Origin of the sequence: Pseudomonas sp. PS01270 (assembly GCF_029959775.1) — a bacterium.
Lineage (GTDB): Bacteria > Pseudomonadota > Gammaproteobacteria > Pseudomonadales > Pseudomonadaceae > Aquipseudomonas > Aquipseudomonas atacamensis.
Genome location: NZ_JASCPT010000022.1, coordinates 1 through 54355, shown reverse-complemented (window position 1 = coordinate 54355; position 54355 = coordinate 1). Strand labels below are relative to the sequence as shown.

Here is a 54355-nt window from a genome sequence, read left to right as displayed (position 1 = left end):
ATCGCGGGCAAGCCCGCTCCCCCAGTTATCGAGGTGAACACATCAACAGTGCTCGACCACGAAAACCTGTGGGAGCGGGCTTGCCCGCGATTCGATTTCAGCTTCAGCGCAAGACTAACGTCAAACGCGGAAGTGGCTGACCATCTGCTGCAACTGACCACCCAACCGCGCCAGTTCAACACTCGACGCTGCCGTCTCATCACTCGCCGCTGCGGTCTGTTCGGACACGTCGCGGACGTTGATGATGCTGCGGCTGATCTCTTCGGCCACGGCGCTTTGCTGTTCGGCAGCGGCGGCGATCTGCTGGTTCATCGACTGGATGTTCGACACTGTACGGGTGATGTTTTCCAGCGAGGCGCCGGCCTTGCGCGTCAGGGCGACGCTGCTGTCGGTCAGCGCGCGGCTGTTGTTCATCACTGCCGAAACCTGCTGGGTGCCGTTCTGCAGACCGGCGACCAGACCTTCGATTTCCTCGGTGGATTTCTGCGTGCGTTGAGCCAAGCCACGCACCTCATCGGCCACCACGGCAAAACCACGCCCGGCTTCACCGGCACGTGCCGCCTCGATCGCGGCGTTGAGCGCGAGCAGGTTGGTCTGTTCGGCGACCGCCTTGATCACGTCCATGACGCTGCCGATCTTGTCGCTTTCCTGTTGCAGCACGCTCATCGCTTCGGTCGAACGCACCACTTCGCTGGCCAGACGCTCGATCTGTGCGATGGCCTCATTCACCACCTTGTCGCCTTCACGGGCCTCGCCGTCCGCAGCAGCGGCAGCTTGCGACGCTTCCTCAGCATTGCGCGCAACTTCCTGCACCGTGGCAGTCATTTCGTGCATGGCAGTGGCGACCTGATCGGTCTCGACTTTCTGGCTGTTCACACCGGCGCTGGTCTGCTCGGTTACAGCCGACAACTCTTCGGCGGCGCTGGCAATCTGCGTGACGCCGTCGCGGATGCCACTGATCAAATCACGCAGGGTCACGCCCATGCGCGCGATGCCTTGCTGCAACACGCCGAGTTCGTCGCGACGGGTGACGGTGACGTTCTGAGTCAGGTCGCCGCTGGCGATGCGCTCGACCACGGCCAGGGTTTCCTGCAACGGCCGGGTGATCTGACGGGTGATGATCACCGCAGCAATCACGCCAACCAGCAGCGCCAGCAACGTACTGATCAACTGGAAGGTGCGCGCCTGAGCGCTTTCAGCATCACGGCGATCAAGCTGGATCTGGTACAGCTGCTCGCTCAGGGCGACGATGGTGGTGCCCTGATCGGTCATTTCCTTACGCGCCTGCACGGCTTCGGTGTTGGCGTTCTTGTACGCCATCAACGCGCCGCGATAGCTGGTCAGCGCGGTTTCCAATTGGCGCAAGGCATCCTGCTGAGTCGCGGCAAATTGCGCATTCAGTGGCTTGAGGCTGGCGATGGCCGCGTCGATCTGGCCGACGGCTTTCTGCTCGGTCTCGGCATTGCTGGTCGCGGTGTAACCACGCACTTCATAGCGCGCGAGGATGAACGCTTCCTTGGCCGCAGTAACCGCTTGGAACGGCTCGAAACGCTGATCGCTCAACTCCAACTGCTGCACACGCTGGCTGATCGATTCGATCAGGTTGTAGGCGTTCTGGGCGTTGACGCTCATGGTGTCGCGCGCACTGTTGCCGGTGCGATAGGCGTTGCGCATTTTGTTCAGCGAGGTCTGGTATTCAGCGATGGTCGCGGCCTGCTGCTTGAGCAGTTTGACGTTCTCCGGACTCTTGAATTTGCTGATCAACGCCTGTTGCTGTGCGGCGAAGCTTTCCAGGGTGGTCTGCACATTCTGCGCGGCGGTTTCGTCGCCGTTGGTCAGCATGTATTGCAGGCGCACCACGCGCAGTTTGGTCAGGCCAGCGTTGAGCTGGGTGATGTCGCTCATCCAGTTGCTGCGGTCGATCAGGCCGCCGAGGCTGGTCCAGCCGGTCAGCGCCAGAACGCAGGTCAGGGCCAGCACCAGGCCGAAGCCCAGGCCGAGTTTCATGTTCACGCTGATGTTACCGAACCAGCTATTCATGCAAATCCTCCAGAAACGTTGGGTTTCTTGGTCGTCAGTTAAGCTGGAAGATTGTTGTTCTTTTGAGCCAGCAGGGGTGTTAGCAGGTCTGTATCGGCCGCAAACCCGAGAGCTGAAAGGATTTTTGTCGGACAGATTTCGCGCAACTCAACCCAGGCGCCGCGACCAGCGCTGATCCGGCGCCTCGAACCCCGGATTGACCAGCGCCGTCAGCACATGATCCTGCCAACGCCCGGCGATATTCAGATACGCCTTCGCATACCCCTCGCGCTCAAAACCCAAGCGCTCAAGCAAACGCGCACTGCGCTCATTGCCCGGAATGTAATTGGCCATGATCCGATGCAGATTCTGCACATCGAACATATAACCAATCCCCGCCTCCAGCCCCTCCTGCATCAAACCCTGACCCTGATGCGCCTCATCAATGTGATAACCCAGATAACACGCCTGAAACGCCCCACGAATAATCCCGCTGAAATTGCACGCACCGATCATCTGCTTACGATCCGGCGACAGCAGCGCGAAATGCATGGCCAGGCCTGCTTCGAAGGCACTGGCCTGGATCTCCAGACGACGGCGGATGTTGGCGGTGGAGAAATAGTCGGTGGTGCGGATGGGCGACCACGGCGCCAGGTGGCGGAGGTTGCGCTGGTAGAACGCGCTTTCGAGCTCGGCTTGATCGGGGGAGAGGATGGCAAGGGTCAGGCGCGGGCAGGGCAGGGATAACAGCGGCATCGAGCGCTCCTTGGCGAGGGATCTGCTGGCAGAGTCGCGCATATGGTGGGGAGCGGCAAGGTGTGCTGGATGGCAGACGAAAAAAAGCCCGCTAGGAGCGCGGGCGAACCGTAGTTTCTTGAATGAGCGAGTGAACTTTACAGACTGTCCCGGTTGGGCGCAGTGAAGAAAAATTCATGTCGCTTCTGCCAACCGGGTTGGTGTCCCGCCAGTCGATCTTCAGTGCACGATGAAATATCAGCGCCCATACAGCACCGTATTCATTAACGCATTGACCTGATTTGGCATGGTGTGGATGAACCAGTCGAAAGCAAGACCCGAGGTCAGCAGGTACGCGAGAACCAGCAGGATGGGCATGAAGATGATGTTTTTGCGCAGATTGGCGTACTTGCGGGTTTTTCTGGAAAGCCATGGTTCGTGAGTGCCGTTGTTATTGGCATGTGCGCCCGCAACGATGAAGTAGGTTGAAAACAGCATCATCCGCAGACTTGTGTAAATAAGCAGGATCACGCCCGACAGGTGCAGCAAAAACCAATGCATATCCAGCAAGACGAAATTTTCCTTTATCCCCGTCAGTCCCTGCTCATTGATGATTCGCTGGCCGTTCTGGAAATTTGGCGGCGCCTGTGTGGGCATAAAAGCTTCGTCGGTGACATACGTCGCGGCCACGCAAAATGCCAAGCAAAACAAAAGCGCAACGACCCACTTAATGCCCGCGAAGAAGCTCCGGTAAAGGCTATGCAGGGTTCCGCCAGCCCATAGGGAAATAGTGAACAGCGTGACCCAGGAAAGCAGGTTGAGTATTTCAACCCTGAAAAACAGATAAATGAGTCCGGCAACCAGCAGCAGCATGCAGATGAACGGAGTCATATCCTGGCTTGTGCTGGCCGCGTTTACGCCCGGCGGTGGATTGACCACCGTATTGAAGGTCAGGTTTACCGAATGGCCCGGCTGATTGGCGGATTGTGGAGAATCGCCTTTGAGTACCCGATCCAGAATGGCTCCCAGAATCAGGCCGAGGATGGTGAAGAACGCCGATATGTAGATATCGACTTCCTTGGATTGGATCGTTTCGATGAAGCTCATGGTTTATTGCCTTCCTTGTGCAGGTTGAGTTTCCACATGCGAACCGGTTTTCTCTGCGAGGCTTCCAGCCAGCCGCGGAATGGTAAGGGGATGGCTGTAGTTTTGCTATCACACAAGCGCACTCGTCTTACAGCCAAACTGGTTTCGTTTAATTGGAGAATGAGCCTAATTAGTGCCGCAGCCCCTAGCGTCCTTTTAGTAAGCGTCGAACATTCCCAGCCACCGGAAGGCCTGAGAATGGGAAGGAAATGGGCGGCCATTCGACTAACCCCAGATGCGACAAAGCCCGCACTAGGCGGGCTTTGTCGTTGAGAGTTGGTGGAGCCGGGGGGATTTGAACCCCCGTCCGCCAGTACTCCGCTGTCGGTACTACATGCGTAGCCGTGTCTATTAAGTTAACCCTCAGCGACCCGACGGGCAGGGTGCTTTGGGCGAGTTGTGTAAGTTTTAGCCGCTTCGTCCACAACGTACTGCACGGCGATTCTGTTCTATATGACAATCATTTCGGGTTTACAGACATCCCCTGATGATTGCTGGACCCGAAGGTACCAGGAGCATTGTCAGCTGCAATTAAGCAGCGAGAGCAACACCGTATTGGTCGTCATTGGCAACTATAAGTAGTTGCAACAGTGGATTTACGACTTCTGTTACCAAGTCGGCATGCACCTAGAGTTTCGCAACCGGCGTCGAATCCTAAACGGCCCCGAACTCATTGCCCGGTGAATCTGTTCGGGCAACAAGCGTGCACAGTGTACGTCAAAACGCTTGGCAGGCCAACCCGAAGGTTGGCCTGCGGTACATCAGTTACGCGTCGGGTTACGGATCTGCATCTTGCTGATGATGCCGTTGGTAACCTCGATGCATTCCTTATCGTTGCCGGACGCCTGGGCCGCAGTGGCTTTTTCCTGTGCTTCCTTGATGTTATTCATGGAGCTTTCAGGAAGGGACGGCTGGCTGGTGACGAAGTCTTTGATGCTTTGAAGATTCCCGGCACAAAGGTCTTTGTCCGCCGCGAACACCGGCGAGGCCAGAAGTGCACCAGTGATAAACAATCCAGCAATTGCAGAATGCTTCATGGGTATCTCCTTGAACGATGGGGGCTCGGTGCTGCCGGACGGTCTGGCCGCGATGCCGAGGTCAAGACAAGCGAGGTCAGTATAGGACCTGTCTGGTTGACCGCTTCGCTGCGCAGGAATTCGGTTTTATTTGCAACGAATGTCAAATGGCCAGATCGGTCGACCAGGGGTCGATGCAGCCGACCTGTAAGAGGTCGGCGCATGAATCATTTTTTGGTGTCACCGGTAGCGTTTTGAATGTCCAGCAGAGTTTGCTGGGTTTCAGCGAGGCAGTCGTCAATCTTGCCTTGTGCTTTCAGGGCGCGGGCTTTGCTGACACTGGCCGAGACGCGCGCATTCAGATCCGGTGACGTCTGGTATTGAGTCTTGGCGCTATCGATTCTCTGCAGATTGGCATCGCACAAATCGGCGGGTTTTTCAGCAGCGAACGAAGTGGACGCCATCATCGAGGCAGTGACAAACAGACCTAACATTACAGAGCGGTTCATGTGTATCTCCTTGAACTGAGGGTTCAGACTTCGCTGACCGTTGAACAGGCCCCGAATGGTCCGGGGCATGTGCAGTGGACTACCGCCTCGCTCAAGGGTTCTGATTTTTGTTCAGCAGACTTTGGCCTGTGTCACCCGATCCACCAGATAAACCAGCCCGTGGTAGTCGATGCCACCGTGCTGGGTCAGGCCGATTTCGCACGTGCGGCTGGTGGAAATGCCCTCGCTGCAGTGCTGCACGGCGTCCTTGAGCGTGCGCAGCGAATGGCTGTTCAGCTCCGGTGTGGTGAAGCCTTTGTCGCCGGCAAATCCGCAGCAATGTATGCCTTCGGGAATCACCACGGTGTTGCTGCATTTGCGCGCCAGATCGATCAGCGCCTGGCTTTCGCCCAAGTGTTGAGTGCTGCAGGTCACGTGCACGGCAATCGGCGCTTCCTGGGGTGTGAAGTCCAGACGATCCAGCAGATGCGTACGGATGAAGCGCACCGGATCGTACAGATCCAGTCGTGTTTCGCCGATGTCCTGAACCAGCCGTAACGTACACGGGCTGGTGTCGCAATAGATCGGGTCAAGGCCGCCGCGACTGGCGTGGAGCAGGGCGCTGATCAGCTCCTGACGTTTGTGCTCGGCCTGTTCGGCGTAGCCCTTGGAGGCGAACGGCTGACCGCAGCAGAGGTTGTCCTGGTTGTCGGGAAAGACTACCTGGTAACCGGCCTTTTCCAGCAGGCCACGGGTTTTGTCGTACAGCGACATCTGTTCTTTGTCACCCGCCGCCGGGCCCATGACCCGCGATACGCAAGCAGCCAGATAAACCACGCGCGGGCGCTGGTCGGAAACGCTCGGGCTGAAGCGAATGGCTTTTTCCGGTTGGGGCATGGCGTTGGTCCACAACGGCACCTGGCCTTTGGACAAGCGCGTCAGCGTCGCCGACAACTTCGCCAGACGCGGTGCGCCGAGCATCATTCGCGCGCCGTTGGCGACGTGCAGCGTGAAGCGTGCGCCTTGCAGGGTTTTGGCGAAATTTCCTTCGATCCAGTCAGCGGTTTTCTGATGCGTGGCGTGTCGGCCACGGAGCTTTTTCACCAGTTCGGCGGTGTTGATGCCTACAGGGCAGCGTTGCGCGCACAGACCGGTTGCGGCGCAGGTGTCGATGCCTTGATAGTCGTAGGCTTTTTCCAGTTCGGTGGTGTCGACGCCGGCGCGCTTTTTCGCCTGGATATCGCGCCAGATGACGATGCGCTGGCGCGGGCTCAAGGTCAGGCCTTTCGATGGGCAGACCGGTTCGCAAAAACCGCACTCGATGCACTTATCCACAATCTCGTCAGCGGCCGGCAGCGGTTTCAGGTGCTTGAGATGGATCTGCGGATCTTCGCTGAGCACCACGTCCGGATTGAGAATGCCGTTGGGGTCGAGCAGGCGTTTAAGCTGCCACATCAGTTGATAGGCGTCGCTGCCCCATTCCAGTTCCACGAACGGCGCCATGTTGCGGCCGGTGCCGTGTTCGGCCTTCAGCGAGCCGCCGAACTCCACGGCGACCAGTTGCGCGACATCGTCCATGAACGCTTGGTAGCGTGCGATTTCTGCCGGGCTGTTGAAGCCTTGGGTGAAGACGAAGTGCAGATTGCCTTCCAGTGCGTGTCCGAAAAGGATCGCTTCGTCGTAGGCATGTTTGTCGAACAGCTCGATCAGGCGATTGACGCCGATGGCCAGTTGTTCGACCGGGAAGGTCACGTCTTCGATGATCACTGTGGTGCCGGTTTTGCGCACGGCGCCGACGGCGGGGAAGGTGTCTTTGCGGATGGCCCAGAGGCGGGCGTTTTCCACCGGGTCTTCAGTGAAGTCGACCTGCTTCTCAACGGGGAAATCGCGCAGGGACGCCATGATTTGCGCCAGTTGTTCCTGCAGCAATGTCGATGACGCCGCGCGGGATTCGATGAGCAGCGCGCAGGCATTTTCCGACAGCAGCTGTACGAAAGCGGGCATGCCTTTTTTGTCCTGCACCGAGCGCAGACTGCGTCGGTCAAGCAACTCCACCGCTGACACCGGTTGGCTTTTCAGCACGGTGACCGCGTTGCAGCAGGTCTCGACATCGGGGAACACGATCAGCGCCGAGGCCTTGTTCGGGTGATCGATGACGGTGTCGTAAGTCACCGCGCTGATGAAGCCGAGCGTGCCTTCGGAGCCGACCAGCAGGTGGCTCAGGATATCCACAGGCTCGTCGAAATCCACCAGGGCGTTGAGCGACAGGCCGGTGGTATTTTTCAGACGGTATTTGTGGCGAATTCTCGCGGCCAGCTCGGCGTTGGCGCGGGTCTCGCGACCTAAAGTCGCCAAGCGTTCGAGCAGGTCGCCGTGGCTGGAGCGAAATGCCGCGACGCTGGCAGGGTCTTCGCTGTCGAGGCGCGTGCCGTCGGCCAGCACCAAGCGAATTCCGGCCAGGGTGTGATAGGTATTCTGCGCGGTGCCGCAGCACATGCCGCTGGCGTTGTTGGCGACGATGCCGCCGATCTTGCAGGCATTGATCGACGCCGGGTCCGGGCCGATCTTGCGTCCGAACGGCGCCAGCCAGGCGTTGGCCTGCGCGCCGATCACGCCCGGTTGCAGGCGGATCTGCGTGCCTTGGCCGCGAATCTCGCGGGCGTTCCAGTTATCCCCAAGCACGATCAGCACCGAGTCGCTGATCGCCTGCCCGGACAGGCTGGTGCCGGCGGCGCGGAAGGTCACCGGCACCTTGTCGCGCTGGGCCAGTTGCAGCAGCGCCACCACTTCGTCTTCAGACTCGACGCGGATCACCAGTTTCGGGATCAGTCGATAGAAACTGGCGTCGGTGCCGAAGGCCAGAGTCGACAGCGGGTCGTCGAAACGCCGGTCTGCTGGAATCAGTTGCTCGGCATCACGCAGGAAAGCGGCAGGAAGACTCATTTATCCTCCAGAATCAGCACGACCAGATCTTTCGGGCCATGCGCGCCATACGCCAGGACCTGTTCAATATCGGCAGTCTTCGACGGGCCGGAGACCAGCAGCGCGTTGGTCGGCATGCCTTGCGCCCATTCGAATTCCTGTTGCACCTGATAGAAGTTGTCGCGGATTTCGCTGGCCTTGAGCAGGGCGAAGTGCACCGGTGGCACCAGGCTCATCAAACGCGGTTCTTCACGGGTTGGCCAGAGAATCAGGCTGCCGGTCGCGGCGATGGCACCGAGGGTGCCGGTAAGGCTGGCCGGGGTGTCGTTGAACAGCTCGGCTTTCCACGCTTCCATTGGCCGGTTGTAGGATTTCAGTGCAGGCAGCTCGGGATTGTTCGCCCAGTGCTGTGCGATGCGTTGCCCGTGCGGTGTGGTCGGTGCGATCAGCAGGCTCGGCAACTGGCGGTCACGCAGCAGTTGCGCCAGTAATGCCGGCCACTCGGCGCCCGAGGTCAGGTGGATTTCGGTGTGCACCGCCTCCATCAGTTTGCGCAGTTGCGGGATGCGTTGCTCGGCGCTGTAGGTGTAGGGCTGGGTGACCAGATCGACATCGAAGTTGTCGGCAATTGGCGTGGTGCCGGTCAGACTTTTCCGCAGCTTGCCGAGGATATTTTGCTTGGCGCTCATCGACGCTCTCCCTGTTTGGCCAGATGCTCGCGGGCCATGTCATGCAACGAACGCGCGGCCGGTTTTGGCGCGCTGTGATTTTGCGTCCATGGGCCGACATTGCTCGGCGTAAGGGCGCGCAGGCGCGTGGCGAAAAAAGCGAACAAGCGGTACAGCGTCGGCGAGCTGTTGAGTCTGGCCCAGGCGTTCCAGATGAAGCGCTCCTTGCGCGAATATTTGCTGCCCTGGCCGCGCATCACCTGATTCGGTGCGTCCGGGGCTTTGACGTTTTCCTCGCGCAGACGGCGCAGGATCGCCGGGATCGGTATCTTCACCGGGCAGACTTCACCGCAGGCGCCGCACAGGGAGGACGCGCTCGGGTGGTCCGGAACCTTGGCCAGGCCGACCATATGCGGGGTGATGATCTTGCCGATCGGGCCTGGGTAGACCTCGCCATAGGTGTGGCCGCCCACTCGGGTGTATACCGGACAATGATTCATGCAGGCGCCGCAGCGGATGCAGTTCAGGGTCTGGCGCAATTCACTGTCGGCGAAGGCTTGGCTGCGACCGTTGTCGAGCAGCACCAGATGCACTTCCTGCGGGCCATCGAGTTCATGTTCCTTGCGCGGGCCGGAGATCATGTTGACGTAGGTGGTGATCGGAATGCCCAGCGCCGAGCGCGTCAGCAGTGACAGCAGCGGCACCACGTCGCGCAGGTTTTCCACGACTTTTTCGATGCCGGTGACGGCGATGTGCACCGGGGGAACGGTGGTGGTCATGCGCCCGTTGCCTTCGTTTTCCACCAGCAGCAGGGTGCCGGTTTCGGCCACGGCGAAGTTGACGCCGGAGACGCCGATGTCGGCTTCGAAGAATTTCTGCCGCAGGACCCTGCGACCGATCTGAATGAGTTGGTCAACGTCCTTGGTGTATTCCACGCCAAGTTTGTCGTGGAACAAGGACGCGACCTGACCGGCATTCTTGTGGATCGCCGGCATAATGATGTGTGAAGGCTTCTCGTGGTCGAGCTGGACGATGTACTCCCCCATGTCGGACTCCAGACATTCAATGTCCCGAGCCTCGAGGAAATGGTTCATCTCCATCTCTTCGCTGACCATCGATTTGCCCTTGATCACTTGCCGCGCCTCGTGAGCACGGATGATCGATAAGACGATGCCATTGGCTTCGTCCACCGTTTCCGCCCAGTGCACTGTCACACCGTTGCGGGTCAGGTTCTGTTCCAGTTGCTCGAGCAGGTCGGGCAACTTGGACAGCGCGCGGGCCTTGATCGAATTGCCCAGTGCGCGCAAGTGTTCTCTTTCGTGGGCATCGCTGAAAGCCGCTGCCCGCTTGGTCATCAGTGAATCCATGGCAGTGCGGAAGTTGTTCCGCAGCTGCTGATCACCCAAGGCATTGTGTGCCCGGGTGCGGAAATCTTCTTCTACGGCGACCGTAGGAATAATCGTGGAGGCGCTCATTGTGCACCTCCGGTTCGCTGCCAGAGGAAGCTCGCCAGATGTTGCCCGCGTAACGCTTCCTGCTGTTTCTCCAGCGCGCCGTTGATGTTCATCAAACAGCCGCAGTCGGCACTCAGTACCTTGTGGGCGCCGGACTCCTTCAGCGCGCGGGTCTTGTCAGCCACCATCGCGCCGGAAATGTCTGGCATACGGACGCTGAATGTCCCACCGAAGCCACAGCATTCGCTTTCGTGGTCGTGATTGACCCGCTCCACATTGCTCAACTGCGCCAACAACTCGCGGCCGTGCAGGTGGGTGTTCATTTCGCGGCGTGCCGAACACGAGGTGTGCAGCGCGACTTTCACCGGTTCGCCGCTGTCCTTGAGCTGCACCTTGCAGACGAACAGCAGAAACTCGGCCAGTTCATAAGTGCGCGCCGCAAGGGCCTGCACCTGTTTCAACGTTTCCGGCTCGTCCTTGAACAAGTCGGCGTAATGCTCGCGCAGCATGCCGGCGCAGGAACCCGACGGCACCACCACCGGATAATCGCCGGCAAACAACGCCAGTTGCGAGCGCGCTACCGTCCGCGCCTGCTCGGTGTAACCCGAGGTGTAGGCCGGTTGGCCGCAGCAGCTCTGCCCTTGCGGATACTCGACCCGGATCCCTTCGCGCTCCAGCAGATGGATCGCGTCCATCCCGGCTTCGGGGTAGAACAGGTCGACCACACACGTGCCGAAAAGGTAGACCCGCGACGGTTTCTCGCTGGGGTATTGCCGAGGTTCGGGCAGTGGCGGTGCCACGCGGGTCGCGTTCGGCACAGCGTTGTAAAAAAGCTCGCTCATCAGGCGTGTCTCCGGGTGGGCCCGGTTATCCGTCTGCTGCGGCTGCCGAATATAAAGCGCATTGCTTTCAGCAGCCTTACAGACCCGGTGGTGAATTGCTGACGCCGGATCACGGGCCGGCGTCGGTTATTTCCGTCTTTCTTGTAGGTTTAGTGCACCAGCATGCCGGTGAACCAGTAGGCCTGAGCCAGGGTGATCAAACCGACAATCGTTGCAAAGAATAGGCTGTGCTTGAGGGTGAAGCGGAACAGATCCGATTCCTTGCCGACCAGACCGGTCGCGGCGCAGGCCACGGCGATCGATTGCGGCGAGATCATCTTGCCGGTCACGCCGCCGCTGGTATTGGCCGCCACCAGCAAGGTGTCGTTGACGCCGATCTGGTGGGCGGTGGTCGCTTGCAACGAACTGAACAGCGCGTTCGACGAAGTATCCGAGCCGGTGAGGAACACGCCCAGCCAACCGAGGAACGGCGAGAAGAACGGGAACGCGGCGCCAGTACCCGCCAGCACCAGGGCCATGGTCGACGACATGCCGGAGTAGTTGGTGACGAAGGCGAACGCCAGCACCATGCCGATCGACAGGATTGGCCAGCGCAGTTCGTAGAAGGTCTCTTTCAAAATGGTCAGACCAGTTTTGAAGTTGATCTTCAGCACCAGCATCGAAATCAGCGCGGAGAAGAAAATCGCGGTTCCGGTGGCGGAAATCGGGTCGAGTTTGAACACCGCTGGAATCGCGGTCGGGTTGGTCACGATTGGCGCAGTCTTGATCACCAGTTGATCAAGGTGCGGAATCGCGAAGTTGAACACCCAGCTGTACATTGAGCCGCCGGCAGCGAACATCGCTTTGAAAGGCTTCAGCGTCCAGATCGTCACCAGCACAGTGAGGATCAGGAACGGCGACCACGCCTTGAAAATTTCCCCGAGGCTGTAGGGCGAAGCGACGGTGGTGCGCTTCTGGCCGAAACCTCCGACGCTGGCGCTGACCACCGAAGCGGATACGGCACCAACGATGTGCTGGCCGGCGGCGCGACGTGGTTGCCAGACCTTGAGGAACAGGGTCAGGGAAATCAGGCTGGCCAGCGCCGAAGTGATGTCCGGCAGTTCCGGACCGATGAAGTTGGAAGTGAAGTATTGGGTGATGGCGAAACTCAAGCCTGCCACCAGCGCGGCCGGCCAGGTTTCGCGCACGCCGCGCAGGCCGTCCATCATGAACACCAGCCAGAACGGCACGAACAGCGACAGCAGTGGCAGCTGGCGACCGGTCATGGCGCCGATCTTGAAGGCGTCGATGCCAGTGACCTGTCCCGCCACGATGATCGGAATCCCCAGCGCGCCGAACGCTACCGGCGCAGTGTTGGCAATCAGGCACAAGCCGGCGGCGTACAGCGGGTTGAAGCCCAGTCCTACAAGGAGTGCGGCAGTAATAGCTACCGGCGCGCCGAAACCGGCGGCACCTTCCAGAAAGGCGCCGAAGCAGAAACCGATCAGCAACACCTGCAAGCGCTGGTCATCGGTGATCGACAGGACCGAGCTGCGGATGACCTCGAACTGACCGCTTTTCACCGTCAGTTTGTAGAGGAACACCGCCGCGACAATGATCCAGGCAATCGGCCACAGGCCATAAGCGAAACCGTAACCAGCGGCGGCGAAGGCCATGTCCACTGGCATCTGGAAGGCGAAAATCGCCACGGCAATCGAAAGCGCGAGGGTGATGCTGCCGGCCACATGGCCTTTGAGGCGGAACACCGCCAGGGCGAGAAAGAAGAACACGATGGGAATGACGGCCGCGAGAGCGGAGACGCCAAGGCTGCCGAGCGGACTGTAGAGCTGTTGCCAGGTTTGCATGGTGGGGTGGCCCCTAATTGTTGTTGGTCAGGCACTGTGAGTAATCTTGGATAATTGGTAAGACCAATTTACAAGCACTGTCGGCTAGGGTAAAAGCCTTGGTGGCGGTGTGTCAATTTGCCGCTCTGAAACTTTCGTCGAAGATGCGGTGCAGAGGGCAACTGATCCGCTTTGGCGAAGTGGTGTCTGGCAGGTGTCGGCGGCGCGCGGATAGGCCAGAATAGACACCCCGGCGAGCGGTCGGGATCGTGGAGAAATGAGTTATGGGCTTTGATCAGATACGTCAGCGCCGTTTGTCTGACGATATTGTCGAGCGCCTTGAGGGGATGATCCTCGAGGGCACGCTGAAGTCGGGCGAGCGGCTGCCGGCCGAGCGCACGCTGGCCGAACAATTTGGCGTATCACGCCCGTCGTTGCGCGAGGCGATTCAGAAACTCGCGGCCAAAGGTTTGCTGGTCAGTCGCCAGGGCGGCGGCAATTATGTGGTGGAGGGGCTCGGATCGACGTTCAGCGATCCGCTGCTGCAATTGCTTGAAAGCAATCCCGAAGCGCAACGTGATTTGCTCGAATTCCGGCACACCCTGGAGGCATCGTGCGCCTACTACGCCGCATTGCGCGCTACCGATGTCGATCGCGAGCGCCTGACCGCTGCGTTCGAGGAGTTGCAGGATTGCTACTCGCGCCATGAAGAAGTCAGCCGGGCGGAAGAGGGCGCGGCGGATGCGAAGTTTCATCTGGCGATTGCCGAGGCCAGCCATAACGCGGTGTTGCTGCATACGATTCGCGGACTGTTCGATCTGCTCAAGCGCAACGTCGTGACCAACATTGGTGGTATGTACAAACAGCGCACGGAAACCCGCGACATGCTGATCTCGCAGCATCGGGAATTGTATCTGGCGATTATCGAAGGGCGTGCCGAGCAGGCGCGGGAAGTGTCCAGCCGACATATTTTGTATGTGCAGGAGGTGCTGGAAGAGGTGCGTCAGGAGGTGCAGCGCATGGCTCGGGCGGAGCGGCGCAAGGGGATGTAGTCAGTTAGTTCTGCAAACGATCGTTCCCACGCAGAGCGTGGGAACGATCAGGGTGGAAAACTAATCTTCCTTGCCCTTGTTGCGCACCGCACGCTGTAATTCACGCCCGGCATCGCGCTCGCGCTCGGTGTCGCGCTTGTCGTATTCCTTCTTGCCCTTGCCCAGAGCGATTTCGCACTTGACCATGTGCTTGCTCCAGTACCAGGACAGGCAGACGCAGGCGTAACCCTTTTGCTGCACGGCGGCGGCAAGCTTGTCCAGCTCGCGGCGGTTGAGCAGCAGTTTGCGAGTGCGCACCGGGTCGGCGATGACGTGAGTGCTTGCGGTCATCAACGGCGTGATGTGGCTGCCGAGCAACCATGCTTCGCCATCCTTGAGCAGCACATAGCTGTCGACCAGCTGCAACTTGCTCGCCCGCAGACTTTTTACTTCCCAGCCGGCCAGGACCAGACCAGCCTCGAACTTGTGCTCGATGAAGTAATCGTGTCGCGCCTTTTTGTTCTGCGCGATGGTCCCTGTTGGGTGTTTCTTCTGTTTAGCCATAGGGGCGGCATTATATGGAGTTGTTCGGCTGTCGGCTACGGTGTTGCTGCGTGCTTGAGCAGGTTGAGTGAATCCCGGACAATGCGGCCTCTTTTTCTAACGCTTGGGCGTGATAAACGATGTCGACAGACAAGGTTTCTGTCCACGGCAGTTGGGCTAGCCGCTGGGTATTCATACTCGCCGCGACCGGTTCGGCCGTGGGACTGGGTAGTATCTGGAAGTTCCCCTACATGGTCGGGGTCTACGGCGGCGGCGCCTTTGTGCTGATGTTCCTGGCGTGCATCGCGCTCATCGGTGTCCCGGTCATGCTCGCGGAAACCCTGATCGGCCGGCGCGCCCGGCAAAGTCCGGCGAACGCCTTGAAGGTGCTGGCGCTGGAGGCGGGGCACTCGGCCAAATGGTCGTGGGGCGCGTTTGCCGGGATGATCACGGCCCTGCTGATCCTGTCTTTCTACAGTGTGGTCGGCGGCTGGTCGCTGGACTACATCGTCGACATGGGTCGTGGCGATTTCCAGGGCGCGACGGCTGATCAGGTCGGCGCCTATTTCGGCAATGTCATCTCCAATCCATGGCGCCTGACACTTTGGCACACGATTTTCATGCTGCTGTCGGCCTTCGTGATCGCCAAAGGCGTGGTCGCCGGGCTTGAACGCAGCCTGCGGATCATGATGCCGCTGCTGTTCGTGATGATTCTGGTGCTGCTGGGCTACAGCATGACCACCGGGCATTTCATGGAAGGCGTGCATTTCATGTTCGACTTCCACCCGGAAAAAGTCCTCGACGGCCTGCTGCCGGCGATGGGGCACGCGTTCTTCTCGCTGAGCGTCGGCGTTGGTTCGATCATGATCTACGGCGCCTACATGCCGAAGAACACCTCGCTGTCGGGCACGGTGGTCGGCGTTGCGCTGCTGGATACCTTCGTGTCGCTGGTGGCTGGTCTGGCATTGTTTCCAATTGTATTTGCTGCTGGCTTGAACCCAAGCGAAGGCCCGGGGCTAATGTTCGTCAGCCTGCCGTTTGCTTTTGGTAACGTCTTTTTCGGCCAGTTGATGGGCGTGGTGTTCTTTGTGCTGGTCGCGGTGGCTGCCTGGAGTTCGGCTATTTCGCTACTCGAACCGATGGTGGCTTACCTGGTTGAACGCACTAAAATCAGCCGCATCTGGGTGACGTTCTGGCTTGCGTTCACCTGCTGGTTCGTTGGTCTGGGCACGGTGTTTTCTTTCAATATCTGGAAGGAAGCCAAGTTTTTCGTGAACGAAGGCGGGGCGTTCAGCCTCTATCAATGGGGTGCGCAGAGCGGTCTCGACTTCTTCGGCGTGATCGATTTCTTCACCTCGCGGATCATGTTGCCCCTTGGTGGCTTGTGTTTCGTGCTGTTCGCGGGATGGGTAATGGGGCGTGAAGCGGTGCGGGATGAATTGTCCATCCGTAACCCGGTTCTATTTGCCCTGTCCCTGTTCTTGATGCGCTACGTGGCGCCTATCGGCATTCTTGTAGTCTTTGCCGCTCAGCTCTGGAAGTAACGCTTACATGACGACACATATCCAACGATCCGCGCTCCTGCCGTACCCGGCGCAATTTCTCTACGACCTGGTCAACGATGTCGCGCGGTACCCGGAGTTTCTGCCGTGGTGTTCGGAGGCTGAAGTGCTGGAAAGCTCCCCGGAACACATGCGCGCCAGTGTCGGCGTAGCGAAGGGCGGCCTCAGTCAGCATTTCGTCACGCGCAATACGCTGGTGCCGGGGCAGTCGATCGAGATGAATCTCGAAGAAGGCCCGTTCACTCAGTTGCACGGCATCTGGGTATTCAAGGCGCTGAACGAAAAGGCCTGCAAGATCAGTCTGGATCTGTCGTTCGATTATGCCGGGCCGCTGGTACGCGCTACGTTGGGCCCGCTGTTCAATCAGGCGGCTAACCAGCTGGTGGATGCTTTCTGCCAGCGCGCCAAGCAGATGCATGGTTAAGCCGGTGATCGAGATAGAAGTCGTGTACGCAGCGGTTGATCGCCAGGTTCTGCGTGCGATCAGCGTGGCTGAAGGCGCTAGCGTTCGGGCGGCGGTGCACGCATCGGGCATCGCGGCAGAGTTTCCTGAGTTGAATCTGGCGGAGTGTCCGCTGGGGATTTTTGGCAAGGTCGTGGCTGACGCGGATTCTCGCCCTGTACAGGCGGGCGATCGCATTGAAATTTATCGACCGCTGCTGGCTGATCCCAAAGAAGTTCGACGTTTGCGCGCGGCCAAGGCTGCCCAGGCCAAAGCACGCAATTCTTGATCAGACCAAACGGCAGGCAATAAAAAACCCGGAATGTCCGGGTTTTTTATTGCCTCGCCTATTACTGCGGCGAGGTGTCCAGCGGCTCTGGTGTCGGAACCGGTACGGTTTCCACACCATCGACGTCCTTCTGGATTTGATCCAGCAAGGAGCCTGGTTTGGCTGGCTTCTCAGCTTCTGGCTTGTCGGCGTTTTCAGCCGGCGCGGTCACGGTAGTACCGCTGTCCTTGCCGAGAATGGCTTCGTCACGGCTCACGCCGGGCATGAAGTCACCGGACAGGCTGACAAGCTGGTCGTTGGAATTGAAGATAACGCTGATTCGTTCCTGCTGGCGTTCACCGCCACCCGGTTGCAGGCTGTACAGATAATCCCAGCGATCGGCATGGAACGTGTCGGCAAGCAGAGGGTTGCCCATGATAAACCGTACTTGCGGCCGGGTCATTCCCGGGCGTAACTGGTCTATCATGTCCTGCGTGACGACATTGCCCTGCTGGATGTCGATTTTGTAAACCCCGGGGAATGAACAACCGGCGAGTGCGAGCAGTCCCACAAAGGTGAAACTGGTTAGCAAGAGCTTGGTGTTTTGCATCGGTGGGCGACTTCCACTATCTTGGCTGGGACAACGTAAACGCCGATCATACCCGCATTAAGAGAAGCTGCGAAGCAGCATCGCGAGAAAGCTGACCATGGTTGAAAATAGCGAACTACGCAAAGCCGGCCTCAAAGTGACCCTGCCACGGGTCAAGATCCTGCAAATGCTCGACTCTACCGAGCAGCGTCACATGAGTGCCGAGGACGTCTACAAGGCGTTGATGGAAGCTGGTGAGGACGTCGGTCTGGCCACGGTTTACCGTGTACTGACCCAGTTCGAAGCGGCCGGCCTCGTGGTCCGCCACAACTTCGACGGCGGCCACGCGGTCTTCGAACTGGCTGACGGTGGCCACCACGACCATATGGTCAACGTGGAATCGGGTGAAGTGATCGAATTCTTCGACGAAGAAATCGAAAAGCTTCAGAAATCGATCGTCGAGAAGCATGGCTTCGAGATGGTTGATCACAACCTGGTGCTGTACGTACGCAAGAAAAAGTAAGCATGTCGCGCGAATTTCACATTCGCGAAACGAACGAAGGCGACCCAAGGGTCGCCTTCGTGCTTTCTGCTATTTGTTACGCCTTGGCGGTCACCACCATTTTTTTCGCATGAGCCAGGGATTCCTTGGTCAGATCGATGCCGCCGAGCATGCGCGCGACTTCTTCGATGCGCTCGTTCTTTGTCAGCTTCGCGACAGCGGTGTGAGTCGCCTTCTCGTCGCGAACCTTGTGCACGAACAGATGTTGATGCCCTTGCGCCGCCACTTGCGGCAAGTGCGTCACGGTCAGGACCTGGCCGCGATCACCGAGGCGGCGCAGTAACTGGCCGACAATCTCGGCAGTCGGGCCGCCAATACCTACGTCAACTTCGTCGAACACCAGGGTCGGCACGCGGGAGGTCTGGGCGGTAATGACCTGAATCGCCAGACTGATCCGCGACAGCTCACCACCGGAGGCGACTTTTGCCAGCGCCTTGAGCGGTTGGCCGGGGTTGGCACTGACCAGCAGTTCGACCTGTTCCAGCCCGTTCGGCAGCAACTCGTCGCTGCTGTTGGCTTTCAGTTCGATGGAAAAGCGGCCGCCGGGCATGCCCAGGCGCTGGATTTCCTGCTCCACCGCACTGGCGAGACTGCGGGCCGCCTGATGACGAAGGTCGCTCAGCTCGCGGGCTTTCTCTTGGTAGTGGCGGGCGTAGGACGCCAGTTCTTCACCCAGGCGCTCGACGGATTCATCATTGGCGTTGAGGGTTTCGATTTCATCCAGCAGCTTCTGCTGCATCTCGCCGACTTCGGTCGGCTGAATCCGGTGTTTGCGCGCCAGGGTGTAGATCGCGTCGAGACGTTCTTCCAGGTATTGCAGCCGAGCCGGGTCGGCATCGAAGTTATCGAGGAAACGGTTGAGTTCGCCGACTGCTTCTTCCACCTGAATCTGCGCGCTGGTCAGCAGACTGCTGGCTTCACCCAGCGCACCCACCGAACTGTTCACGCTGGACAGACGATTGAGGCTGGCGGTCAGCGCATTCAGCACATTGCCGGAGTCGCTTTCGCTGCATTGCTCGACCACTTGCCGGCAAATGCCCAGCAAGGTTTCGGCGTTGGTCAGGTTCTTGTGTTCCTGCTCCAGTTGCTCCAGTTCGTTTTCGCCGAGACCGAGGTTTTCCAGTTCTTCGAGCTGATAGCTGAGCAGTTGATGGCGTGCGCGTTGTTCGTCGCCAGAGTTGGAAAGGCGCTCCAGTTCCTGGCGAGTCTGGCGCCAGCGCTGTGCGGCCAGTTGCACCTGACGCGCCAGATCGGTCGCGCCGGCGTATTCGTCGAGCAGGCGGCGATGGGTGTCGGTCTTCAACAGCGACTGATGTTCGTGCTGGCTGTGGATATCGATCAGCAGCTCGCCGAGGGCTTTGAGGTCGCCAAGCGGGCAGGGCGTGCCGTTGATATAACCGCGCGAACGACCTTCCGAGGTGATGACCCGGCGCAGGATGCACGGCCCGTCGTTTTCCAGATCGCGCTCGGCCAGCCAGGCGCTGGCTTCGGGGATATCAGCAAGATCGAAGGTGGCAAGAATGTCGGCTTTGTCAGCGCCCGGGCGAACCACGCCGCTGTCGGCGCGATCACCCAGGGTGAGGCCCAGGGCGTCGAGCATGATCGACTTGCCGGCGCCGGTTTCCCCTGTGATCACGCTCATCCCGCGATCAAGTTCGAGATCGAGATGTTCAACGATGGCGTAGTTATGTACGGACAGGTGCACCAGCATAAAGGCAGCTCCCAGGCTTGAGGTCTGGTTATTTATACAGTGTTTTGTTCAGGCCTGACAATGCCCGCCCTTAGCTCGATTTGCTTGATCAGAGAGTTTTCTTAGCGCATTCAAGAATGAGTATTCAGCACTTTTTTGTAGGGACAATTGTTTTCAGCCCTTGAAGCCTGATTTTGCGGCCCCATATATCGGGGCAGAAGCGCGAGTCAGGCTCGCGGACGAAATTGAAAGGAGAATTCTATGGCTGACGAACAGACAGTAGATACGCAAAACCCAGATGCCAATCAGGCGCCCGAAGGTTCGGGTGACGACCTGGCGACCCGTGTGCAAGTGCTCGAAGAGCAATTGGCCGCCGCGCAGGATCAGTCTCTGCGTGTTGCTGCCGATCTGCAGAACGTTCGCCGCCGTGCCGAGCAGGACGTCGAGAAGGCGCACAAGTTTGCCCTGGAAAAATTCGCCAGCGACCTGCTGCCGATCGTCGACAGCCTGGAGCGCGGCCTTGAGCTGTCGAGCCCGGACGACGAAAGCATCCGCCCGATGCGCGAAGGTATCGAGCTGACCCTGAAAATGTTCCACGACACCCTCAAGCGCTACCAGCTTGAAGCGATCGATCCGCATGGCGAACCGTTCAACGCCGTTCACCATCAGGCGATGGCCATGCAGGAAAGTGCCGACGTCGAGCCGAACAGCGTGTTGAAGGTTTTCCAGAAGGGCTACCAGCTCAATGGTCGCCTGCTGCGCCCGGCGATGGTCGTGGTCAGCAAGGCGCCGGCACCGGTTTCGCCTTCGATTGACGAGCAGGCTTGAAATTAGCCGCAAGGCCCCCATTTAGAAGTCAAGCGTTTAAGTGCTACCGCAGTCAGCCACCACTGCTGCGGCAACAAAATCCAAAGTTTCGGGAGAGTGAACATGGGCAAAATTATCGGTATCGACCTGGGGACTACCAACTCCTGCGTCTCCGTGCTGGAAAACGGCAAAGCCAAAGTTATTGAAAACGCTGAAGGCGCGCGTACCACGCCGTCGATCATCGCTTACGCCAACGATGGCGAAATTCTGGTAGGTCAGTCGGCCAAGCGTCAGGCTGTAACCAACCCGCACAACACCCTGTACGCAGTAAAGCGTCTGATCGGTCGTCGTTTCGACGAAGAAGTTGTGCAGAAAGACATCCAGATGGTCCCTTACAAGATCGTCAAGGCTGACAACAACGACGCCTGGGTAGAAGTGAACGGCCAGAAAATGGCACCGCCACAGATCTCGGCTGAAATTCTGAAGAAGATGAAGAAGACCGCCGAAGACTACCTCGGCGAGGCAGTGACCGAAGCGGTGATCACCGTTCCGGCCTACTTCAACGACAGCCAGCGTCAGGCCACCAAAGACGCCGGCCGCATCGCTGGTCTGGACGTAAAACGTATCATCAACGAGCCAACCGCAGCTGCTCTGGCTTACGGTATGGACAAGGCCAAAGGCGATCACACCGTGATCGTTTATGACCTGGGTGGCGGCACCTTCGACGTATCCGTTATCGAAATCGCTGAAGTTGACGGCGAGCACCAGTTCGAAGTGTTGGCCACCAACGGTGACACCTTCCTCGGCGGTGAAGACTTCGACATTCGTCTGATCGACTACCTCGTTGACGAATTCAAGAAAGAAAGCGGCATGAACCTCAAAGGTGACCCGCTGGCGATGCAGCGCCTGAAAGAAGCCGCTGAGAAAGCCAAGATCGAGCTGTCGTCCGCTCAGTCGACCGACGTCAACCTGCCGTACATCACTGCAGACGCGACCGGTCCTAAGCACCTGAACGTGAAGATCTCGCGTGCCAAGCTCGAAGCACTGGTTGAAGACCTGGTTCAGCGCACCATCGAACCTTGCCGCATTGCCATGAAAGACGCCGGTATCGACGTCAGCGCGATCAACGACGTGATTCTGGTCGGTGGTCAGACTCGTATGCCGCTGGTACAGAAGCTGGTTACCGATTTCTTCGGTAAAGAAGCGCGTAAAGACGTCAACCCGGACGAAGCTGTTGCCATGGGTGCTGCGATTCAGGGCGCTGTTCTGGCCGGTGACGTGAAAGACGTCCTGCTGCTCGACGTCAGCCCGCTGACCCTGGGTATCGAAACCATGGGTGGCGTGATGACCGCGCTGATCGAGAAAAACACCACGATTCCTACCAAGAAATCGCAAGTGTTCTCGACTGCCGACGACAACCAGGGCGCTGTGACCATTCACGTTCTGCAAGGTGAGCGCAAGCAAGCCGCACAGAACAAATCGCTGGGCAAGTTCGACCTGGCCGACATTCCACCAGCTCCACGTGGCGTGCCGCAGATCGAAGTGACCTTCGACATCGACGCCAACGGCATCCTGCACGTCGGCGCGAAAGACAAGGCTACCGGCAAGACCCAGTCGATCGTGATCAAGGCCAACTCCGGTCTGTCCGACGAAGAAATCGAGCGCATGGTGCGTGACGCCGAGGCGAATGCCGAGGAAGACCGCAAGTTCGAAGAGCTGGCCGCTGCCCGTAACCAGGGTGACGCACTGGTGCACTCGACTCGCAAGATGATCGCTGACGCGGGCGACAAGGTCACCGCCGAAGAGAAGACTGCAATCGAAGCTGCTGTGGTTGCGCTGGAAGCCGCCGTCAAAGGCGACGACAAGGCTGCCATCGAAGCCAAGGTTGAAGAGCTGTCGAAAGTCTCCGCTCCGGTTGCTCAGAAGATGTACGCCGAACAGGCTCAGCCAGCTGATGGCGCGGCCCCGCAAGGCGAATCGGCTGAGAAGGCTGACGATGTTGTCGACGCCGAGTTCGAAGAAGTCAAAGACCACAAGTAAGTTGTTGGTCGCCCGGTTGACTGCCTTGCGGCGGTGACTGGTAGGATGTCGCCGCGCGGGAGCTTGCCTCCCGCGTTGGCGTATCTGGAATACGTGAATTTTTACAGCATGCGACACCGTTCGGATGCTGGCGGTATGGCCGGGAATGCTCCTGCTTTTCGCGCCGCAGATACCGCATCAATCAAGACCAGGATCGTTGAATTGACGTGAGTTGGGTCCGGGCCTTAATGGGGGCTCAACGAGTTTGGCGAGGCTCAGGAGGGGTTTGCCGAACGTCCTTAAGAGTGCAAAGAACTTATGGCAAAGCGTGACTATTACGAAGTATTGGGTGTCGAGCGGGGCACGAGCGAAGCGGACCTGAAGAAGGCCTATCGCCGTCTGGCCATGAAGCACCACCCCGACCGTAATCCCGGCGACAAAGCTTCGGAAGAAGCATTCAAAGAGGCCAACGAGGCCTATGAAGTGTTGTCCGACGCCAGCAAGCGCGCGGCATACGATCAGTACGGTCATGCCGGCGTCGATCCGAGCATGGGCGGCGGCGGTGCCGGTTTCGGTGGCCAGAACTTCTCGGACATCTTCGGCGATGTCTTCAGTGATTTCTTCGGTGGCGGTCGCGGCGGTGCCCGTGGCGGCGCCCAGCGTGGCAGCGATCTGCGCTACACCCTGGAATTGAATCTGGAAGAAGCGGTGCGCGGCACGTCGGTGAATATCCGCGTTCCGACACTGGTCAACTGCAAGCCGTGCGATGGTTCCGGCGCCAAGAAAGGCTCGTCGCCGACGACGTGCCCGACCTGCGGCGGCATCGGTCAGGTGCGCATGCAGCAGGGCTTCTTCTCGGTGCAGCAGACCTGCCCGCGCTGCCATGGCCAGGGCAAGATCATTTCCGATCCGTGCGACTCCTGCCACGGCGACGGTCGTGTCGAAGAGTACAAAACCCTGTCGGTCAAAGTGCCTGCCGGTGTTGATACTGGCGACCGCATTCGTCTGTCCGGCGAAGGCGAGGCGGGTACCCAGGGCGGGCCGACTGGCGACCTGTACGTTGTGATCAACGTGCGTGAACACGACATCTTCCAGCGTGACGGCAAGCATCTGTTCTGCGAAGTGCCGATCAGCTTCGTCGACGCTGCACTGGGCGGCGAGCTGGAAATTCCGACCCTCGACGGTCGCGTCAAACTGAAAATCCCCGAAGGCACGCAGACCGGCAAGCAGTTCCGCGTGCGCGGCAAAGGCGTTGCGCCAGTGCGTGGCGGCGGTGCCGGCGACCTGATGTGCCGTGTCGCTGTGGAAACGCCGGTCAACCTCAACCGTCGTCAGCGTGAACTGCTGGAAGAATTCCGCAGTTCCCTGGCCGACGACAACAGCCACTCGCCGAAAACCACCGGTTGGTTCGACGGTGTGAAGCGTTTCTTCGGCGATTTGTAAGGAGTCGGCATGCGACGTATTGCAGTGATGGGCGCCGCCGGGCGCATGGGCAAGACCCTGATTGAAGCGGTGCAGCAGACGCCGGGCGCCGGTCTGACGGCGGCGGTCGATCGTCCCGACAGCACGCTGGTTGGCGCGGATGCCGGTGAGCTGGCAGCGCTGGGCCGTATCGGCGTGCCGCTGTCCGGTGATCTGGATCGTGTGGTCGAAGAGTTCGATGTGCTGATCGACTTCACTCACCCGACCGTGACCCTGAAAAATCTCGCGTTCTGCCGCAAACACGGCAAAGCGATGATCATCGGCACCACCGGTTTCAGTGTTGAAGAGAAGCAATTGCTGGCCGAGGCGGGCAAGGACATTCCGATTGTCTTCGCCGCCAACTTCAGCGTCGGCGTCAACCTCTGCCTGAAGTTGCTCGACACCGCTGCGCGCGTGCTGGGCGACGATGTCGATATCGAGATCATGGAAGCCCATCACCGCCACAAGGTCGATGCTCCGTCAGGTACGGCTGTGCGCATGGGTGAAGTGATTGCCGATGCCCTGGGGCGTGATCTGAAGAAGGTCGCGGTCTACGGTCGTGAAGGCCAGACCGGTGCGCGGGAGCGTGAAACCATTGGTTTCGCCACCGTGCGTGCTGGCGACATCGTTGGTGATCACACCGTGCTGTTCGCTGCCGATGGCGAGCGCGTCGAGATCACCCACAAGGCATCGAGCCGCATGACCTTCGCCAAGGGCGCGGTGCGTGCGGCGCTGTGGCTGGACGGTCGCGAGCCGGGCCTGTACGACATGCAAGACGTGCTCGACCTGCGTTGAGTCGTTGCTGAACCCGGCGCAAACGTCCCGTTTTGCGCCGGTTTTTACCGCTTGGCGACGACCTGTCGCATTCTCCGGCCTTTAAGGCTCTTTAGCGGTGGACCAAAAACGCCCTTTTCTGTAAGCTACAGCTTTAGTGTGTCCACTAAAAGCGCGCAGAATAATTTCAGTGAAGAAGCGGGGTGACGTGTCCATACGTCACTCCGCTTTTTTACAACCTGCGATTGCCCTTTCATGCGTTATTTACGGGAGGTCTTCTTGACTAAGCCAGCCATACTCGCCCTTGCTGATGGCAGCATTTTTCGCGGCGAAGCCATTGGAGCCGACGGTCAGACCGTTGGTGAGGTGGTGTTCAACACCGCAATGACCGGCTATCAGGAAATCCTTACCGATCCTTCCTACGCCCAACAGATCGTTACCCTGACTTATCCGCACATCGGCAACACCGGCACCACGCCGGAAGATGCCGAGTCCGACCGCGTCTGGTCCGCTGGCCTGGTCATCCGTGACCTGCCGCTGGTAGCGAGCAACTGGCGTAACACGATGTCCCTGTCCGATTACCTGAAAGCCAACAACGTGGTGGCAATCGCCGGTATCGACACCCGTCGCCTGACCCGCATCCTGCGTGAAAAAGGCGCTCAGAACGGCTGCATCATGGCCGGCGACAACATCTCCGAAGAAGCGGCCATCGCCGCTGCGCAAGGCTTCCCGGGCCTGAAGGGCATGGATCTGGCGAAAGTCGTCAGCACCAAGACCCAATACGAATGGCGCTCGACTGTCTGGGATCTGAAAACCGACAGCCACGCGACCATCGAAGCTTCCGAGCTGCCATATCACGTGGTCGCCTACGACTACGGCGTCAAGGTCAACATCCTGCGCATGCTGGTAGAGCGCGGCTGCCGCGTCACCGTAGTGCCTGCGCAGACTCCAGCCGCCGATGTGCTGGCGCTGAAGCCGGACGGCGTGTTCCTGTCCAACGGCCCTGGTGATCCGGAGCCATGCGACTACGCGATCCAGGCGATCAAGGAAGTCCTGGAAACCGAGACGCCGGTATTCGGCATCTGCCTCGGCCACCAGTTGCTGGCTCTGGCCTCCGGCGCCAAGACCCTGAAAATGGGCCACGGCCACCACGGTGCCAACCACCCGGTGCAGGATCTGGACACAGGCGTGGTGATGATCACCAGCCAGAACCACGGTTTTGCGGTAGACGAAGCCACACTGCCAGCCAACGTGCGCGCGATCCACAAATCGCTGTTCGACGGCACCCTGCAAGGCATCGAGCGCACCGACAAGAGCGCGTTCAGCTTCCAGGGTCACCCTGAAGCGAGCCCGGGCCCGAACGATGTCGCGCCACTGTTCGACCGCTTCATCAACGAGATGGTCAAGCGACGCTAAGCGTTCGCCTTGAGACTGTAGAGAGAAGGCCTCGAGGGCGGCCCCGGTTCCGGCGGCCCCCTCGGGACTTCAGAAATCGATCAAGACGGCTTGCCGACTGACCTGCGGATTTGAGTGACAAACCATGCCAAAACGTACAGACATTAAAAGCATCCTGATTCTCGGCGCTGGCCCGATCGTGATCGGCCAGGCCTGCGAATTCGACTACTCCGGCGCCCAGGCCTGCAAAGCCCTGCGCGAAGAGGGTTACCGCGTCATCCTGGTGAACTCCAACCCGGCCACCATCATGACCGACCCGGACATGGCCGACGCCACCTATATCGAACCGATCAAATGGCAGACCGTGGCCAAGATCATCGAAAAAGAGCGTCCGGACGCCGTGCTGCCAACCATGGGTGGCCAGACCGCTCTGAACTGCGCTCTGGACCTGGAGCGCGAAGGCGTTCTCGAGAAGTTCGGCGTAGAGATGATCGGTGCCAACGCCGACACCATCGACAAGGCTGAAGACCGTTCGCGTTTCGACAAGGCAATGAAATCCATCGGTCTGGCGTGCCCGCGTTCCGGCATCGCCCACAGCATGGAAGAGGCCAACGCGGTTCTCGAAACCCTCGGTTTCCCGTGCATCATCCGTCCGTCCTTCACCATGGGCGGCACCGGTGGCGGTATCGCTTACAACCGTGAAGAGTTCGAAGAAATCTGCGCCCGTGGTCTGGACCTGTCGCCGACCAAAGAGTTGCTGATCGACGAATCGCTGATCGGCTGGAAAGAATATGAAATGGAAGTTGTCCGCGACAAAAAGGACAACTGCATCATCGTCTGCTCGATCGAAAACTTCGACCCGATGGGCGTGCACACCGGTGACTCGATCACCGTAGCTCCTGCGCAAACCCTGACCGACAAGGAATACCAGATCCTGCGTAACGCCTCGCTGGCGGTACTGCGCGAGATCGGCGTCGAGACCGGTGGTTCGAACGTGCAGTTCGGTATCTGCCCGAACACTGGCCGCATGGTCGTGATCGAAATGAACCCGCGTGTTTCGCGCTCCTCGGCACTGGCTTCGAAAGCCACCGGTTTCCCGATCGCCAAGGTCGCGGCCAAACTGGCTGTGGGTTACACCCTCGACGAGCTGTCGAACGACATCACCGGCGGCAAGACCCCGGCGTCCTTCGAACCGTCGATCGACTACGTCGTCACCAAGCTGCCACGCTTCGCCTTCGAGAAATTCGCCAAGGCTGACGCACGCCTGACCACGCAAATGAAGTCGGTCGGCGAAGTCATGGCCATCGGCCGGACCTTCCAGGAATCCCTGCAGAAAGCCCTGCGCGGTCTGGAAGTGGGCGTTTGCGGTCTGGACGAGAAGCTCGATCTGAGCAACCCGGACAGCATGAGCGTGCTCAAGCGCGAACTGACCGTGCCGGGCGCCGAGCGTATCTGGTACGTGGCGGACGCCTTCCGCGCCGGCCTGTCGGTCGAAGACATCTTCGGCATGAACATGATCGATCCGTGGTTCCTGGTGCAGATCGAAGACCTGATCAAGGACGAAGAGAAGGTCAAGACCCTCGGTCTGTCCTCGATCGACCGCGACCTGATGTTCAAGCTCAAGCGCAAAGGCTTCTCTGATCAGCGTCTGGCCAAGCTGCTGGGCGTCACCGAGAAAAACCTGCGTACGCACCGTCAGAAGCTGGAAGTGTTCCCGGTCTACAAGCGCGTTGACACCTGCGCCGCCGAATTCGCCACCGACACCGCTTACCTGTACTCGACCTACGAGGAAGAGTGCGAAGCAGCGCCGTCGGGTCGCGACAAGATCATGATCCTGGGTGGCGGTCCGAACCGTATCGGCCAGGGCATCGAGTTCGACTACTGCTGCGTTCACGCTGCGCTCGCCCTGCGCGAAGACGGCTACGAAACCATCATGGTCAACTGCAACCCGGAAACCGTTTCCACCGACTACGACACTTCCGACCGTCTGTACTTCGAGCCGGTAACCCTGGAAGACGTACTGGAAATCTGCCGCGTCGAGAAGCCGAAAGGCGTGATCGTCCAGTACGGCGGCCAGACTCCGCTTAAACTGGCTCGCGCGCTGGAAGCTGCTGGCGTGCCGATCATCGGCACCAGCCCTGACGCCATCGACCGCGCCGAAGACCGCGAGCGCTTCCAGCAAATGGTCGAGCGCCTGAACCTGCGTCAGCCGCCAAACGCCACCGTGCGCAGCGAAGACGAAGCCGTTCGTGCTGCGGCGAAGATCGGTTATCCGCTGGTGGTGCGCCCGTCCTACGTGCTGGGCGGCCGTGCGATGGAAATCGTTTACAAGGAAGACGAACTCAAGCGCTATCTGCGTGACGCGGTGCAAGTGTCCAACGACAGCCCGGTGCTGCTCGACCACTTCCTCAACTGCGCCATCGAAATGGACGTGGATGCGGTCTGCGACGGCAAAGATGTAGTGATCGGCGCGATCATGCAGCACATCGAACAGGCGGGCGTTCACTCCGGTGACTCCGCGTGCTCGCTGCCGCCGTACTCGCTGCCAGCGCACATCCAGGACGAGATGCGCGAACAGGTCAAGAAAATGGCCCTGGAACTCGGCGTTGTCGGCCTGATGAACGTGCAGCTGGCGTTGCAGGGTGAAGACATTTACGTCATCGAAGTCAACCCGCGCGCCTCGCGTACCGTGCCGTTCGTTTCCAAGTGCATCGGTGTTTCCCTGGCCATGATCGCTGCGCGCGTGATGGCCGGTAAGACCCTGAAGGAAATCGGCTTCACCAAAGAAATCATCCCGAACTTCTACAGCGTGAAAGAGGCGGTGTTCCCGTTCGCCAAGTTCCCTGGCGTTGACCCGATCCTCGGCCCAGAGATGAAGTCGACCGGTGAAGTGATGGGCGTCGGCGACACCTTCGGCGAAGCATTCGCCAAGGCGCAGATGGGCGCCAGCGAAGTGCTGCCGACCGGCGGTACTGCGTTCATCAGCGTGCGCGATGACGACAAGCCACTGGTTGCAGGCGTGGCCCGTGATCTGATCAACTTGGGCTTCGAAGTGGTCGCCACTGCCGGCACTGCCAAGCTGATCGAAGCCGCAGGCCTGAAAGTGCGCCGCGTGAACAAGGTGACCGAGGGTCGTCCACACGTGGTCGACATGATCAAGAATGACGAAGTCACGCTGATCATCAACACCACCGAAGGTCGTCAGTCGATCGCCGATTCGTACTCCATTCGTCGCAATGCCCTGCAGCACAAGATCTACTGCACCACCACTATTGCTGCGGGCGAAGCGATCTGCGAAGCGCTGAAGTTCGGTCCGGAAAAGACCGTGCGCCGCTTGCAGGATCTACACGCAGGATTGAAGGCATGAGCATAACCAAGTACCCAATGACTGTTCAGGGCGCTCGCGCCCTGGAAGAGGAGCATGCTCACCTGACCAAGGTCGTCCGTCCGAAGCTCAGCCAGGACATCGGTACGGCCCGCGAGTTGGGTGACTTGAAGGAAAACGCTGAATACCATGCTGCCCGCGAACAGCAAGGCATGGTCGAAGCGCGTATTCGTGATATCGAGGGCCGGATTCAGAATCAGGTCATCATCGATGTCACGACCATTCCTCACACCGGCAAAGTGATTTTCGGTACCACCGTCGAGATCGCCAACGTCGAGACTGATGAAAGCGTCACTTACCACATCGTGGGTGAGGATGAGGCTGACTTCAAACTCGGCAAGATCTCCGTCGGTTCGCCGCTGGCCCGCGCCTTGATTGGCAAGGAAGAGGGTGACGTCGTCGCCGTCAAAACGCCGAGCGGCGTGATCGAGTACGAGATTGTCGAAGTTCGTCACATCTGAAAGAAGGCGCCCGCTGCATGCGGGCGCCATGCTTTGGCAACTGACCCAGATGCTTTGGGTCGGTGGCCTATGGTTGATTCATATCGGTTTGCAGCCGGCGTTGGGTCAGATCGGCCTGGCGCCGCTGTTGATCGACGAAGTGGCCAGTGCATTCGAAGTGCTGGTGGTGGGGTTCGCCGCTCTGTGCGTGATCTTTCAGGCTTTGGTGCTGGTACAGGCCGAGGGCCTTGGCAGTCTATGGCGGGATTTTCGCGGGCAGGTGCTGTTGATGGCGTTGTACGCGTGCGCGATGTATGTCGCTGTGCGTGTCGGCTGGCCGGATGCGCAGCGCTGGCAGGTATTCAGTTATCTGGTACTGGGATTTTCCGGGTTGGTGCTGGTCATGCAGCCGGTGCCGGGATGGAGTGGCAGGGTGCGCGAAGCACACCCTTGACCCTGCGCATCACTTGAAGCGATGAACGTTCGACAGCTGCTTGTTGGCGCTGAAGTTCTTGCGGTAGACCAGAGCCATCTTGCCGATGACCTGAACTAGGTCCGCTTTGCCGACCTTGCACAGCTCGGCGATGTGCGCCAGGCGCGACTCGCGATCGAGGATATTGAGCTTGATCTTGATCAGCTCGTGATCGGCCAAGGCGCGTTCAAGTTCGGCTAGAACACCTTCAGTCAAACCGTTGTCCGCTACCGTCAACACTGGTTTGAGGTGGTGGCCGATGGATTTGTACTGTTTCTTCTGCTCTGGAGTGAGCGGCATAATCTGACCCTTTCGTCTGGATTCTGTAAAATGGCGGCCATTTTACCCGAGGGTTCGTGGATCCGCCCAACTAATCACGACCCTAATCATCGAGGTGCCCAATGGCGCGTTCCAAGACAAGCCTTGGTTGGCTGAAAAGACATGTCAACGATCCTTATGTGAAGCAGGCGCAGAAGGATGGCTACCGCTCGCGTGCAAGTTACAAGCTGCTGGAGATCCAGGAAAAATACAAACTCATCCGTCCGGGCATGAGCGTGGTCGACCTCGGCGCGGCGCCGGGTGGCTGGTCGCAGGTCACCAGTCGACTGATCGGTGGCCAGGGGCGTCTGATCGCTTCTGACATTCTTGAAATGGACGGCATTCCGGACGTGACCTTCATTCAAGGTGACTTCACTGAGGACTCGGTGCTGGCTCAAATCCTTGAGGCCGTGGGTAATTCGCAGGTGGACCTTGTGATTTCCGATATGGCCCCCAATATGAGTGGTACGCCCGAAGTGGATATGCCCAAGGCCATGTTCCTCTGTGAGCTGGCTCTGGACCTGGCGGAACGGATCCTCAAGCCGGGTGGCAATTTCGTCATCAAGATTTTTCAGGGCGAAGGGTTTGACGTTTATCTGAAGGACGCTCGGAAGAAATTCGACAAGATCCAGATGATCAAGCCAGACTCTTCCCGTGGCAGCTCCCGTGAGCAGTACATGCTGGCCTGGGGTTATCGCGGCGGTGATGCGTAAAACAAGGTTTTTCGGCGGGGCGATAGGTTTTTCATATTTCGCTCCGCAGGCATAAGCGAATATTGTGTAGAAAGTGTTTCACAAAGGGTTACAGACGGCGCCTGCCAGAGTTGTAGGTAATGTAGTAAGTTAGGCCGGTGAATATCATGCGAAGCGCGCGCCAGTAGCGGAGCTTGCTTCAGAGGGTAGTTAATTGAACGATATGGCAAAGAATCTGATCCTGTGGTTGATCATCGCGGCAGTCTTGGTGACGGTGATGAACAACTTCTCCAGCCCTAACGAGCCGCAGACCCTCAACTATTCCGACTTCATCCAGCAGGTCAAGGATGGCAAGGTCGAGCGCGTAGCCGTTGACGGCTATGTGATTACCGGCAAGCGCACCGATGGCGACAGCTTCAAGACCATTCGTCCGGCAATTCAGGACAATGGCCTGATCGGCGATCTGGTCGACAATCATGTTGTGGTTGAAGGCAAGCAGCCTGAACAGCAAAGCATCTGGACTCAGCTCCTGGTGGCCAGCTTCCCGATCCTGGTGATCATCGCGGTGTTCATGTTCTTCATGCGCCAGATGCAGGGCGGCGCCGGTGGCAAGGGCGGGCCGATGAGCTTCGGCAAGAGCAAGGCACGCCTGCTGTCCGAAGATCAGGTCAAAACCACTTTGGCTGACGTTGCCGGTTGCGACGAAGCCAAAGAAGAAGTCGGCGAGCTGGTCGAGTTCCTGCGTGATCCGGGCAAGTTCCAGCGTCTGGGCGGTCGTATCCCGCGCGGCGTACTGATGGTCGGCCCGCCGGGTACCGGTAAAACCTTGCTGGCCAAGGCGATTGCCGGCGAAGCGAAAGTGCCATTCTTCACCATCTCCGGTTCCGACTTTGTCGAAATGTTCGTCGGTGTCGGCGCCAGCCGCGTCCGCGACATGTTCGAGCAGGCCAAGAAGCACGCCCCTTGCATCATCTTCATCGACGAAATCGATGCCGTGGGTCGCCATCGTGGTGCCGGCATGGGTGGCGGTCACGACGAACGTGAGCAGACTCTCAACCAGTTGCTGGTAGAGATGGACGGCTTCGAAATGAATGACGGCATCATCGTGATTGCTGCGACCAACCGTCCGGACGTACTCGACCCTGCGCTGCTGCGTCCGGGCCGTTTCGACCGTCAGGTGGTGGTTGGCTTGCCGGATATTCGTGGTCGCGAGCAGATTCTGAAAGTGCACATGCGTAAAGTGCCAATGGGCGACGACGTTGCTCCGGCAGTGATCGCACGTGGTACTCCTGGCTTCTCCGGTGCTGACCTGGCCAACTTGGTCAACGAAGCGTCGTTGTTCGCTGCTCGTAGCGGCAAACGCATCGTCGAGATGAAAGAGTTCGAACTGGCGAAAGACAAGATCATGATGGGCGCCGAGCGCAAATCCATGGTCATGTCCGAGAAAGAAAAGCAGAACACTGCTTACCACGAAGCCGGCCACGCCATCGTTGGTCGCGTCGTGCCTGAGCATGATCCGGTCTACAAGGTGTCGATCATCCCGCGCGGTCGTGCGCTGGGTGTGACCATGTTCCTCCCGGAAGAAGATCGTTACAGCCTGTCCAAACGTGCGCTGGTCAGCCAGATCTGCTCGTTGTACGGTGGCCGTATCGCAGAAGAAATGACCCTGGGCTTTGACGGTGTAACCACCGGCGCGTCCAACGACATCATGCGTGCAAGTCAGATTGCCCGGAACATGGTGACGAAATGGGGCCTGTCGGAAAAACTCGGTCCGCTGATGTATGCCGAAGAAGAGGGCGAAGTGTTCCTCGGTCGCGGCGGTGGCGGCCAGGCTGCCAGCTTCTCCGGTGAGACCGCCAAGCTGATCGATTCCGAAGTGCGCAGCATCATTGATCAGTGCTACGGCACCGCCAAGCAGATCCTCACGGATAACCGTGACAAACTGGATGCCATGGCTGATGCGCTGATGAAGTACGAAACCATCGATGCCGAGCAGATCGACGACATCATGGCTGGCCGCACACCTCGCGAACCTCGCGACTGGTCGGGTGGCACCGGTACGCCTCCGCCGCCTGTCGTGCAGGACGAGCGTCCGGAAAAACCGATTGGCGGTCCGGCTGCTGACGTTTAAGGCTTGAAATGACTTCTGTACAGTCCCTGACCCGGTTGCCTTGCGGCAACCGGGTTCTTGATTTGGCCCAGACGCATGTCATGGGCATTCTCAATGTCACTCCTGATTCCTTTTCCGACGGCGGCCGCTACAGCCAGCTCGATGCGGCGCTGCGCCATGCCGAAGCCATGGTGCTGGCTGGCGCGACGCTGATTGATGTCGGCGGCGAATCGACCCGGCCAGGCGCGCGAGCGGTTTCTCCTCTGGAGGAGCTCGAGCGCGTCGCGCCGATTGTCGAGCTGATCAATCGCGAGCTGGATGTCATCATCTCGGTCGATACTTCCACCCCGGCAGTCATGCGCGAAACCGCACGGCTCGGTGCCGGCCTGATCAATGATGTGCGTTCGTTGCGTCGCGATGGCGCGCTGGATGCGGCGGCGGCGACAGGGTTGCCGGTCTGCCTCATGCACATGCTCGGCGAGCCGGGCGATATGCAGGATAATCCGCAGTATCAGGATGTCACCCGCGAGGTCGGCGAGTTTCTCGCCGAGCGCATGGAACAGTGCGCGCAGGCGGGTATTCCCGCCGAGCGGATCATTCTTGATCCCGGCTTCGGCTTCGCCAAGACCTTGCAGCACAATCTAAGCTTGTTCAAACACATGGAGGCCCTGCATGCGCTGGGGCGGCCATTGCTGGTAGGTGTTTCGCGCAAGAGTATGATTGGCCACGCTTTGAACCGTCCCGTGGGCGAGCGTCTGCACGGCGGCCTGGCGCTTGCTGCGCTGGCTTCGGTCAAGGGTGCGCGGATCTTGCGGGTTCACGATGTGGCGGAAACTGTCGATGTAGTGCGAATGATCGCGGCCGTAGAGTCAGCCAAATAAGAATGATGGAGCACTTATGAGCAAGAAATATTTTGGTACCGACGGCATTCGCGGTCGCGTAGGTGAATACCCGATCACGCCTGACTTCATGCTCAAGCTCGGTTGGGCGGCTGGCATGGCTTTCCGCAAGATGGGTGCCTGCAAGGTGCTGGTCGGTAAGGACACGCGGATCTCTGGCTATATGTTCGAATCGGCGCTCGAGGCCGGGCTGACCTCGGCGGGTGCCGATGTGATGCTGCTCGGTCCGATGCCGACACCTGCCATCGCCTATCTGTCGCGCACTTTCCAGGCAGAGGCCGGGATCGTGATCAGTGCTTCGCACAACCCGCATGATGACAACGGCATCAAGTTCTTCTCCGGCAAAGGCACCAAGCTGCCGGATGAATTGGAATTGATGATCGAAGAGTTGCTCGATACGCCGATGACCGTCGTCGAGTCGAGCAAGATCGGTAAAGTGTCGCGAATCAATGATGCATCGGGCCGCTACATCGAGTTCTGCAAGAGCAGCGTGCCTACCGGGACCAATTTCGCCGGCCTGAAGATCGTTATCGACTGCGCGCATGGTGCGACCTATAAGGTAGCGCCGAGCGTCTTCCGTGAATTGGGTGCCGAAGTCGTCGTGCTTTCCGCTCAGCCGAACGGGCTGAACATCAACGATAACTGCGGTTCTACGCATATGGGGCCGTTGCAGGCCGCCGTTCTGGCCGAGCATGCGGACCTGGGTATCGCCTTCGATGGTGATGGCGATCGGGTATTGATGGTCGATCATACCGGCGCCATTGTTGATGGTGACGACCTGCTGTTTATCATTGCCCGCGATCTGCATGAGCGTGGCAAGTTGCAGGGTGGCGTCGTCGGTACTTTGATGAGCAATCTTGGTCTCGAACTGGCCCTTGCGGATCTGTCGATCCCGTTCGTTCGCGCCAATGTCGGTGACCGCTACGTGATTGCCGAGCTGCAAGAGCGCAACTGGCTCGTAGGCGGGGAAAATTCCGGGCATGTGGTCTGCTTCAACCACACCACCACGGGCGACGCCATCATTGCGGCCTTGCAGGTGTTGATGGCTCTGAAATCCCGCAATGAAGGTCTGGCACAAACGCGCCAGGCGTTGCGCAAGTGCCCTCAGGTGCTGATCAACGTTCGCTTTGGCGGCGGTGAAAGCCCGCTGGAGCATCCTGCTGTCAAGGAAGCCAGTGCCCGTGTCACTCAGGCGATGGCGGGGCGCGGTCGCGTGCTTCTGCGCAAGTCCGGCACAGAGCCTCTGGTGCGCGTAATGGTCGAAGGCGAGGACGAAAACCAGGTTCGCGGCTATGCCGAAGAGCTGGCAAAACTGGTAACCGAAGTTTCTGCCTGATACGGCTTGCAAGCCATGATTGTGTTGGGTAACATCTGCGCCCACTTTGACCGACGAGGTACAGCATGCGTCGCCCTATGGTAGCTGGTAACTGGAAGATGCACGGTACCCGCGCCAGCGTCGCTGAGCTGATCAACGGCCTTCGTCATCTGGCCTTGCCAAGCGGTGTTGATGTCGCGGTGTTCCCGCCTTGCTTGTATATCAATCAAGTGATTGATGGCTTGAAAGGCAAGTCGATTTCGGTCGGCGCGCAGAATTCTGCGGTGGAAGCCATGCAAGGTGCGTTGACTGGTGAGATTGCTCCCAGCCAACTGGTGGATGCAGGTTGTTCCCTGGTGCTTGTCGGGCACTCCGAACGCCGCCAGATTATGGGCGAGCGAGACGGGATGCTGAATCGCAAGTTCGCAGCGGCACAGGCATGTGGCTTGATTCCGGTATTGTGTGTAGGGGAAACCCTCGAGCAGCGCGAAGCCGGAAAAACTCTTGAAGTTGTCGGGCGTCAGCTGGGCAGCATCATCGAGGAGCTGGGTGTAGGTGCCTTTGCCAAGGCAGTGATTGCATACGAGCCGGTCTGGGCCATTGGTACCGGGCTGACTGCAACGCCGCAACAGGCTCAGGATGTGCATAAAGCCATTCGCGAGCAGTTGGCGGCAGAGAATTCTGAAGTCGCACGAGGTGTGCGGCTTCTATACGGCGGCAGCGTGAAGGCGGCCAATGCGGTCGAACTGTTCGGCATGCCGGATATCGATGGGGGGCTCATTGGTGGAGCTTCCCTGAATGCAGATGAGTTCGGTGCGATCTGTCGCGCCGCGGGAAACTGAAAAAATGCTGGAAACAGTCGTAGTCGTTTTTCATCTGCTGGGTGCATTGGGCGTAGTTGCTCTGGTTTTGCTGCAGCAGGGTAAGGGTGCGGACGCTGGCGCGTCTTTCGGAGCAGGTGCTTCAAATACTGTGTTCGGAAGCCAAGGTTCCTCTACCTTTCTTAGTAAGTTTACTGCTATACTTGCCGCCGGTTTCTTCATAACCAGCTTGGGGTTAGGTTACTTTGCTAAAGAGAAAGCTCATCAGCTGACTCAAGCAGGTCTTCCAGATCCAGCAGTGTTGGAAGTACCTAAGCAACAACCGGCTTCTGATGATGTCCCGGTGCTTCAAGAGCAAAAGTCGGCTACTCCAGCGACTGACGTGCCTCCAGCTCAAGAGCAGAAGTAAGAAGAGTTTCAAACGTAGTATTGCCGAGGTGGTGGAATTGGTAGACACGCAACCTTGAGGTGGTTGTGCCCATAGGGTGTAGGGGTTCGAGTCCCCTTCTCGGTACCAATTAGTCAGGAGAGCCCGCTGTTGCGGGCTTTCTTGCAGGTGGAAGGTTACATTGACCCTAAAAGGGATCGGTCGTATACTTCCGCCCCAGCTTTGTCGCGGGGTGGAGCAGTCTGGTAGCTCGTCGGGCTCATAACCCGAAGGTCGTCGGTTCAAATCCGGCCCCCGCAACCAGTTTAAGGAGCCCCTTTTAAGGGGCTTTTTGTTAGCTGGATACTTTCAACGCCGCTGTTCGACGGCGTTTCAAGGATGGGCGTTATGCCCATTTTTTTATTTTGCAAAGCATGCACATATCATGCACTAGGGGGTTCAGGTGTCGAGCAAGCTAGAAGAGTTGCAGGCCTTGCTGGCCCCGGTGGTCGTGGCCCTGGGCTATGAATGCTGGGGTATCGAGTTTTCGGCTCAGGGTCGTCACTCGATGTTGCGCGTTTATATCAATAAAGAGGGTGGCGTGCTGGTGGACGATTGCGCCATTGTCAGCCGTCAGATCAGCGGTGTTCTGGATGTTGAAGATCCTATCTCCGTTGAATACACCCTTGAAGTTTCCTCGCCTGGCATGGAGCGCCCGCTGTTCACTCTTGAGCAGTTTGCCAAATTTGCCGGTGAACAAGTGAAGATCAAGCTGCGCTCGCCTTTCGAAGGTCGACGCAATTTTCAGGGCCTTCTGCGCGGTGTAGAAGAGCAGGACGTCGTGGTGCAGGTAGAAGACCACGAGTTCCTGTTGCCGATCGATATGATCGACAAGGCCAACATTATTCCCAGTTTTGACTGAGACGCGGATCCCGCGGATCCAATGGCTTGCGAAAGGCGAGGCGTACGATGAGCAAAGAAGTACTACTGGTTGTTGAGTCGGTATCCAATGAAAAGGGTGTACCGGCAAGCGTAATTTTTGAAGCGCTGGAGCTGGCTCTGGCCACTGCTACCAAAAAGCGTTTTGAAGACGAAGTGGACCTGCGTGTGGAAATCAACCGCCACACCGGTTCCTACGAAACCTTCCGTCGCTGGACGGTCGTCGAAGAGAATGATCTCGACGATCCGGCCATCGAGACCTGGCCAAGCAAGGTTGCCGAAACGCATCCTGGTGCCAAGGTCGGTGACGTCGTCGAAGAGAAAATCGAATCCATTGAATTCGGCCGCATCGCTGCACAGACTGCCAAGCAGGTCATCGTGCAGAAAGTTCGCGAAGCCGAGCGCGCTCAAGTGGTCGACGCCTATCGCGAGCGCCTGGGAGAAATCATCTCCGGCACCGTGAAAAAAGTTACCCGCGACAACGTGATCGTCGATCTGGGCAACAATGCTGAAGCGTTGCTGGCCCGTGAAGACATCATTTCTCGCGAAACCTTCCGTGTCGGCGTGCGTCTGCGTGCGCTGCTCAAGGAAATCCGCACCGAGAACCGCGGCCCGCAGCTGATCCTGTCGCGTACCGCGCCGGAAATGCTGATCGAGCTGTTCCGTATCGAAGTGCCGGAAATCGCCGAAGGCCTCATCGAGGTCATGGCCGCCTCCCGTGATCCGGGTTCGCGAGCCAAGATCGCCGTCCGTTCCAAGGACAAGCGCATCGACCCACAAGGTGCCTGCATCGGTATGCGCGGTTCGCGCGTCCAGGCGGTATCGGGTGAGTTGGGTGGTGAGCGTGTTGATATCGTGCTGTGGGACGACAACCCGGCCCAGTTCGTGATCAACGCCATGTCCCCGGCCGAGGTTGCGGCAATTATCGTTGACGAAGATGCCCATGCCATGGACATCGCCGTTGGCGCAGACAATCTGGCTCAGGCCATCGGTCGCGGTGGTCAGAACGTGCGTCTGGCGAGCCAGTTGACTGGCTGGACCCTGAACGTGATGACCGAATCGGACATCCAGGCTAAGCAGCAAGCAGAAACCGGCGACATCCTGCGCAACTTCATCGACGAGCTGGAAGTCGACGAAGAACTGGCTCAGGTGCTGGTAGATGAAGGCTTCACCAGCCTGGAAGAGATTGCCTACGTACCGGTGGAGGAAATGCTCAACATCGACGGCTTTGACGAGGACATCGTCAACGAGCTTCGTGCTCGCGCCAAGGATCGCTTGTTGACCAAAGCCATCGCTACTGAGGAAAAGCTGGCAGACGCCCATCCGGCCGAAGACCTGCTCTCGCTTGAGGGTATGGACAAGGATTTGGCGATGGAACTGGCGGTGCGCGGCGTAATTACCCGCGAAGACCTGGCCGAGCAGTCTATTGACGACCTGCTCGACATCGACGGCATTGACGATGATCGTGCCGGCAAGTTGATCATGGCCGCCCGAGCCCACTGGTTCGAGTAATTAGGCGCGGCCTGAGGAGAGAAGTGCATGACGCAAGTCACGGTGAAACAACTGGCCGATGAGGTCAAAACACCGGTAGAGCGCCTGTTGCAGCAGATGCGTGAGGCAGGTCTGCCGCACACCGCCGCCGACGAAAATGTGACTGACAGTGAGAAGCAATCCCTGCTGACTCACTTGAAGAGCAGTCACAAGGCGAAAGTGGAAGAACCACGCAAGATCACGCTGCAGCGTAAAACCACCAGCACCCTGCGTGTGGCTGGTAGCAAGAGCATCAGCGTTGAAGTTCGCAAGAAGAAAGTTTTCGTACAGCGCAGCCCGGAAGAAATCGAAGCCGAGCGCAAGCGTGAACTGGATGAGCGTCGCGCAGTAGAAAATGCTGCCCGTCAGAAGGCTGAAGAAGAAGCCAAGCAGCGCGCCGAAGAAGAAGCGCGTCGCCAGCCTGCTGCTGCGCAAACCGCTGCCAGCGACGCCGTTGCGGCGCCGGCTGCCGCTGCCGAACCTGTTCGCGAAAGCGCACCGGTGGCTGCTGCTCCTGCTCCATCGGCTGACGTTCGCAACAAGCAGAACGAACAGCGCCGTCCGGACAAGCCACGTGCCGACGACAACAATCGTCGCAGCGGTGGTGGTGATGGCGAGCGCAAAAACGCTCCGCATCGCGCATCGGTCAAAGAAAAAGCCCCGGCGCCACGTGTGGCGCCACGCACTACCGACGAAGAAAGCGATGGCTTCCGTCGTGGTGGTCGCGGCAAGGCCAAGCTGAAGAAGCGCAACGCCCACGGTTTCCAGAGCCCGACCGGCCCTGTCGTGCGTGATGTGCAGATCGGCGAGACCATCACGGTTGGCGATCTGGCCAATCAGATGTCGGTCAAAGCGGCTGAAATCATCAAGTTCATGTTCAAACTGGGTACCCCAGCGACCATCAACCAGGTGCTTGATCAGGAAACTGCTCAGCTGGTAGCCGAAGAACTGGGCCACAAAGTGACCCTGGTCAGCGACACCGCTCTGGAAGATTCCCTGGCCGAGTCCCTGAAGTTTGAAGGTGAGTCGTTCTCCCGTGCACCAGTCGTGACCGTAATGGGCCACGTTGACCACGGTAAGACTTCCCTGCTCGACTACATCCGTCGTGCCAAGGTAGCTGCTGGCGAAGCCGGCGGTATCACCCAGCACATCGGTGCATACCACGTTGAGACTGATCGCGGCATGGTCACTTTCCTCGACACCCCGGGTCACGCTGCGTTTACCGCAATGCGTGCCCGTGGTGCCAAGGCGACCGACATCGTGATCCTCGTGGTTGCAGCGGACGACGGCGTGATGCCGCAAACCATCGAAGCGGTTCAGCATGCTCAGGCAGCTGGCGTGCCGCTGGTGGTAGCAGTGAACAAGATCGACAAGCCGGGCGCCGATCTCGATCGCATCCGTAGCGAGCTGTCGGTTCACGGCGTGACTTCCGAAGACTGGGGTGGCGACACACCATTCGTTCCGGTTTCGGCGAAGATGGGTACTGGCGTGGACGAGCTGCTTGAAGCCGTTCTGCTGCAGGCCGAAGTTCTCGAGCTGAAAGCTACTCCATCGGCTCCTGGTCGTGGTGTGGTGGTTGAATCGCGTCTCGACAAGGGTCGTGGCCCGGTGGCAACCGTGCTGGTTCAGGACGGTACGCTGCGTCAAGGCGACATGGTCCTGGTCGGTTCGAACTACGGCCGTGTACGTGCCATGCTCGACGAGAACGGCAAGCCAATCAAGGAAGCCGGTCCATCCATCCCTGTCGAGATCCTCGGCCTGGACGGTACCCCGGACGCTGGCGACGAGATGAGCGTGGTTGCCGACGAGAAGAAAGCCCGTGAAGTGGCTCTGTTCCGTCAGGGCAAGTTCCGCGAAGTCAAACTGGCTCGCGCTCACGCCGGCAAGCTGGAAAACATCTTCGAAAACATGGGTCAGGCCGAGAAGAAGACGCTCAACATCGTCCTCAAATCCGACGTCCGTGGTTCGCTGGAAGCGTTGAACGGTGCCCTGAATGGCCTGGGCAACGACGAAGTACAAGTGCGCGTCGTGGGTGGCGGTGTCGGTGGTATCACCGAATCCGACGCCAACCTGGCACTGGCTTCCAACGCTGTACTGTTCGGCTTCAACGTGCGTGCCGATGCCGGCGCTCGCAAGATCGTCGAGCAGGAAGGTCTGGATATGCGTTACTACAACGTGATCTACGACATCATCGAAGACGTCAAGAAAGCCCTGACCGGCATGCTCGGCAGCGATGTTCGCGAGAACATCCTGGGTGTGGCCGAAGTGCGTGACGTGTTCCGTTCGCCGAAGTTTGGCGCGATCGCCGGTTGCATGGTGATCGAAGGTGTTGTGCACCGTAACCGTCCGATCCGTGTACTGCGTGAAGACATCGTTATCTTCGAAGGCGAGCTGGAATCCCTGCGCCGCTTCAAGGATGACGCTTCCGAAGTACGTGCCGGCATGGAATGCGGTATCGGCGTGAAGAGCTACAACGACGTCAAAGTCGGCGACAAGATCGAAGTCTTCGAGAAGGTTCAGGTTGCTCGCAGCCTCTGACTCGCGCACTTCAAGGGCCACGATGGGCCGTAGCATGCAAATGCACGGCACAGCGTCCGGACTCTAAACGCAACGCCCGGTCTGGCTTTTGTCAGGCCGGGCGTTTGCCGCTTTCAGACCTTGCGGGTTTCACCGCTGGGCAGTAACAGGTAACAAATCATGGCAAAAGAATACAGCCGTACCCAACGTATCGGCGATCAGATGCAGCGCGAGCTGGCGCAACTGATCCGTCGCGAAGTCAAAGACCCGCGCGTCGGCCTGGTCACCATTACCGCTGTGGAAGTGTCCCGTGACGTCGGTCACGCGAAGATTTTCATCACCGTGATGGGCCAGGACAACGCTGAAGACATCGCGCAAAGCATCAAGGTGCTCAACGCCGCCGCAGGCTTCCTGCGTATGCAATTGGCCCGCGAAATGAAGCTGCGCAGCGTGCCGCAATTGCACTTCCACTACGACGAATCTGTCGTGCGTGGCGCGCACTTGTCGGCATTGATCGAGCGCGCCGTGGCTGAAGACAATCAGCACGTTGCCGCTCCAGCACCTGAAGACACCAAGGAGTAATTCGGTGGCTCAGGTCAAACGTATCCGTCGTAACGTCAGCGGTATCATCCTGCTCGACAAGCCATTGGGGTTCACCTCCAACGCTGCATTGCAGAAGGTGCGCTGGCTGCTCAATGCCGAGAAGGCCGGGCACACCGGCAGCCTCGATCCGTTGGCCACCGGCGTGTTGCCGCTGTGCTTCGGCGAGGCGACCAAGTTCTCGCAATACCTGCTCGATTCCGACAAGGGCTACGAGACCCTGGCGCAACTGGGCAAGACCACCACTACGGCCGATGCCGAAGGTGAGGTTTTGCAGGAACGTCCGGTGACCGTTGGTCGCGCCGATGTCGAAGCGGTTCTGCCGAAATTTCGCGGGCAAATCAGTCAGATACCGCCGATGTACTCGGCACTCAAGCGTGATGGCCAGCCGCTGTACAAACTGGCACGTGCAGGCGAAGTAGTGGAGCGCGAACCGCGTTCTGTTACTATTGCGCGCTTGGAATTGCTGGCCTTCGAAGGCGATACTGCGCGGCTTGCGGTGGACTGCAGCAAGGGCACCTATATTCGTACCCTGGTGGAGGATATCGGTGAGCAACTCGGTTGTGGTGCGTACGTCGCAGAATTGCGTCGGACCCAGGCCGGGCCTTTCACCTTGGCGCAGACTGTTACCCTCGAAGAGCTGGAAGCGGTACATGCCGAAGGCGGCAATGAAGCGGTCGATCGCTTCCTGATGCCATCGGACAGCGGCCTGCAGGATTGGCCGTTGCTGCACTTTTCCGAAGCGAGCGCGTTCTACTGGCTCAACGGCCAGCCAGTACGTGCCCCGGATGCGCCGAAGTTCGGCATGGTGCGGGTACAGGATCACAATGGTCGCTTCATCGGTATCGGTGAAGTGAGCGAAGACGGGCGCATCGCGCCGCGTCGCTTGATTCGGTCAGAATGACCGGAACCGGTCTGCGTTAAGCGGGCCGGCGAGTGTGGCTGTTAACAGGCATGGTCACTACTCATTTATAGATACAGGGATTTGTCCCTGGCCTGTTGAAGCTGTTTCCCTGAAACAGTTTCCTGATAAGGAAGGATTGCCTCATGGCTCTCGACGTTCAAGAAAAAGCTCAAATCGTTGCTGACTACCAGCAAGCTGTTGGTGACACTGGTTCGCCAGAAGTGCAGGTTGCACTGCTGACCGCCAACATCAACAAACTGCAAGGTCACTTCAAGGCCAACGGTAAAGATCACCACTCCCGTCGTGGTCTGATCCGCATGGTTAACCAGCGTCGCAAGCTGCTGGACTACCTGAAAGGCAAGGACGTGAGCCGGTACGCCGCGCTGATCGCTCGCCTGGGTCTGCGTCGCTAATCAGCGATTGCGCTATGAGGTTGGTGGTCTGTCGGGCGTCAGCGGTTTTCCGCTGGCGCCTTGCAGGCTCCCAGCCTCAAGTTTTATCTGCAGCATGGCTTTACCTGTAGCACCCGGACAATTGCCATCGGGCCGATTCCCGAGATTGCCCAAGAATTCGCAAGAAACCGTTTCCCCCAAGAGCCACAAAGAAGGTAGGACACCGTGAACCCGGTAATCAAAAAATTCCAGTTCGGTCAATCGACCGTTACCCTCGAGACAGGCCGTATCGCCCGTCAGGCCTCCGGCGCAGTATTGGTCACCGTTGACGACGACGTCAGCGTGTTGGTGACTGTTGTCGGTGCAAAGCAAGCCGATCCGGGCAAGGGCTTCTTCCCTCTGTCCGTTCATTACCAGGAGAAGACTTACGCTGCCGGTAAGATCCCTGGCGGTTTCTTCAAGCGTGAAGGCCGTCCTTCCGAGAAAGAAACCCTGACTTCCCGACTGATCGACCGTCCGATCCGTCCGCTGTTCCCAGAAGGCTTCATGAACGAAGTGCAGGTTGTCTGCACCGTCGTTTCCACCAGCAAGAAGACCGATCCGGACATCGCTGCGATGATCGGTACCTCGGCAGCCCTGGCCATTTCCGGCATTCCGTTCGACGGCCCGATCGGCGCCGCTCGCGTGGCTTTCCACGAAAGCACCGGCTACCTGCTGAACCCGACTTACGAGCAGCAGGCCGCTTCGAGCCTGGACATGGTCGTTGCCGGTACTTCCGACGCCGTGCTGATGGTTGAATCGGAAGCCAAAGAGCTGACCGAAGACCAGATGCTGGGCGCGGTACTGTTCGCTCACGACGAATTCCAGGTTGTGATCAACGCTGTGAAAGAACTGGCTGCCGAAGCCGCCAAGCCAACCTGGAACTGGGCTCCTGCGCCAGAAGCCACCGAACTGCTGGGCGCTATCCGTGCCGAGTTCGGCGAAGCGATCTCCCAGGCTTACACCATCACCATCAAGGCCGACCGTTACGCTCGCCTGGGTGAGCTGAAGGACCAAGTGGTTGCCAAGCTGTCCGGTGAAGAAGGCCAGCCAAGCGCTGCTGAAGTCAAAGCAGCCTTCGGCGAAATCGAATACCGCACCGTTCGCGAAAACATCGTTAACGGCAAGCCACGTATCGACGGTCGCGACACCAAGACTGTACGTCCGCTGAACATCGAAGTCGGCGTGCTGCCAAAGACTCACGGTTCGGCACTTTTCACCCGTGGCGAAACCCAGGCGCTGGTTGTGGCAACACTGGGCACCGCCCGTGACGCGCAACTGCTGGACACCCTGGAAGGCGAAAAGAAAGACCCGTTCATGCTGCACTACAACTTCCCGCCGTTCTCGGTAGGCGAGTGTGGTCGCATGGGGGGCGCCGGTCGTCGCGAAATCGGTCACGGCCGTCTGGCCCGTCGTTCGGTTTCGGCCATGCTGCCAGCCGCTGACGTGTTCCCGTACACCATCCGCGTGGTATCGGAAATCACCGAATCCAACGGTTCGAGCTCGATGGCTTCCGTGTGCGGTGCTTCCCTGGCACTGATGGACGCTGGTGTACCGATGAAAGCACCGGTGGCCGGTATCGCTATGGGTCTGGTTAAAGAGGGCGAGAAGTTCGCCGTTCTGACCGACATCCTCGGCGACGAAGATCACCTGGGCGACATGGACTTCAAGGTAGCCGGTACCGCCAAAGGCGTGACTGCGCTGCAGATGGACATCAAGATCAAGGGCATCACCGAAGAGATCATGGAAATCGCTCTGGGCCAGGCCCTTGAAGCGCGCCTGAACATCCTCGGCCAGATGAACCAGATCATTGGCCAGTCGCGTACCGAACTGTCGGCCAACGCTCCGACCATGATCGCGATGAAGATCGACACCGACAAAATCCGTGACGTTATCGGTAAAGGTGGCGCGACCATCCGTGCGATCTGCGAAGAAACCAAGGCTTCGATCGACATCGAAGACGACGGCTCGATCAAGATCTTCGGCGAAACCAAGGATGCTGCAGAAGCTGCTCGTCAGCGCGTTCTGAGCATCACTGCAGAAGCCGAGATCGGCAAGATCTACGTCGGCAAGGTTGAGCGTATCGTCGACTTCGGCGCATTCGTGAACATCCTGCCGGGCAAGGACGGTCTGGTGCACATCTCGATGCTGAGCGACGCTCGCGTAGAGAAAGTCACCGACATTCTGAAAGAAGGTCAGGAAGTGGAAGTGCTGGTACTGGACGTGGACAACCGCGGCCGTATCAAGCTGTCCATCAAAGACGTGGCAGCTGCCAAGGCTTCGGGCGTTTAATCACCCCAACGCTTTAGCGCAATGAAGATGCCCCCGCCGTGCAAACGGCGGGGGCATTTTTTTATCTGAAATAAAGAAATTGTGGCGAGGGGATTTATCCCGTTCGGCTGCGAGGCAGTCGTAAAACCAGACACTGCGGACCGCCTGAAACACCGAGGTGCCAGATTCAGGGCCGCTTCGCAGCCCAACGGGGATAAATCCCCTCGCCACAAATGTGGTTCTCAAAAGAAAACCATCAGACAACCCACAAATTTGCCGCAGCTCGAGTCCGGTGCTAGGTTTAGCCCACCGCCCGTGTAGCTCAGCCGGTAGAGCAGCGCACTCGTAACGCGAAGGTCGCAGGTTCGATTCCTGTCTCGGGCACCAACTCCTCAGCGTGCCACGTCGATACATGTTCCGCAGGTCAGCTTTTTGTGCAAGAGATGTAAAGAGCCGTGTAATTCGTCATGCAAACGTCCTATATTCGGTGCCTGCATGAGCATCGCTTAGCAGTTTTCAGATGATCCCGAATGGTTCCGAAGGCCGGCCAGTCCGCGTCAGAGAGATCCTTGATGATCCAGATCCATCCTCCATTCCTAAGATCAGCGAGAACCCCATGACTGAATTGACCCAAGAGCAACGCCACGAACAAGCGCTGGAAAAATACCTTCTGGATGTGCCGGAACTGAAGGATGAGATCAAGGACCTGAGTTCCGATGATCAGAAAGACCAGATCCAGTGGTCCTTCGAAGACGAAGCCGAAGCGCAGGGCTTGCAGCCGTGGGAGCTGACCCTCAAGTACACGAGCACGCCGGAGGAGTTCGAGGCGCAGCGCCTCGTGCTGCACAAGGAAGCGGCGGAAGTATTGGGTGTCGAGTGGGAAGAGTACTGCGAGATGAACAATCTGGTGGTCTGAACAAAAACGCCAGCCTCAACAGGCTGGCGTTTTTTCTTGCGCGAATGCTCAGAGGCTCAGTCGCATCGACAGGTCCACCGCTTTGACATCCTTGGTCATCGCACCAATCGAAATGTAATCCACACCCGTTTCGGCGATCGGCAGCAGCGTGCTTTCGTTGATGCCGCCGCTGGCTTCCAGTTTCGCTTTGCCGGCGGTCAGGCGTACCGCTTCGCGCATGTCGTCCAGGCTCAGTTCGTCGAGCATGATGATGTCGGCGCCGGCTTCCAGCGCCTGCTTCAGCTCTTCAAGACTTTCCACCTCGATCTCAACCGGTTTGCCCGGGGCGATCTTGTGTGCGGCGGCCACGGCTTCGGCGATGCCACCGCTGGCGGCGATGTGGTTTTCCTTGATCAGGAAGGCGTCGTAGAGACCGATGCGATGGTTGTGGCAGCCGCCGCAGGTTACGGCGTATTTCTGTGCCAGACGCAGGCCGGGCAGGGTTTTGCGGGTGTCGAGCAACTTGACCTGAGTCTCGCCGACGAAGTCCGCCAGGTACTGCGCGCGCGTCGCCACGCCGGACAGCAACTGGAGGAAGTTCAATGCGCTGCGTTCACCGGTCAGCAGTGAGCGCGCCGGGCCTTCCAGATGAAACAGCGGCTGATTGGCTTTGACCCGCTGGCCGTCGACCACTTGCCAATGCACCGCCACGCGGGGATCGAGCTGGCGAAACACCGCATCGACCCATGCGGTGCCGCAGATGACGGCGTCGTCACGGGTGATGATGGTGGCTTTGGCCAGGCGTTCGGCCGGGATCAGTTGCGCGGTGATGTCGCCGCTGCCGACGTCTTCGAGCAACGCACGGCGCACGTTGTTTTCGATTTCGGCGGTCAGATCGGCGAGACGTAGATTCGGCATAACGGACTCCACAAACAAAGTGGTTCGATTATAGGGGCAGGGCGCGAGCCAACCCAAGGCGAGAACGTTCGTGCCTGACGCATCTGGTCGATTTTCCTGCGCTGAATGCGAGGTGCATGGCCTATAGGGGAAACCCTGAGGCCTATAGCATCGCCGGCCTCTTTTGCCAGATAATCCGCCTTGTATTTGACGTCATGGCTTTGACGAACGAGTCCAGTTGGGCAGTGTCAAAGCGACGAACCGAATCACCGTTCCAGGAGGCTTGGATGCGCAACGACGGGAAAGTGGTGCCTTTGCACCGGGCGACTGCCGATTTGGCGGACCACTCGCCGCTTGCCCGCTTGCCGGTGATTCTGCTGCAGGTTCGCGACAAGGCTGCGCAGCAACTGCGCCACGATTTGCAGGAGCTGTTCGATAACGCTGACGACACGCTGTTCGAAATGGCCGACCGGGCGCGCAACGACGTCGATCAGAACATCTTTTTCGAAGCCATGCGCGACCTGCGCCTCAAGCGCAAGAACATCGAGCGCGGCTTTCTTGAACTGTTCTTTGAGGCTTTCGCCGGCCTTACCCAATACGACCCCGCCGCCAACACCCTGCCACGCACGCCGGTGCTCGAAGAATCGGCGCCGCGCACCGATGCCATGGAGCGTACCGTCGCCGTGCAGACCATGGTCAGTCGCGTGCTCAAGCGCGACGGCTTCGCTCTCGATCAACTGACCGCACGCTTCAGCTCGATGCTCGGCAAGCGTCTGGACGATCAGCACAACCCGCTGAGTCCGGCGATGCTCTGCGAATACTTCCTGCAGGCCGGGCGTAATCTCGGCGTCGAGATCAAGGTCAAGCTGATCCTGCTCAAGCTGTTCGAACGCTATGTGCTGGCTGACACCGAGCAGCTGTATGGCGAGGCCAATCAGCTGTTGCTCGCCACCGGCGTGTTGCCACATCTGAAGCCCGCCGTGGCTCGTCGCATGGTCGAGCCTGCGGACAGCGACACATTGATTGAAGATCTCGACGAGCCGCCAGCGGACGAAGGCATCGAGGAAGTGTTCGCCGCGATGCAGCAATTGCTCGCCCAGGTGCGCGGCCGCGTCACACCGACCCTGGAGCCCGGCGCCCCGGCGCATCCGATCAACACCCGCGACCTGCTGCGGTTGTTGTCGCACTTGCAGCAATACGTACCGGCGCTGGAGGCTCAGGAAGATTTCGATCTGCGCCATCAGCTCGAACAGTTGCTGACCCGGGTCAGCGTCCGAAGTGGCCGCTCCCGCGTTGTCGCGACTGCCGACGAAGATGTGATCAACCTGATCGCCATGGTTTTCGACTGCATCCTCGACGATCGCAACGTGCCTGACGCGCTCAAGGCGCTGATCGGCCGATTGCAGATTCCGATGCTCAAGGTCGCCGTGCTCGACAAGAGTTTCTTCAGCCGCAGCACGCATCCGGCGCGGCGCCTGCTCAACGAAATCGCCGAGGCCGCAATGGGCTGGAGCGATTGCGACGGCGCTGAGCGCGACAACCTCTACGTGCGCATCGAGCAAGTGGTGCAACGCTTGCTGAGTGATTTTGTTGACGACCCGGCGATCTTCTCCGAACTGCTCGCCGACTTCCTCGCCTTCACTCAGGAAGAACGCCGTCGCACTGAACTGCTGGAACAACGCTTGCGGGACGCCGAGGAAGGCCGGGCGAAGGCCGAGCTGGCTCAGCGGCGTGTCGCGCAGGCGTTGCAACAGGCGTTACTGGGCAAAGTGCTGCCGGCGACGGTGGTGAGTTTCGTCCAGCAGGCCTGGAGCAAAGTGCTGTTGCTGACCTGCCTCAAGCACGGTGATCAGTCCGCCGAATGGCACGCCGACGTGCAGACCATGGAACAGTTGGTCTGGAGCGTGCAGCGCCATGACGACGGCGAATCCAGCCTGCGCCTGCTGGCACTGGTCCCGGGTTTGCTCAAGTCACTGCGCGATGGCCTGAGCAGCACCGCGTTCGACCCGTTTGCCACCAGCGAATTTTTCAGTGAACTGGAGGCTCTGCACGTACGCGTGCTGGAACGTTCCGACGATGCCGATCACAGCGCCATGCCGCTGATCGAAGTCACGCCCGAGGTCTTGCAGCACAGTGCCGACCAGGCAGCAGCCACCCCGGCGCCGCGCCTGGCGCAAGACGCTGCCGGTCTGTCTCAGGTCGAGCAGTTGCGTGTGGGCAACTGGGTGGTGTTCGACGCAGACGACGAACAGACCTTGCGTTGCAAACTCGCCGCGATCATCGAAGAGACCGGCAAATATGTCTTCGTCGACCGCACCGGGACGAAAGTGCTGGAGCACAGCCGCACCGACCTCGCCTTGGCTTTCAGCCGAGGCGCCGCGCGTGCGCTGGATGACACCTTGCTGTTCGACCGCGCACTGGAATCGGTGCTGGGCGACCTGCGGCGACTCAATCGCGGCAAGTGATCGCGCGGTGAGGGCGGATCGCGGCATACTGGGCGCCCACATGGTCGGCGTTGAAGGAATCGGTATGCAGTTGGATCCCGCGAGCGGGTGGTGTCATGGCGTGCAGATCTGCCCGTCGCCCAACTTCAATGAGCGCCCGGCGGGCGAAGTGTCCCTGTTGGTCATCCACAACATCAGCCTGCCGCCGGCGCAATTCGCCACGGGCAAGGTGCAGGAGTTTTTCCAGAATCGTCTGGATGTCACCGAACACCCCTACTTTGCAGGCATCACTGACCTGCGCGTATCGGCGCATTTTCTGATCGAACGTGACGGCAAGGTCACCCAGTTTGTCTCTTGTCTTGCGCGGGCGTGGCACGCAGGCGTTTCAGTGTTCGAGGGTCGTGAAACCTGTAACGATTTTTCCGTCGGCATCGAGCTGGAAGGCACCGATGATCTGCCGTTTACCGATGAACAGTATCGAGCGTTGACTGCGCTGACCCGGCAGTTGCAGAAGCGCTTTCCGGCGATCACCGATCAGCGTATCTGTGGCCACAGCGATATCGCGCCGGGGCGCAAGACCGATCCAGGACCGGCATTCGACTGGGCACGCTACCGCGCAGCCCTGGCAAAAGAGGAAGGACAATGAGTTTTCTGGTGTTACTGCTGGCGCTGTGGATCGAGAAGTTTTCGGCCCTGCGCCATCGGCTTCAACGCGACGGCGGATGGATCCGCGAACTGCACAAACTCGAAAACAGCAAACGGCTGGCCAGGCAACCGTGGCTGGTGCTGACGATTCTGGTGCTGTGCCCGGTGGCGTTGCTGGCGCTGTTGCTGCTGGTGCTGGAACCGGTGGCGTACGGTTTGCTGGCGCTGCCGGTGCATTTGCTGGTGGTGATTTACAGCCTCGGGCGTGGCGACCTGCTCGGCGGACTCGGACCGTTCCGCGATGCCTGGCGCCGTGAGGATCTGCAAGCGGCGGCCCACGTGGCCAAGCGCGACCTGGACATCTGCGCCGACAGTGGCGAGCAATTGCTTGAGCAAGTGCAGGGGCATCTGCTGTGGCAGGCGTATCAGAGTTTCTTCGCGGTGATCTTCTGGTACTTCCTCCTCGGTCCGGTGGCGGCATTGGCTTATCGCCTGTTGGCGCTGGCCGAAGAGCACGGCAGCAATCCGGCGCTGGTCGAGCGTGCTGCGCAATTGCGTCACGCTTTCGATTGGGTGCCGGTGCGCTTGCTGGCGGCGAGTCTGGCATTGGTCGGCAACTTCGTCGCGGTCAGCCGGGTGATGCTGCATGAGCTGCTGAACTGGAACATCAGCGCTGCGCAGTTGATCAACAAGGTCGGCCTGGCAGCCGGGGAAGTTCCACCGCCAGTGGTCGGCCCGGACGGCATCAACACCCTCGATTGCCTGTGGGAACTGCTGCTGCGTGCGGCGGTGCTGTGGTATGCCGGGTTTGCCTTGTGGACGGTTCTGGTTCACTGATTACAGCAAGATCAAAAGATCGCAGCCTTCGGCAGCTCCTACCTTGGAACGCATTTCCCTGTAGGAACTGCCGAAGGCTGCGATCTTTTTGCTTTTGATTTGGCGATCACTGCATTGCCATTAACCTTAAGTTACAAAACCTCCCGCCGATTTACGCTATACAGAGATAGCGCCCGATAGTGGCTATCTGCTTTCGTCCTGCGCCTGCCAATAAAAACAAGAAAAACCAAGGGAGACTTCCAGTGAAGAGCTTGCTCTATCCCGCCGTCTCGCTGATGAACCGTCTGAGCTTCGGCATGAAGTTCAGCCTGATCAGCGTGCTGTTCCTGGTGCCGATGCTGGTGACCAATTTCTATCTGGTGCGCGACTCCTATCGCGAATTTCAGGGCACCCGCGTCGAATTGCAGAGCCTCGACCTGCTGGGCAGCAGCCTGAGCCTGCGCCGGGATCTGGAGACCCTGAACAATCTGGTGCAGATCGACGTCACCCTCGGCCAGTCCGGCAAGGCCGGCAATGTCGAAGCGCAGATCCAGACGCTGGAGCAGGCTGTGCTCGCGCGCCTCGAAGGGCTGACGGCGATGACCGAAGACCCCGAGCAGATCAAGCAATTCGAGGCCAAGCGCGATGAAATGATCGCCGCGTTCAAGGCCCAGCAGGCGGAGAGCTCGCTGCAAAGCAAAAGCGCGTTGATTGGCAAGTTGCTGGCCAGTGCGCAGATTTTCAGCCAGATCATCACCAGTCAGGCCGGCTTGAGCCGCGACAACCAGAGCGACATTCGTCAGCTCAGCGAACTGGTCACGCTGATTACCCCCAGCGTCACGCAAACCCTCGGCGAGGGCCGGGCGATGGGTTCGTATTCGTTGGGTCAGGGTTTTCTCAACAGTTCCTCCAGCACGCGTTTTGACGAGCTGCTGGTGCAGATCGAAAAACTCCAGGCCGAGTACGCTCTGAAACTGCAGGACGCCCTCGGTTCCAGCAGCGCTGCACGCGAATCCCTCAGCGCCCAGGCCGATAGCAGCAAGGCTTCGCTCAAACAGGCCAGCGAGCTGTTCGAAGAACAAGTGGTAATGGCCGACACCCTCGATGCGCCGTGGCAGGCATTTTACGATCAGGTCACCGGGCTGATGGAACACACCTACCAGCTCAATCAGGCCACGCTGAAATTCCTCGACAGCCAATTGCAGCAGCGTCTGGCGCAGAACCGCACGCACATGATTCTGCAAGCCTCGGCGCTGTCGGTGGTCTTTGTGCTGATTTTCTATCTTTATGGCGGTTTCTACGCCTCGACCCGCACCACCCTGAAAAGCCTGGGCGCCATGATGGACAAGGTCGCCGCCGGTGACATGACCGTCAACTTCAAGGCCAGCAGCCGCGATGAGCTGGGCGAGTTGGGCGAGGTGTTCAACGGTACGGTGAAGAAGATTCACGACTTGATCGAGCGCGTCGGTCACACCGTTGGCGAAGTCGAGCGACAGGCCGGGCAGGTGGAGAGCGTGTCGGCGCAGAGCAATCAGGCTGTGGCCGGGCAGCGCTCGCAAATCGAACAAGTGGCGACGGCGATGAACCAGATGTCGGCGACCTCAATGGAAGTCGCTCGCAGTGCCGCCGCTGCGGTGAGCAGCGCCCACAGCGTCAACGACGAAACCCTCAGCGGGCGCGGCCTGGTGGAATCGCAACAGGGCAGCATTGCCGCGCTCGCCAGCGAAATCGACCAGTCGGTGCTGGTGATCAATCAACTGGCCAGCGACAGCCAGTCGATCAGCCGTGTGCTTGAGGTGATCAAGAGCATCGCCGAACAGACCAACCTGCTGGCGCTCAACGCCGCTATCGAAGCCGCGCGGGCCGGCGAGCAGGGGCGCGGTTTTGCCGTGGTCGCCGACGAAGTACGCACCTTGGCCAAGCGCACCCAGCAATCGACCGAAGAAATCGAGCAGATGATCGCCAAACTGCATGGCGGCGTCGGCGCGGCGGTGAAGGCCATGGGCGTCAGTCATCAGATGGCCAATGGCACGGTGGGCCAGTCGGAGAAGGTCCAGCAGGCGCTGGAGAACATTCTTGGCGCGGTGGGCATGATCGTCGATCAGAACCAGCAGATCGCCGCTGCCGTGGAACAGCAGACCGCCGTGGCCCATGACATCGACCAGAATATCGTCGAGATCAACCGTGCCGGCGAACGCACGGCGCAAGGTGCGCACCAGACCGAAGATGCCAGCCGCGCGCTGTCGGCGCAGGTGGTTGAGCTCAAACAACTGATCAGCGCATTTCGTGTCTGAGTCTGACACCATCCCCCCGTAGGAGCTGACGAGTGCAACGAGGCTGCGATCTTTTGACTTTGCCTCTGAAGATCAAAAGAGCGCAGCCTCGTTGCAC

At 59.2% G+C, this 54355-nt stretch carries 46 protein-coding genes, 3 tRNA genes and 1 other RNA gene; 34 read left to right on the top strand and 16 right to left on the bottom strand.

Features of this window, described 5'->3' with window-relative positions; genetic code table 11:
• Positions 1-120: 120 nt before the first annotated feature.
• The 11 genes from QMX86_RS09705 to QMX86_RS09655 form a co-directional block, all read right to left on the bottom strand.
• A complete protein-coding gene (locus tag QMX86_RS09705; protein ID WP_282383110.1) occupies positions 121-2040 on the bottom strand; it encodes a methyl-accepting chemotaxis protein in 1920 nt (639 codons plus the stop codon).
• A 147-nt stretch (positions 2041-2187) separates the two neighbouring features.
• Complete coding sequence (rimJ, locus tag QMX86_RS09700; protein ID WP_282383113.1) at positions 2188-2775, bottom strand: ribosomal protein S5-alanine N-acetyltransferase; 588 nt, start codon at positions 2773-2775, stop codon at positions 2188-2190.
• Between the two features lie 237 nt (positions 2776-3012).
• On the bottom strand, positions 3013-3861 hold the full coding sequence (locus tag QMX86_RS09695; RefSeq protein WP_073473873.1) for a hypothetical protein: 849 nt from the start codon (positions 3859-3861) through the stop codon (positions 3013-3015).
• Positions 3862-4177: 316 nt separating this feature from the next.
• Positions 4178-4566, bottom strand: a transfer-messenger RNA (tmRNA) gene (gene ssrA / locus QMX86_RS09690).
• A 95-nt stretch (positions 4567-4661) separates the two neighbouring features.
• Positions 4662-4937, bottom strand: a complete 276-nt coding sequence (locus tag QMX86_RS09685; protein WP_016771781.1) for a hypothetical protein — start codon at positions 4935-4937, stop codon at positions 4662-4664.
• A gap of 206 nt (positions 4938-5143) precedes the next feature.
• Positions 5144-5425, bottom strand: a complete 282-nt coding sequence (locus tag QMX86_RS09680; protein WP_016771780.1) for a hypothetical protein — start codon at positions 5423-5425, stop codon at positions 5144-5146.
• A 111-nt stretch (positions 5426-5536) separates the two neighbouring features.
• A complete protein-coding gene (locus tag QMX86_RS09675) occupies positions 5537-8347 on the bottom strand; it encodes an FAD-binding and (Fe-S)-binding domain-containing protein (protein ID WP_282383117.1) in 2811 nt (936 codons plus the stop codon).
• Positions 8344-9015, bottom strand: coding sequence for a lactate utilization protein (locus QMX86_RS09670; protein ID WP_122707598.1), 672 nt, complete (start codon positions 9013-9015; stop codon positions 8344-8346). Before QMX86_RS09670 ends, QMX86_RS09675 begins: the two co-directional genes overlap by 4 nt.
• Positions 9012-10469: a LutB/LldF family L-lactate oxidation iron-sulfur protein gene (locus QMX86_RS09665; RefSeq protein ID WP_073473864.1), complete on the bottom strand. Its 1458-nt coding sequence runs from the start codon at positions 10467-10469 to the stop codon at positions 9012-9014. The genes QMX86_RS09670 and QMX86_RS09665 overlap by 4 nt, the downstream gene beginning before the upstream one ends.
• Positions 10466-11290, bottom strand: a complete 825-nt coding sequence (locus tag QMX86_RS09660; protein WP_041477925.1) for a (Fe-S)-binding protein — start codon at positions 11288-11290, stop codon at positions 10466-10468. The genes QMX86_RS09665 and QMX86_RS09660 overlap by 4 nt, the downstream gene beginning before the upstream one ends.
• A gap of 149 nt (positions 11291-11439) precedes the next feature.
• Positions 11440-13134, bottom strand: a complete 1695-nt coding sequence (locus tag QMX86_RS09655) for a lactate permease LctP family transporter (RefSeq protein ID WP_273528844.1) — start codon at positions 13132-13134, stop codon at positions 11440-11442.
• Positions 13135-13397: 263 nt separating this feature from the next.
• Here QMX86_RS09655 and QMX86_RS09650 point away from each other — a divergent pair, with 263 nt between their 5' ends.
• Positions 13398-14165 carry an FCD domain-containing protein gene (locus QMX86_RS09650; RefSeq protein ID WP_016771775.1) on the top strand — a complete coding sequence of 256 codons (768 nt, stop codon included), beginning with the start codon at positions 13398-13400 and terminating at the stop codon, positions 14163-14165.
• A gap of 60 nt (positions 14166-14225) precedes the next feature.
• On the opposite strand, the gene smpB is transcribed toward QMX86_RS09650, so the two are convergent.
• Positions 14226-14708, bottom strand: a complete 483-nt coding sequence (gene smpB / locus QMX86_RS09645; RefSeq protein WP_007953781.1) for an SsrA-binding protein SmpB — start codon at positions 14706-14708, stop codon at positions 14226-14228.
• Positions 14709-14827: 119 nt separating this feature from the next.
• Here smpB and QMX86_RS09640 point away from each other — a divergent pair, with 119 nt between their 5' ends.
• Genes QMX86_RS09640 through QMX86_RS09630 form a run of 3 tightly spaced genes read left to right on the top strand, consistent with a single transcriptional unit; the run spans position 14828 to position 16980 of the window.
• Complete coding sequence (locus QMX86_RS09640; RefSeq protein WP_016771774.1) at positions 14828-16231, top strand: sodium-dependent transporter; 1404 nt, start codon at positions 14828-14830, stop codon at positions 16229-16231.
• A gap of 7 nt (positions 16232-16238) precedes the next feature.
• Positions 16239-16673, top strand: coding sequence for a type II toxin-antitoxin system RatA family toxin (locus QMX86_RS09635; RefSeq protein WP_016771773.1), 435 nt, complete (start codon positions 16239-16241; stop codon positions 16671-16673).
• Positions 16666-16980: an RnfH family protein gene (locus tag QMX86_RS09630; RefSeq protein ID WP_273528923.1), complete on the top strand. Its 315-nt coding sequence runs from the start codon at positions 16666-16668 to the stop codon at positions 16978-16980. The genes QMX86_RS09635 and QMX86_RS09630 overlap by 8 nt, the downstream gene beginning before the upstream one ends.
• 61 nt (positions 16981-17041) lie before the next feature.
• On the opposite strand, the gene QMX86_RS09625 is transcribed toward QMX86_RS09630, so the two are convergent.
• Positions 17042-17569 (bottom strand): outer membrane protein assembly factor BamE, encoded by a 528-nt coding sequence (locus QMX86_RS09625; protein WP_016771771.1) that lies wholly within the window; start codon positions 17567-17569, stop codon positions 17042-17044.
• A 97-nt stretch (positions 17570-17666) separates the two neighbouring features.
• On the opposite strand from QMX86_RS09625, the gene fur reads away from it, so the two are divergent.
• Positions 17667-18071 (top strand): ferric iron uptake transcriptional regulator, encoded by a 405-nt coding sequence (gene fur / locus QMX86_RS09620; protein ID WP_016771770.1) that lies wholly within the window; start codon positions 17667-17669, stop codon positions 18069-18071.
• A 76-nt stretch (positions 18072-18147) separates the two neighbouring features.
• Here the strand turns inward: fur and recN are convergent, their stop codons facing one another.
• A complete protein-coding gene (gene recN, locus QMX86_RS09615; RefSeq protein WP_273528922.1) occupies positions 18148-19821 on the bottom strand; it encodes a DNA repair protein RecN in 1674 nt (557 codons plus the stop codon).
• Positions 19822-20061: 240 nt separating this feature from the next.
• Between recN and grpE the strand changes: the two genes are divergently transcribed.
• The 8 genes from grpE to QMX86_RS09575 all read left to right on the top strand — a co-directional run bounded on the left by grpE (position 20062) and on the right by QMX86_RS09575 (position 30535).
• Positions 20062-20628, top strand: coding sequence for a nucleotide exchange factor GrpE (gene grpE, locus QMX86_RS09610; protein WP_039759570.1), 567 nt, complete (start codon positions 20062-20064; stop codon positions 20626-20628).
• Positions 20629-20730: 102 nt separating this feature from the next.
• Positions 20731-22647 (top strand): molecular chaperone DnaK, encoded by a 1917-nt coding sequence (gene dnaK / locus QMX86_RS09605; protein WP_042608859.1) that lies wholly within the window; start codon positions 20731-20733, stop codon positions 22645-22647.
• 297 nt (positions 22648-22944) lie between these two features.
• Positions 22945-24069, top strand: a complete 1125-nt coding sequence (gene dnaJ, locus QMX86_RS09600; RefSeq protein WP_016771767.1) for a molecular chaperone DnaJ — start codon at positions 22945-22947, stop codon at positions 24067-24069.
• Positions 24070-24078: 9 nt separating this feature from the next.
• Complete coding sequence (dapB, locus tag QMX86_RS09595; protein WP_016771766.1) at positions 24079-24882, top strand: 4-hydroxy-tetrahydrodipicolinate reductase; 804 nt, start codon at positions 24079-24081, stop codon at positions 24880-24882.
• A gap of 258 nt (positions 24883-25140) precedes the next feature.
• Positions 25141-26277: a glutamine-hydrolyzing carbamoyl-phosphate synthase small subunit gene (carA, locus tag QMX86_RS09590; RefSeq protein ID WP_273527925.1), complete on the top strand. Its 1137-nt coding sequence runs from the start codon at positions 25141-25143 to the stop codon at positions 26275-26277.
• A gap of 124 nt (positions 26278-26401) precedes the next feature.
• Positions 26402-29623 (top strand): carbamoyl-phosphate synthase large subunit, encoded by a 3222-nt coding sequence (gene carB, locus QMX86_RS09585; protein ID WP_016771764.1) that lies wholly within the window; start codon positions 26402-26404, stop codon positions 29621-29623.
• Between the two features lie 2 nt (positions 29624-29625).
• The gene (gene greA, locus QMX86_RS09580) at positions 29626-30102 is read left to right on the top strand and encodes a transcription elongation factor GreA (RefSeq protein ID WP_038861135.1); all 477 of its coding nucleotides are present in this window, start codon (positions 29626-29628) and stop codon (positions 30100-30102) included.
• A 28-nt stretch (positions 30103-30130) separates the two neighbouring features.
• On the top strand, positions 30131-30535 hold the full coding sequence (locus QMX86_RS09575) for a hypothetical protein (RefSeq protein WP_016771762.1): 405 nt from the start codon (positions 30131-30133) through the stop codon (positions 30533-30535).
• A 9-nt stretch (positions 30536-30544) separates the two neighbouring features.
• Here QMX86_RS09575 and QMX86_RS09570 read toward each other — a convergent pair whose 3' ends face one another.
• Positions 30545-30853 carry a YhbY family RNA-binding protein gene (locus QMX86_RS09570; RefSeq protein ID WP_016771761.1) on the bottom strand — a complete coding sequence of 103 codons (309 nt, stop codon included), beginning with the start codon at positions 30851-30853 and terminating at the stop codon, positions 30545-30547.
• Positions 30854-30954: 101 nt separating this feature from the next.
• Between QMX86_RS09570 and rlmE the strand changes: the two genes are divergently transcribed.
• The 17 genes from rlmE to QMX86_RS09485 all read left to right on the top strand — a co-directional run bounded on the left by rlmE (position 30955) and on the right by QMX86_RS09485 (position 47183).
• The gene (rlmE, locus tag QMX86_RS09565; RefSeq protein ID WP_056782866.1) at positions 30955-31584 is read left to right on the top strand and encodes a 23S rRNA (uridine(2552)-2'-O)-methyltransferase RlmE; all 630 of its coding nucleotides are present in this window, start codon (positions 30955-30957) and stop codon (positions 31582-31584) included.
• A 202-nt stretch (positions 31585-31786) separates the two neighbouring features.
• A complete protein-coding gene (ftsH, locus tag QMX86_RS09560; protein WP_282383143.1) occupies positions 31787-33694 on the top strand; it encodes an ATP-dependent zinc metalloprotease FtsH in 1908 nt (635 codons plus the stop codon).
• Positions 33695-33702: 8 nt separating this feature from the next.
• A complete protein-coding gene (folP, locus tag QMX86_RS09555) occupies positions 33703-34554 on the top strand; it encodes a dihydropteroate synthase (protein WP_151551663.1) in 852 nt (283 codons plus the stop codon).
• Positions 34555-34570: 16 nt separating this feature from the next.
• Positions 34571-35908: a phosphoglucosamine mutase gene (gene glmM, locus QMX86_RS09550; protein WP_110603491.1), complete on the top strand. Its 1338-nt coding sequence runs from the start codon at positions 34571-34573 to the stop codon at positions 35906-35908.
• A 65-nt stretch (positions 35909-35973) separates the two neighbouring features.
• A complete protein-coding gene (gene tpiA / locus QMX86_RS09545) occupies positions 35974-36729 on the top strand; it encodes a triose-phosphate isomerase (RefSeq protein ID WP_007915248.1) in 756 nt (251 codons plus the stop codon).
• Positions 36730-36733: 4 nt separating this feature from the next.
• Complete coding sequence (gene secG / locus QMX86_RS09540) at positions 36734-37117, top strand: preprotein translocase subunit SecG (protein ID WP_016771756.1); 384 nt, start codon at positions 36734-36736, stop codon at positions 37115-37117.
• 22 nt (positions 37118-37139) lie between these two features.
• A tRNA-Leu gene (locus tag QMX86_RS09535) sits at positions 37140-37225 on the top strand.
• 97 nt (positions 37226-37322) lie between these two features.
• Positions 37323-37399 (top strand) — tRNA-Met (locus tag QMX86_RS09530).
• Between the two features lie 139 nt (positions 37400-37538).
• Positions 37539-37997 carry a ribosome maturation factor RimP gene (rimP, locus tag QMX86_RS09525; RefSeq protein ID WP_073473852.1) on the top strand — a complete coding sequence of 153 codons (459 nt, stop codon included), beginning with the start codon at positions 37539-37541 and terminating at the stop codon, positions 37995-37997.
• 47 nt (positions 37998-38044) lie between these two features.
• Positions 38045-39526: a transcription termination factor NusA gene (nusA, locus tag QMX86_RS09520; RefSeq protein WP_024011569.1), complete on the top strand. Its 1482-nt coding sequence runs from the start codon at positions 38045-38047 to the stop codon at positions 39524-39526.
• 27 nt (positions 39527-39553) lie between these two features.
• Complete coding sequence (gene infB / locus QMX86_RS09515) at positions 39554-42082, top strand: translation initiation factor IF-2 (RefSeq protein ID WP_024011570.1); 2529 nt, start codon at positions 39554-39556, stop codon at positions 42080-42082.
• 159 nt (positions 42083-42241) lie between these two features.
• Positions 42242-42643, top strand: coding sequence for a 30S ribosome-binding factor RbfA (gene rbfA / locus QMX86_RS09510; protein WP_016771753.1), 402 nt, complete (start codon positions 42242-42244; stop codon positions 42641-42643).
• Between the two features lie 4 nt (positions 42644-42647).
• Entirely contained in the window at positions 42648-43565 is a 918-nt protein-coding gene (truB, locus tag QMX86_RS09505; RefSeq protein ID WP_024011571.1) for a tRNA pseudouridine(55) synthase TruB, read from the top strand.
• Between the two features lie 143 nt (positions 43566-43708).
• On the top strand, positions 43709-43978 hold the full coding sequence (gene rpsO / locus QMX86_RS09500) for a 30S ribosomal protein S15 (protein WP_016771751.1): 270 nt from the start codon (positions 43709-43711) through the stop codon (positions 43976-43978).
• Between the two features lie 204 nt (positions 43979-44182).
• Positions 44183-46288: a polyribonucleotide nucleotidyltransferase gene (gene pnp / locus QMX86_RS09495; protein ID WP_024011572.1), complete on the top strand. Its 2106-nt coding sequence runs from the start codon at positions 44183-44185 to the stop codon at positions 46286-46288.
• A gap of 290 nt (positions 46289-46578) precedes the next feature.
• Positions 46579-46654, top strand: a tRNA-Thr gene (locus tag QMX86_RS09490).
• Positions 46655-46883: 229 nt separating this feature from the next.
• A complete protein-coding gene (locus tag QMX86_RS09485; protein ID WP_282383163.1) occupies positions 46884-47183 on the top strand; it encodes a DUF6388 family protein in 300 nt (99 codons plus the stop codon).
• A gap of 48 nt (positions 47184-47231) precedes the next feature.
• On the opposite strand, the gene nadC is transcribed toward QMX86_RS09485, so the two are convergent.
• Positions 47232-48080: a carboxylating nicotinate-nucleotide diphosphorylase gene (gene nadC, locus QMX86_RS09480; RefSeq protein WP_016771747.1), complete on the bottom strand. Its 849-nt coding sequence runs from the start codon at positions 48078-48080 to the stop codon at positions 47232-47234.
• Positions 48081-48346: 266 nt separating this feature from the next.
• Here nadC and QMX86_RS09475 point away from each other — a divergent pair, with 266 nt between their 5' ends.
• From QMX86_RS09475 to QMX86_RS09460, 4 genes are all read left to right on the top strand, one after another.
• Positions 48347-50524 carry a DUF1631 domain-containing protein gene (locus QMX86_RS09475; RefSeq protein WP_282383166.1) on the top strand — a complete coding sequence of 726 codons (2178 nt, stop codon included), beginning with the start codon at positions 48347-48349 and terminating at the stop codon, positions 50522-50524.
• Positions 50525-50588: 64 nt separating this feature from the next.
• A complete protein-coding gene (gene ampD / locus QMX86_RS09470; protein ID WP_282383171.1) occupies positions 50589-51149 on the top strand; it encodes a 1,6-anhydro-N-acetylmuramyl-L-alanine amidase AmpD in 561 nt (186 codons plus the stop codon).
• A complete protein-coding gene (gene ampE / locus QMX86_RS09465; protein ID WP_197890244.1) occupies positions 51146-51985 on the top strand; it encodes a regulatory signaling modulator protein AmpE in 840 nt (279 codons plus the stop codon). The genes ampD and ampE overlap by 4 nt, the downstream gene beginning before the upstream one ends.
• A 242-nt stretch (positions 51986-52227) precedes the next feature.
• Positions 52228-54258 (top strand): methyl-accepting chemotaxis protein, encoded by a 2031-nt coding sequence (locus QMX86_RS09460; RefSeq protein ID WP_281120393.1) that lies wholly within the window; start codon positions 52228-52230, stop codon positions 54256-54258.
• Positions 54259-54355: the final 97 nt, after the last annotated feature.

What these genes read in the sequence shown, in the direction of transcription:
- QMX86_RS09705 (WP_282383110.1), bottom strand. Translation starts at nt 2,040, where the DNA reads ATGAATAGCTGGTTCGGTAACATCAGCGTGAACATGAAACTCGGCCTG.
- rimJ (WP_282383113.1), bottom strand. Translation starts at nt 2,775, where the DNA reads ATGCCGCTGTTATCCCTGCCCTGCCCGCGCCTGACCCTTGCCATCCTC.
- QMX86_RS09695 (WP_073473873.1), bottom strand. Translation starts at nt 3,861, where the DNA reads ATGAGCTTCATCGAAACGATCCAATCCAAGGAAGTCGATATCTACATA.
- QMX86_RS09685 (WP_016771781.1), bottom strand. Translation starts at nt 4,937, where the DNA reads ATGAAGCATTCTGCAATTGCTGGATTGTTTATCACTGGTGCACTTCTG.
- QMX86_RS09680 (WP_016771780.1), bottom strand. Translation starts at nt 5,425, where the DNA reads ATGAACCGCTCTGTAATGTTAGGTCTGTTTGTCACTGCCTCGATGATG.
- QMX86_RS09675 (WP_282383117.1), bottom strand. Translation starts at nt 8,347, where the DNA reads ATGAGTCTTCCTGCCGCTTTCCTGCGTGATGCCGAGCAACTGATTCCA.
- QMX86_RS09670 (WP_122707598.1), bottom strand. Translation starts at nt 9,015, where the DNA reads ATGAGCGCCAAGCAAAATATCCTCGGCAAGCTGCGGAAAAGTCTGACC.
- QMX86_RS09665 (WP_073473864.1), bottom strand. Translation starts at nt 10,469, where the DNA reads ATGAGCGCCTCCACGATTATTCCTACGGTCGCCGTAGAAGAAGATTTC.
- QMX86_RS09660 (WP_041477925.1), bottom strand. Translation starts at nt 11,290, where the DNA reads ATGAGCGAGCTTTTTTACAACGCTGTGCCGAACGCGACCCGCGTGGCA.
- QMX86_RS09655 (WP_273528844.1), bottom strand. Translation starts at nt 13,134, where the DNA reads ATGCAAACCTGGCAACAGCTCTACAGTCCGCTCGGCAGCCTTGGCGTC.
- QMX86_RS09650 (WP_016771775.1), top strand. Translation starts at nt 13,398, where the DNA reads ATGGGCTTTGATCAGATACGTCAGCGCCGTTTGTCTGACGATATTGTC.
- smpB (WP_007953781.1), bottom strand. Translation starts at nt 14,708, where the DNA reads ATGGCTAAACAGAAGAAACACCCAACAGGGACCATCGCGCAGAACAAA.
- QMX86_RS09640 (WP_016771774.1), top strand. Translation starts at nt 14,828, where the DNA reads ATGTCGACAGACAAGGTTTCTGTCCACGGCAGTTGGGCTAGCCGCTGG.
- QMX86_RS09635 (WP_016771773.1), top strand. Translation starts at nt 16,239, where the DNA reads ATGACGACACATATCCAACGATCCGCGCTCCTGCCGTACCCGGCGCAA.
- QMX86_RS09630 (WP_273528923.1), top strand. Translation starts at nt 16,666, where the DNA reads ATGGTTAAGCCGGTGATCGAGATAGAAGTCGTGTACGCAGCGGTTGAT.
- QMX86_RS09625 (WP_016771771.1), bottom strand. Translation starts at nt 17,569, where the DNA reads ATGCAAAACACCAAGCTCTTGCTAACCAGTTTCACCTTTGTGGGACTG.
- fur (WP_016771770.1), top strand. Translation starts at nt 17,667, where the DNA reads ATGGTTGAAAATAGCGAACTACGCAAAGCCGGCCTCAAAGTGACCCTG.
- recN (WP_273528922.1), bottom strand. Translation starts at nt 19,821, where the DNA reads ATGCTGGTGCACCTGTCCGTACATAACTACGCCATCGTTGAACATCTC.
- grpE (WP_039759570.1), top strand. Translation starts at nt 20,062, where the DNA reads ATGGCTGACGAACAGACAGTAGATACGCAAAACCCAGATGCCAATCAG.
- dnaK (WP_042608859.1), top strand. Translation starts at nt 20,731, where the DNA reads ATGGGCAAAATTATCGGTATCGACCTGGGGACTACCAACTCCTGCGTC.
- dnaJ (WP_016771767.1), top strand. Translation starts at nt 22,945, where the DNA reads ATGGCAAAGCGTGACTATTACGAAGTATTGGGTGTCGAGCGGGGCACG.
- dapB (WP_016771766.1), top strand. Translation starts at nt 24,079, where the DNA reads ATGCGACGTATTGCAGTGATGGGCGCCGCCGGGCGCATGGGCAAGACC.
- carB (WP_016771764.1), top strand. Translation starts at nt 26,402, where the DNA reads ATGCCAAAACGTACAGACATTAAAAGCATCCTGATTCTCGGCGCTGGC.
- QMX86_RS09575 (WP_016771762.1), top strand. Translation starts at nt 30,131, where the DNA reads ATGCTTTGGCAACTGACCCAGATGCTTTGGGTCGGTGGCCTATGGTTG.
- QMX86_RS09570 (WP_016771761.1), bottom strand. Translation starts at nt 30,853, where the DNA reads ATGCCGCTCACTCCAGAGCAGAAGAAACAGTACAAATCCATCGGCCAC.
- rlmE (WP_056782866.1), top strand. Translation starts at nt 30,955, where the DNA reads ATGGCGCGTTCCAAGACAAGCCTTGGTTGGCTGAAAAGACATGTCAAC.
- ftsH (WP_282383143.1), top strand. Translation starts at nt 31,787, where the DNA reads ATGGCAAAGAATCTGATCCTGTGGTTGATCATCGCGGCAGTCTTGGTG.
- folP (WP_151551663.1), top strand. Translation starts at nt 33,703, where the DNA reads ATGACTTCTGTACAGTCCCTGACCCGGTTGCCTTGCGGCAACCGGGTT.
- glmM (WP_110603491.1), top strand. Translation starts at nt 34,571, where the DNA reads ATGAGCAAGAAATATTTTGGTACCGACGGCATTCGCGGTCGCGTAGGT.
- tpiA (WP_007915248.1), top strand. Translation starts at nt 35,974, where the DNA reads ATGCGTCGCCCTATGGTAGCTGGTAACTGGAAGATGCACGGTACCCGC.
- secG (WP_016771756.1), top strand. Translation starts at nt 36,734, where the DNA reads ATGCTGGAAACAGTCGTAGTCGTTTTTCATCTGCTGGGTGCATTGGGC.
- nusA (WP_024011569.1), top strand. Translation starts at nt 38,045, where the DNA reads ATGAGCAAAGAAGTACTACTGGTTGTTGAGTCGGTATCCAATGAAAAG.
- infB (WP_024011570.1), top strand. Translation starts at nt 39,554, where the DNA reads ATGACGCAAGTCACGGTGAAACAACTGGCCGATGAGGTCAAAACACCG.
- rbfA (WP_016771753.1), top strand. Translation starts at nt 42,242, where the DNA reads ATGGCAAAAGAATACAGCCGTACCCAACGTATCGGCGATCAGATGCAG.
- rpsO (WP_016771751.1), top strand. Translation starts at nt 43,709, where the DNA reads ATGGCTCTCGACGTTCAAGAAAAAGCTCAAATCGTTGCTGACTACCAG.
- QMX86_RS09485 (WP_282383163.1), top strand. Translation starts at nt 46,884, where the DNA reads ATGACTGAATTGACCCAAGAGCAACGCCACGAACAAGCGCTGGAAAAA.
- nadC (WP_016771747.1), bottom strand. Translation starts at nt 48,080, where the DNA reads ATGCCGAATCTACGTCTCGCCGATCTGACCGCCGAAATCGAAAACAAC.
- QMX86_RS09475 (WP_282383166.1), top strand. Translation starts at nt 48,347, where the DNA reads ATGCGCAACGACGGGAAAGTGGTGCCTTTGCACCGGGCGACTGCCGAT.
- ampD (WP_282383171.1), top strand. Translation starts at nt 50,589, where the DNA reads ATGCAGTTGGATCCCGCGAGCGGGTGGTGTCATGGCGTGCAGATCTGC.
- ampE (WP_197890244.1), top strand. Translation starts at nt 51,146, where the DNA reads ATGAGTTTTCTGGTGTTACTGCTGGCGCTGTGGATCGAGAAGTTTTCG.